Origin of the sequence: Massilia sp. ST3 (assembly GCF_018119405.1) — a bacterium.
Classification (GTDB): domain Bacteria; phylum Pseudomonadota; class Gammaproteobacteria; order Burkholderiales; family Burkholderiaceae_D; genus Telluria.
The window spans coordinates 1-57,435 of the sequence record NZ_JAGPWC010000029.1 but is presented as its reverse complement, the minus strand read 5'-3'; the positions used below and the strand labels follow the sequence as shown (position 1 = coordinate 57,435).

Annotated in this window: 46 protein-coding genes (1 of these 46 only partly in view); 27 read left to right on the top strand and 19 right to left on the bottom strand. The window is 67.8% G+C overall.

Annotated elements, in window-relative coordinates; all coding sequences use genetic code 11:
• On the top strand, positions 1–130 hold the 3' end of the coding sequence (locus KBW98_RS12195; protein ID WP_211520412.1) for an SDR family oxidoreductase. 893 nt of this gene lie to the left of the window's left edge; only the last 130 of its 1,023 coding nucleotides appear in the window; the start codon falls outside the window, past its left edge; it ends in the stop codon at positions 128–130.
• Here the strand turns inward: KBW98_RS12195 and KBW98_RS12190 are convergent.
• A complete protein-coding gene (locus tag KBW98_RS12190; RefSeq protein ID WP_211520411.1) occupies positions 104–526 on the bottom strand; it encodes a hypothetical protein in 423 nt (140 codons plus the stop codon). The two genes, KBW98_RS12195 and KBW98_RS12190, sit on opposite strands and share 27 nt — an antisense overlap.
• A gap of 113 nt (positions 527–639) precedes the next feature.
• Positions 640–1,605: a porin gene (locus KBW98_RS12185; RefSeq protein ID WP_211520410.1), complete on the bottom strand. Its 966-nt coding sequence runs from the start codon at positions 1,603–1,605 to the stop codon at positions 640–642.
• 186 nt (positions 1,606–1,791) lie between these two features.
• Here KBW98_RS12185 and KBW98_RS12180 point away from each other — a divergent pair, with 186 nt between their 5' ends.
• Together KBW98_RS12180 and KBW98_RS12175 are read left to right on the top strand one after the other, a co-directional pair.
• On the top strand, positions 1,792–3,243 hold the full coding sequence (locus KBW98_RS12180) for an alpha-amylase family glycosyl hydrolase (protein WP_211520409.1): 1,452 nt from the start codon (positions 1,792–1,794) through the stop codon (positions 3,241–3,243).
• Positions 3,244–3,294: 51 nt separating this feature from the next.
• The gene (locus tag KBW98_RS12175; RefSeq protein ID WP_211520408.1) at positions 3,295–4,893 is read left to right on the top strand and encodes an FAD-dependent oxidoreductase; all 1,599 of its coding nucleotides are present in this window, start codon (positions 3,295–3,297) and stop codon (positions 4,891–4,893) included.
• Positions 4,894–4,981: 88 nt separating this feature from the next.
• Here the strand turns inward: KBW98_RS12175 and KBW98_RS12170 are convergent, their stop codons facing one another.
• Together KBW98_RS12170 and KBW98_RS12165 are read right to left on the bottom strand one after the other, a co-directional pair.
• A complete protein-coding gene (locus KBW98_RS12170) occupies positions 4,982–5,674 on the bottom strand; it encodes a hypothetical protein (protein WP_211520407.1) in 693 nt (230 codons plus the stop codon).
• A gap of 132 nt (positions 5,675–5,806) precedes the next feature.
• Positions 5,807–6,934 carry a serine hydrolase gene (locus KBW98_RS12165; protein WP_211520406.1) on the bottom strand — a complete coding sequence of 376 codons (1,128 nt, stop codon included), beginning with the start codon at positions 6,932–6,934 and terminating at the stop codon, positions 5,807–5,809.
• Positions 6,935–7,193: 259 nt separating this feature from the next.
• On the opposite strand from KBW98_RS12165, the gene KBW98_RS12160 reads away from it, so the two are divergent.
• Positions 7,194–8,180, top strand: a complete 987-nt coding sequence (locus KBW98_RS12160; RefSeq protein WP_211520405.1) for an LLM class flavin-dependent oxidoreductase — start codon at positions 7,194–7,196, stop codon at positions 8,178–8,180.
• 119 nt (positions 8,181–8,299) lie between these two features.
• Here KBW98_RS12160 and KBW98_RS12155 read toward each other — a convergent pair whose 3' ends face one another.
• Positions 8,300–8,890 (bottom strand): isochorismatase family protein, encoded by a 591-nt coding sequence (locus tag KBW98_RS12155; protein ID WP_211520404.1) that lies wholly within the window; start codon positions 8,888–8,890, stop codon positions 8,300–8,302.
• A gap of 107 nt (positions 8,891–8,997) precedes the next feature.
• Here KBW98_RS12155 and KBW98_RS12150 point away from each other — a divergent pair, with 107 nt between their 5' ends.
• A complete protein-coding gene (locus KBW98_RS12150) occupies positions 8,998–10,071 on the top strand; it encodes a serine hydrolase (protein ID WP_211520403.1) in 1,074 nt (357 codons plus the stop codon).
• Positions 10,072–10,202: 131 nt separating this feature from the next.
• Positions 10,203–11,642 (top strand): hypothetical protein, encoded by a 1,440-nt coding sequence (locus KBW98_RS12145; protein WP_211520402.1) that lies wholly within the window; start codon positions 10,203–10,205, stop codon positions 11,640–11,642.
• Between the two features lie 25 nt (positions 11,643–11,667).
• On the opposite strand, the gene KBW98_RS12140 is transcribed toward KBW98_RS12145, so the two are convergent.
• The gene (locus KBW98_RS12140; RefSeq protein WP_211520401.1) at positions 11,668–12,537 is read right to left on the bottom strand and encodes a PDZ domain-containing protein; all 870 of its coding nucleotides are present in this window, start codon (positions 12,535–12,537) and stop codon (positions 11,668–11,670) included.
• 189 nt (positions 12,538–12,726) lie between these two features.
• Between KBW98_RS12140 and KBW98_RS12135 the strand changes: the two genes are divergently transcribed.
• Positions 12,727–13,539: a hypothetical protein gene (locus KBW98_RS12135; protein WP_211520400.1), complete on the top strand. Its 813-nt coding sequence runs from the start codon at positions 12,727–12,729 to the stop codon at positions 13,537–13,539.
• 44 nt (positions 13,540–13,583) lie between these two features.
• Here the strand turns inward: KBW98_RS12135 and KBW98_RS12130 are convergent, their stop codons facing one another.
• Both KBW98_RS12130 and KBW98_RS12125 read right to left on the bottom strand, forming a co-directional pair.
• A complete protein-coding gene (locus KBW98_RS12130) occupies positions 13,584–16,370 on the bottom strand; it encodes a pitrilysin family protein (RefSeq protein WP_211520399.1) in 2,787 nt (928 codons plus the stop codon).
• Between the two features lie 243 nt (positions 16,371–16,613).
• Entirely contained in the window at positions 16,614–17,774 is a 1,161-nt protein-coding gene (locus KBW98_RS12125; protein WP_211520398.1) for a PQQ-dependent sugar dehydrogenase, read from the bottom strand.
• 136 nt (positions 17,775–17,910) lie between these two features.
• On the opposite strand from KBW98_RS12125, the gene KBW98_RS12120 reads away from it, so the two are divergent.
• The 10 genes from KBW98_RS12120 to KBW98_RS12075 all read left to right on the top strand — a co-directional run bounded on the left by KBW98_RS12120 (position 17,911) and on the right by KBW98_RS12075 (position 26,245).
• A complete protein-coding gene (locus KBW98_RS12120) occupies positions 17,911–18,450 on the top strand; it encodes a DUF882 domain-containing protein (protein WP_211520397.1) in 540 nt (179 codons plus the stop codon).
• A 176-nt stretch (positions 18,451–18,626) separates the two neighbouring features.
• Positions 18,627–19,283 carry a hypothetical protein gene (locus KBW98_RS12115; protein WP_229429148.1) on the top strand — a complete coding sequence of 219 codons (657 nt, stop codon included), beginning with the start codon at positions 18,627–18,629 and terminating at the stop codon, positions 19,281–19,283.
• On the top strand, positions 19,280–19,579 hold the full coding sequence (locus tag KBW98_RS12110) for a hypothetical protein (RefSeq protein ID WP_211520395.1): 300 nt from the start codon (positions 19,280–19,282) through the stop codon (positions 19,577–19,579). The genes KBW98_RS12115 and KBW98_RS12110 overlap by 4 nt, the downstream gene beginning before the upstream one ends.
• A 57-nt stretch (positions 19,580–19,636) precedes the next feature.
• On the top strand, positions 19,637–20,941 hold the full coding sequence (locus KBW98_RS12105) for a M20/M25/M40 family metallo-hydrolase (RefSeq protein WP_211520394.1): 1,305 nt from the start codon (positions 19,637–19,639) through the stop codon (positions 20,939–20,941).
• A gap of 163 nt (positions 20,942–21,104) precedes the next feature.
• Entirely contained in the window at positions 21,105–22,571 is a 1,467-nt protein-coding gene (locus KBW98_RS12100) for a sorbosone dehydrogenase family protein (protein WP_229429147.1), read from the top strand.
• Positions 22,572–22,586: 15 nt separating this feature from the next.
• On the top strand, positions 22,587–23,030 hold the full coding sequence (locus KBW98_RS12095; protein WP_211520393.1) for a thioesterase family protein: 444 nt from the start codon (positions 22,587–22,589) through the stop codon (positions 23,028–23,030).
• Between the two features lie 93 nt (positions 23,031–23,123).
• Positions 23,124–23,858, top strand: a complete 735-nt coding sequence (locus KBW98_RS12090) for a PEP-CTERM sorting domain-containing protein (protein WP_211520392.1) — start codon at positions 23,124–23,126, stop codon at positions 23,856–23,858.
• 142 nt (positions 23,859–24,000) lie between these two features.
• Positions 24,001–24,594, top strand: coding sequence for an RNA polymerase sigma factor (locus KBW98_RS12085; RefSeq protein ID WP_229429146.1), 594 nt, complete (start codon positions 24,001–24,003; stop codon positions 24,592–24,594).
• A 17-nt stretch (positions 24,595–24,611) separates the two neighbouring features.
• A complete protein-coding gene (locus KBW98_RS12080) occupies positions 24,612–25,112 on the top strand; it encodes a hypothetical protein (protein ID WP_229429145.1) in 501 nt (166 codons plus the stop codon).
• Complete coding sequence (locus tag KBW98_RS12075; RefSeq protein WP_229429144.1) at positions 25,109–26,245, top strand: hypothetical protein; 1,137 nt, start codon at positions 25,109–25,111, stop codon at positions 26,243–26,245. The genes KBW98_RS12080 and KBW98_RS12075 overlap by 4 nt, the downstream gene beginning before the upstream one ends.
• A gap of 174 nt (positions 26,246–26,419) precedes the next feature.
• On the opposite strand, the gene KBW98_RS12070 is transcribed toward KBW98_RS12075, so the two are convergent.
• Positions 26,420–26,911, bottom strand: coding sequence for a DUF3016 domain-containing protein (locus tag KBW98_RS12070; RefSeq protein WP_211520390.1), 492 nt, complete (start codon positions 26,909–26,911; stop codon positions 26,420–26,422).
• A gap of 146 nt (positions 26,912–27,057) precedes the next feature.
• Here KBW98_RS12070 and KBW98_RS12065 point away from each other — a divergent pair, with 146 nt between their 5' ends.
• Both KBW98_RS12065 and KBW98_RS12060 read left to right on the top strand, forming a co-directional pair.
• Complete coding sequence (locus KBW98_RS12065) at positions 27,058–27,840, top strand: DNA-formamidopyrimidine glycosylase family protein (RefSeq protein WP_373888934.1); 783 nt, start codon at positions 27,058–27,060, stop codon at positions 27,838–27,840.
• 165 nt (positions 27,841–28,005) lie between these two features.
• Entirely contained in the window at positions 28,006–29,517 is a 1,512-nt protein-coding gene (locus KBW98_RS12060) for an HD domain-containing phosphohydrolase (protein ID WP_211520388.1), read from the top strand.
• Positions 29,518–29,615: 98 nt separating this feature from the next.
• Here KBW98_RS12060 and KBW98_RS12055 read toward each other — a convergent pair whose 3' ends face one another.
• On the bottom strand, positions 29,616–31,547 hold the full coding sequence (locus KBW98_RS12055; protein ID WP_211520387.1) for a GAF domain-containing sensor histidine kinase: 1,932 nt from the start codon (positions 31,545–31,547) through the stop codon (positions 29,616–29,618).
• Positions 31,548–31,649: 102 nt separating this feature from the next.
• A complete protein-coding gene (locus KBW98_RS12050; protein WP_211520386.1) occupies positions 31,650–32,150 on the bottom strand; it encodes a hypothetical protein in 501 nt (166 codons plus the stop codon).
• Between the two features lie 542 nt (positions 32,151–32,692).
• On the opposite strand from KBW98_RS12050, the gene KBW98_RS12045 reads away from it, so the two are divergent.
• Positions 32,693–33,073, top strand: a complete 381-nt coding sequence (locus KBW98_RS12045) for a hypothetical protein (protein WP_211520385.1) — start codon at positions 32,693–32,695, stop codon at positions 33,071–33,073.
• Between the two features lie 143 nt (positions 33,074–33,216).
• Entirely contained in the window at positions 33,217–35,874 is a 2,658-nt protein-coding gene (locus KBW98_RS12040) for an EAL domain-containing protein (RefSeq protein WP_211520384.1), read from the top strand.
• A gap of 266 nt (positions 35,875–36,140) precedes the next feature.
• On the opposite strand, the gene KBW98_RS12035 is transcribed toward KBW98_RS12040, so the two are convergent.
• Positions 36,141–36,884, bottom strand: coding sequence for a metallophosphoesterase family protein (locus KBW98_RS12035; protein ID WP_211520383.1), 744 nt, complete (start codon positions 36,882–36,884; stop codon positions 36,141–36,143).
• Positions 36,885–36,898: 14 nt separating this feature from the next.
• Positions 36,899–37,615, bottom strand: a complete 717-nt coding sequence (queC, locus tag KBW98_RS12030) for a 7-cyano-7-deazaguanine synthase QueC (RefSeq protein WP_211520382.1) — start codon at positions 37,613–37,615, stop codon at positions 36,899–36,901.
• 173 nt (positions 37,616–37,788) lie between these two features.
• Here queC and KBW98_RS12025 point away from each other — a divergent pair, with 173 nt between their 5' ends.
• The gene (locus tag KBW98_RS12025; RefSeq protein WP_211520381.1) at positions 37,789–39,639 is read left to right on the top strand and encodes an autotransporter assembly complex family protein; all 1,851 of its coding nucleotides are present in this window, start codon (positions 37,789–37,791) and stop codon (positions 39,637–39,639) included.
• Positions 39,639–44,081, top strand: coding sequence for a translocation/assembly module TamB domain-containing protein (locus KBW98_RS12020; RefSeq protein WP_211520380.1), 4,443 nt, complete (start codon positions 39,639–39,641; stop codon positions 44,079–44,081). The genes KBW98_RS12025 and KBW98_RS12020 overlap by 1 nt, the downstream gene beginning before the upstream one ends.
• On the opposite strand, the gene KBW98_RS12015 is transcribed toward KBW98_RS12020, so the two are convergent.
• Positions 44,078–44,245: a hypothetical protein gene (locus KBW98_RS12015; protein WP_211520379.1), complete on the bottom strand. Its 168-nt coding sequence runs from the start codon at positions 44,243–44,245 to the stop codon at positions 44,078–44,080. The genes KBW98_RS12020 and KBW98_RS12015 overlap by 4 nt on opposite strands.
• 120 nt (positions 44,246–44,365) lie before the next feature.
• Between KBW98_RS12015 and KBW98_RS12010 the strand changes: the two genes are divergently transcribed.
• Entirely contained in the window at positions 44,366–44,884 is a 519-nt protein-coding gene (locus KBW98_RS12010) for a hypothetical protein (protein ID WP_211520378.1), read from the top strand.
• Positions 44,885–44,986: 102 nt separating this feature from the next.
• Here the strand turns inward: KBW98_RS12010 and KBW98_RS12005 are convergent, their stop codons facing one another.
• From KBW98_RS12005 to KBW98_RS11985, 5 genes are all read right to left on the bottom strand, one after another.
• Positions 44,987–47,809 (bottom strand): ATP-binding protein, encoded by a 2,823-nt coding sequence (locus tag KBW98_RS12005; RefSeq protein ID WP_211520377.1) that lies wholly within the window; start codon positions 47,807–47,809, stop codon positions 44,987–44,989.
• Positions 47,810–47,817: 8 nt separating this feature from the next.
• A complete protein-coding gene (locus KBW98_RS12000) occupies positions 47,818–48,546 on the bottom strand; it encodes a hypothetical protein (RefSeq protein ID WP_211520376.1) in 729 nt (242 codons plus the stop codon).
• On the bottom strand, positions 48,539–49,912 hold the full coding sequence (locus KBW98_RS11995) for a hypothetical protein (RefSeq protein WP_211520375.1): 1,374 nt from the start codon (positions 49,910–49,912) through the stop codon (positions 48,539–48,541). The genes KBW98_RS12000 and KBW98_RS11995 overlap by 8 nt, the downstream gene beginning before the upstream one ends.
• 174 nt (positions 49,913–50,086) lie before the next feature.
• Positions 50,087–50,839 (bottom strand): DUF3108 domain-containing protein, encoded by a 753-nt coding sequence (locus KBW98_RS11990; RefSeq protein ID WP_307727594.1) that lies wholly within the window; start codon positions 50,837–50,839, stop codon positions 50,087–50,089.
• A 7-nt stretch (positions 50,840–50,846) separates the two neighbouring features.
• Positions 50,847–51,977 (bottom strand): DUF3108 domain-containing protein, encoded by a 1,131-nt coding sequence (locus KBW98_RS11985; RefSeq protein WP_211520373.1) that lies wholly within the window; start codon positions 51,975–51,977, stop codon positions 50,847–50,849.
• Between the two features lie 363 nt (positions 51,978–52,340).
• Here KBW98_RS11985 and KBW98_RS11980 point away from each other — a divergent pair, with 363 nt between their 5' ends.
• The 3 genes from KBW98_RS11980 to KBW98_RS11970 all read left to right on the top strand — a co-directional run bounded on the left by KBW98_RS11980 (position 52,341) and on the right by KBW98_RS11970 (position 57,355).
• The gene (locus tag KBW98_RS11980; protein WP_211520372.1) at positions 52,341–53,024 is read left to right on the top strand and encodes a PhaM family polyhydroxyalkanoate granule multifunctional regulatory protein; all 684 of its coding nucleotides are present in this window, start codon (positions 52,341–52,343) and stop codon (positions 53,022–53,024) included.
• A 201-nt stretch (positions 53,025–53,225) separates the two neighbouring features.
• The gene (locus KBW98_RS11975) at positions 53,226–53,894 is read left to right on the top strand and encodes a PEP-CTERM sorting domain-containing protein (RefSeq protein ID WP_211520371.1); all 669 of its coding nucleotides are present in this window, start codon (positions 53,226–53,228) and stop codon (positions 53,892–53,894) included.
• 194 nt (positions 53,895–54,088) lie between these two features.
• Positions 54,089–57,355 (top strand): patatin-like phospholipase family protein, encoded by a 3,267-nt coding sequence (locus KBW98_RS11970; RefSeq protein ID WP_211520370.1) that lies wholly within the window; start codon positions 54,089–54,091, stop codon positions 57,353–57,355.
• Positions 57,356–57,435: the final 80 nt, after the last annotated feature.

Below are 57,435 nucleotides of genomic sequence, written 5' to 3'. Positions count from 1 at the left end.
GCCGGGCCACGTCCATGAACGCAGCCTCTACACCTCCGCCAGCCTGGCCAGGAAGCCGCTGCTCACCGCCCTGGTGGGCGGTGGCGCGCTGTTTGCCGCCTGGTCACTCTCGCGGCGGCTGGCTCGATAGGAAGTCGGTGTCCTCCTCGGTCAGCGGCAGGTCGGGGATGGACTCGATGTGGTCGGTGTCGATGTCGGCGCCGTCCTTGACCACCGTGTCGCGGCCGGCCGCGGCGCGCTCGCCGGTGCCGCCCACGTCGCTGTCGCCCGAGAAGTTGGCGTCGCCGACGTCAGGACCGGCGGTGTCGCCGGCATGGCTCGCTTCCATGTCGGAGGTCGTGCCGCCGTCGAAGTCGAGGATCTGTTCGGGGTCGAGATTGCTTGCGAAGCCGGGGCCGCCCACCACGTCGCTGCCGGTGTCGGAAATGTCGCTCGGTCCGAGCGCGTCGATGCCATGGCCCTTGCCCAGGCTGCGGTCCGGGCGTTCCGGGAAGTTGTCCGGATCAAGTGTGCTAGTACCAGTCATGATGCCTCCAGTAGATGATCGTTGAACCATGGAGACAGCGTACTGAAATTCGCACTACAGCGGCGCAGCGCAGGCAAGGGCCGCGCAATTGATGCCCAAGTGAAACGAAGGCCTCAGAACGCGCGCCGCATGCCGACGTTGACGGCCATCCCGCTGCCCGCGCGCAAGCCCGGCGCCGGCCCGTTCAGGTGCTGGATGCGCGAACAGGCGGCATAGAAATCCATGCGGCGCGACACCGCATAGCTGGCCCCGACGGCGATCTGGCGCGCGTCGTTGTTGGCCAGGTCGCGGTCGTTCTTGCGAATATAGGAAGCCAGCAAGGTGGTGGCATGGCCGATCGGCACGGCCACGCCCGCCAGCACGTCGCGGCTGTTGGTCGAGGGCGTGGTGGCGATGCCGGCGCCGTAGGGATTGTCGGGGTTGAACAGGGGCGAGCTGCCCCAGCCGCGGCTGGCGCTGTAGGCGGCATAGGCCGTGCCCCAGCCGAAGCGCATGTTGGCGGCGGCGATGGAATTCTTGGCGGCCATGCTGATGCCAACCTGGTCATAGCGCGTGACCTTGGCCACGTTGCGGTTCTGGTGGGCGGCGCGGATGGTCAGCGGACCGGCGCTGAAACCCAGCGACATGCCCCAGGCCCGGCCCGAGGGCGAACCGTCGATGTCGCCCTTGCCCCAGGACGAGCCGGTCGACAGGCCGGCGAAGCGGCCCTGGTAGCTCACGCTGTCGTCGGCATGCTGGCCGGCGGGAATGGCGGCAGCGCCGGACAGCCCCCCATGGAAGGGATCGCCCACGTCGCTGAGCGTCGTGAAGTCGATGCGGTACTGGCGGCCCACGCTGAGCGCCCCGCCCTCGTCCTTGCGCGCCTCCTTGCGCTCATCCGCGGTCTCGACCGTGAAGATCGCGGGCGCGTCCTGGGCCGCTCGCGCATCAAGACGCGTGCCTTCCCTGCACTTGTCCGTGCAGACATATTCCTTGACTGCCTTGGCGCCGGCGCTTCCTGGCGGAATCGCATCGCTTTGCGCCGCGGCGCATGCCGCACTCCCTCCGAGTACGGCACATGCGACGATTGACATTTTCATGGCGTCATCCCTCTCTGACGCTACTTTCCGACTGTTTGGCGGGCCGATCTGTCTAATACCTCACATAAAACACAGATTACGCCTAATCCTCTGGAGTGGCCAGTTGTCGCGCCAAACTATCAAGCCCGAACTCCGTTCGTCACCGTACAATGAGCTCGCTCAACCCAACACAACAAGGACATTCCAATGCGCCACGCCGCCCGCCCGCTTGCCCTCCTCGCCCTGTCCCTTGCCGCTGCACTGGCGCCGCCCCTTGCATTGGCAGGTGCCTCGGCCCAGCAGACGGGCAGCCCGGCCGCGGCCGGGCATGTGGCCTGGTCGCGCAATGCGAACATCTACGAGGTCAACATCCGCCAGTACACGCAGGAAGGGACCTTCAATGCTTTCGCGGCCCACCTGCCGCGCCTGCGCAAGATGGGCGTCGACATCCTGTGGCTGATGCCGGTGCATCCGATCGGCGAGAAGAACCGCAAGGGCCCGCTCGGCAGCTATTACGCGGTGCGCGACTACAAGGGCATCAATCCGGACTACGGCAGCATGGACGACTTCAAGCGCCTGGTGAAGCAGGCCCACGGCCTGGGCATGCGCGTGATCATCGACTGGGTCGCCAACCACACGGCCTTCGACAACCCCTGGACCACCGAGCACAGCGACTGGTACCTCAAGAACGAAAAAGGCGAGATCTATCCGGTCACCTACCTGGAAGGCGCCGAACCGGAATACTGGACCGACGTGACCGGCCTCGACTGGAAGCAGCCGGGACTATGGAAAGGCATGGCGGACGCGATGGCCTTCTGGGTGCGCGAGGCCGGCATCGACGGCTTCCGCGCCGACGTCTCGGCCAAGGTCCCGCTGGCCTTCTGGGTGCAGGCGCGCGCCGAGCTGGAGAAGATCAAGCCGGTATTCATGCTGGCCGAAGCCTGGCAACCGGACCAGCACCTGGCATTCGACATGACCTACGGCTGGGATACGCTAGGCCTGTTCAAGGACATTGCCAAGGGCAAGGCCGACGCCCGTGCGCTCAAGGATTTCCTGGCCCAGCCGAAGGTGGCCTATCCCGCGCACGCCTATCGCATGCGCTTCACCAGCAACCATGACGAGAATTCCTGGCATGGCAGCGATACCGAGCACTACGGGCCGGCCTTCAAGGCCATGGCCGTGCTGGCGGCGACCTTGCCGGGCATGCCTCTAATCTATGGCGGCCAGGAAGGGGGACTCGACAAGCGGCTGAAGTTCTTCGAGAAGGATCCGATCGACTGGAAGAATTATCCGTACGCGGACTTCTATGCCGGGCTTCTCAAGCTCAAGCACGAGAACCGGGCGCTGTGGAACGGGCAGTACGGCGGCGGCGTGAAGGTGCTGGAGACGGGGAACGACAAGGTGTTCGCGTTCCGGCGCGAGAAGGATGGGAATGTGGTGGGGGTGGCGGTCAACCTGAGTGGGGTGAGGCAGCAGTACAGCTTGCCCGGGGCCGCGGCCAAACAGACCTTGGCGGCGTGGGATTACAAGATCGACGCACCGAAGTCGTGGGGGTTGGGGGGGGGGGGGGCCCCCCCCCCCCCCCCCCGCGGGGGGCCGCCCCCCCCGGCCCCCCCCCCCCGGTCCCGCTTTCTTCCTTCCTCCATCGTGCTCCCTTGAATCCGGCATCGCAGTAGACTGGCGCCACGCGATGACGATACGGAGACCAGCATGCTTGGATCGACCAACGGCAGTTCGACTTCGGTGTGGATGGACAGCGCATCGGTGCCCGTCTTTCCTCCCCTGCAGGGTGACATCGACACGCAGGTGTGCGTGATCGGCGCCGGCATCGCCGGCCTGACCACGGCCTACCTGCTGGCGTGCGAAGGGCGCGAGGTGGTGCTGATCGACGCGCTCGGCATCGGCGCGGGCGAGACCGGCCGCACCACCGCCCACCTGTTCCCGCCGGACGAATGGTATGCCTTCATCGAGGACAAGTTCGGCGCCGCCCAGGCGCGCCTGGTGGCCGATAGCCATGCGCGCGCCATCGACCAGGTCGAAGCCATCGTGCGCCAGGAAGGCATCGGCTGCGAGTTCGAGCGCCTGGACGGCTACCTGTACGACTTGCCTGCCAACGGCGGCCATGGCGCCCACGACCTCGGCAAGGAACAGGCCTGCGCGGCGCGCGCCGGCGCCCAGGCCGAGCTGCTGGCGCGGGTGCCGGGCCTGTCCTTCGACACCGGCCCCTGCGTGCGCTTCGCCAACCAGGCCCAGTTCCATCCGCTGAAATACCTCGATGGCCTGGCGCGCGCCTTCGTCGCCAAGGGCGGCCGCATCCACGGCGGCACCCATGCGCACCGCATCCGCGGCGACCACCAGCGCCAGACCGTGTCCACTGACCATGGAGAAATCCACGCCCAGGCCGTGGTGGTGGCCACCCATACCCCCTTCAACGACCGCGTCGTGATGCACACCAAGCAGGCCGGCTACCGCACCTACGTGGTGGGCCTGCGCGTGCCGCGCGGCACGGTGCCGCGCATCCTGTTGTGGGACACGGGCGATCCTTATTATTACGTGCGGCTGGAAACCCCGGACAGCGCACGCGAGCACGACGTGCTGGTCGTCGGCGGCGCCGACCACAAGGTGGGCCAGGACGACCATCCCGAGCACCGCTACGACGAGATCGAGCGCTGGGCGCGCGCGCGCTTCCCGATGGCGCAAGAGACCCTGTACCGCTGGTCGGGCGAGGTCATGGAGCCGGCCGACGGCCTGGCCTACCTGGGCCGCAACCCGATGGACGACGACAACGTCTACGTGATCACCGGCGATTCCGGCAACGGCATGACCCACTGCACCATCGGCGCCATGCTGGTGACCGACCTGATCATGGGCCGCCCGAATCCCTGGACTGCGCTGTACGACCCGGCGCGCAAGCCGGTGCACGGCCTGGGCGATTTCGCTTCCGAACAGGCCAACGTCATGGCCCGCTACGGCGAGTGGCTGACCGGCGGCGACGTCGACTCGGTGCAGGAGATCCCGGCCGGCGAGGGCGCGGTGGTGCGCGACGGCCTGCGCCGCATCGCCGTCTACCGCGATCCGGGCGGCGCCCTGCACGCGGTGTCCGCCAAGTGCACCCACCTGGGCTGCGCGGTGCACTGGAATTCGGCCGAGCGCTCCTGGGACTGTCCTTGCCATGCCTCGCGCTTCGACACCGAAGGCAATGTGCTGCATGGCCCGGCCCCGACCCCGCTCGAGAAGGTCGAACTGGCCCTGGACACCAGCCCGCGCCCCGATGCGCCACGTGGCGGCGTGCGCCGGCCGCTGCGCTGAACCCGAGGCCCGCCTCGCCCCTGTAAACGACAACACCGGATCCAGGGATCCGGTGTCATGATGGCGGCCGCGTGAAGCGGACCGGGGATTACCAGCGCTTGTTGGGGTCGGCCGGTGGCGTGGAGGTGGTACCGGTCGTGCCGGTGGTGCCGGTGGTGCCGGTGGTACCCGTGGTGCCGGTCATGCCGCTGGAACCGCTGGTCGTGCCGGTGGCGCCGCTCGAGCCGCTGGTGCTCATCGAGCTGCTCGACCGGGTCGGCGGTTCGCTCGAATTGCCGGTGGCGGTTCGGCCCGCCTCGACGCCCGAGCTGCTGCCGCTGGTGCCGCTCATGCCGCTGGAACCGCTGGTGCTGCTGCCGCTCATGCCGCTGGAACCGCTGGTGCTGCTGCCGCTGGTTCCGGTGGCGCCGGTGGTGCCACTGGTGTTGCCCATGTCGCTGGCGCCGCTGGTGGTGCCGCTTTCCATCATGCTGCTATTGCTGGTGTTGGAGCCGCTGGTGGCGCCCGAAGTGCCCGAGGTGCCGCTTTGCGAATCGCTCTTCTTGTGCATCTTGTCTTTCTTGTCCTTCTTGTCTTTCTTGTCCTGCGACTGCGAGCTGCCGGTGGCGCTCGCGGACGAGCTGCCGCTGCTCTGGTCGTTCATGCTGCTGCCGCTCTGGGAGCCGGTCGCCGTGGTCTGGCCGGTGGTGGCGGTGGTTTGCGCCTGGACGGCGGTGGCGCCGAACATGGCGGCGGCGACGGAAGCACCCAGCAGGCCTTTCAGAAGCTTGTTCATATTCATGTCGATCTCCTATATTTTCGGGGCTCAAAAAATCTCAGCAATATCAATGAGATAACTTGCTTGTGAGGCCGAGTGTAGTAAGGCCGACTCAAAAGGAGCGCACGGTAGCCGAATGGCAATGCCAATTCGACATCACGGCTGGGCTGACGAGGCCGCCTGGGCCGCCAATGTGCCGAGCTCGGTGTACAGCGGCAGCACGTTGCTCTTGTCGTCCGGATACACGCGGTTCGACAGGAAGACATAGAAAATGCGCGACTGCGGATCGATCCACAGGATACAGCCGGTGAAACCGGTATGGCCGTAGCTGCCGACCGGGAACACGCTGCCGCGCGGGCGCTTGGCGTAGGGCGAATCGATGTCCATACCCAGGCCGCGCAGGGCCGTGATGCCGGGCGGGGTCTGGACCGTCGTCAGCAGGCGCACGCTGTCCGCGGCCAGCACCCGCACGCCATCGAGCTCGCCGCCGTTCAGAAGCATGCGGGCGAAACGCGCGATGTCGCGCGCGGTCGAGAACACGCCGGCCGAGCCAGCCACGCCGCCCATGCGGCGCACGGTCGGGTCGTGCACCACGCCCTGCAACAGCTGGCCTGGCGCCAGGTCGCCGTGCAGGCCTTCGCCTGCCAAGGCGCCCTTCTGGGTCGGCGCGATCGCCGCCGCCGCGACCCGTTGCAGCGGCAGGTAGCCGGTATCGCGCATGCGCAGCGGCCCGTAGATGCGGCGCTGGGCGAACTGGTGCAGCGGCATGCCGGACACGCGCCGCACCAGCTGGCCCAGCAGCACGTAATTGATGTCCGAGTAGCGGAAGAACGTGCCGGGCGCATGGGTGACCTGCTGGCCGCAGGCGAGCGCGTGGGCGTGATCGTCGCCGCGCCAGTCGGGCTTGGCCGGCAGTCCCGAGGCCAGGCCCGAGGTATGGGTCAGCAGGTGGCGCACCGTGATCGTGTCCTTGCCGCCGCCGGCGCACTCGGGGAAGGTGTGGATCAGGGGCGCATCGAGGTCGATGCGGCCTTCCTCGGCCAGCATCAACACCGAAGGCGCGGTGGCGATGACCTTGGTCAGCGAGGCGGCGTCGAAGATGGTGTCCGGCGTGACCGGCACGGCGTCCGCTTCGTAGCTGGTCTTCCCATAAGCGCGCTCGTAGACGGCGCCGTCGCGCTCCAGGTGGAACACGGCGCCCGGCAGCTTGCGCGCCGCCACCGCCTCGTTCACGGCGCGGTCGATGGCGGCCAGGTGCGCGCGGTCGAAACGCCGTTCAGCCATGGCGGACGGGTCCCGGTCCTGGAGATGGCTGCAGCCGGCGACAGCGATCGCCAAGGCGGCGGCAAGGACGGAATGATGCAGGATTCGGCGCATGGCGGGCTCGCGGGCAGGTCCAGGAAAAGCCGGGATTGCCCGGCATCATTACCCGTCCATCATAAGGAGGGACCTGGCGAGGGTCAATCTTTACACCCTGACCATTCCTGCTCACAAAACCGGACCGCTGCGCACGCGAAAACAGGCATCGGCGTATCATCGCCCCATGATTCCTTTCTCGATCCTCGACCTTTCGCCCATCGCCGAAGGCAGCGATGCGGCCACTTCCTTCCACCGTTCGCTCGACCTCGCCCAGCATGGCGAGCGCTGGGGCTACCAGCGCTTCTGGCTGGCCGAGCACCATGGCATGCCGGGCATCGCCAGCGCCGCCACCTCCGTGCTGATCGGCTACGTGGCGGCCGGCACCGAGCGCATCCGGGTCGGTGCGGGCGGCATCATGCTGCCCAACCATTCGCCCCTGGTGATTGCCGAGCAGTTCGGCACCCTCGAGGCGCTGTTCCCGGGCCGTATCGACCTGGGCCTGGGCCGCGCGCCCGGCTCGGACTACGTCACGGCGCGCGCCCTGCGCCGCAACCTCGCCTCGGATGCCGACGAATTCCCGCAGGACGTGGTGGAACTGATGGACTATTTTGCCGGTTCGAACCGCCGTCCGGTGCGCGCGGTGCCTGGCGAGGGCCTGGACGTGCCGCTGTGGATCCTGGGCTCGAGCCTGTTCGGCGCCCAGCTGGCCGCCCAGCTCGGTTTGCCCTACGCCTTTGCCTCGCATTTTGCGCCGCAAATGATGCTGCAGGCGATCGAGCTGTACCGGGCCAATTTCCGTCCCTCGGCCAAGCTGGCCAAGCCGTATGTGATGCTGGGATTCAATGTGTTCGCCGCCGACAGCAATGAGGAGGCCCAGTTGCTCGCGACCTCGATGCAGCAGGCTTTCGTCAACCTCCGCAGCGGCCGTCCAGGCCGGCTCAAGCCGCCGAAGCCCGGCTATCTCGAGAGCCTGGAGCTGCCGGAACGCATGATGCTCGACAGCGTATTGTCCTGCTCGGCCATCGGTTCGCCGGCCGCGGTGAAGAAGCAACTGCAGGCCTTCATCGCCCGCACCCGGCCAGACGAGCTGATGATCACCTCGCAGATCTTCGACCACGCGGCGCGCCTGCGCTCGTTCGAGATCACGGCGGACATCCAACGCGCCGGCTGAGCTTAAGAGCGCCTAACAAAACCTTCAGGGCAAGGCGCGGAGTTCAACCCCTGCTCGCCGGATCTTGCGCGAAAACGGAGCCGGTAACTATCGCCGCGTGGACGGCAAAGCCGTCCACCCTACGCGTCTCCCGTTCCCGCCTGCAGCATGTCGATCAGGGTACGCGTCGAGCGCACCCTTCCCATGCGCGGGAAGATCGTGCGGCAGGCGAAGCCATGGGCGTCGGCATCGAAGCTGCTCATCGCATCCTCGGCGAACACAAGCGCGTAGCCGCGGTCGAAGGCGGCGCGCGCCGTCGATTCCACGCCAAAATTGGTGGCGATGCCGCCCAGCACCAGGGTCTTGATGCCGCGCCGCCGCAGCAACTGGTCGAGCTCGGTGCCGTAGAAAGCGCCCCACTGGCGCTTCGTGATCACGGTGTCCTGGGCGTCGACCCCGGCCGTCGGGGCCAGGCGCGAGGCGTCGGGCGGGGCCGCCGGCGCGCCCGGCGGACGCATCGGGGAGTCGGCCAGCGGCGCCGGCAGTTCGTTGACCAGCACGTGCACGTAGATCACCAGCGCGCCGCGCCCGCGCATTTCCTGGGCCAGCAGCACGCAGTTGCCGACCGTCTGCTCGGCGCTGTAGGGCGCCAGCTGGCGGCTGACGTTGCTGTTCTGCAGGTCGATCAGGACCAGCGCCGTGCGCGCCGGGTCGAGGGATGTGTCGTCCATGAGGTTCCTCCTGGCGGCAGTATTCACGATTCCGGCCCCTCCCGGCGCACGCGCCGTCTTTACGCCGGGCGTCCTACAATGCCACTTCGTCCAACCGACCTGGAGCCATGATGCGTCCCCGTCTGCTTGCCTCCCTGCTGCTCGCCGCCACCCTTGCACTGCTGTCCGGCTGCACCCTGTTCGCGACCGCCACCACCCAGCCCCTGATCGACAGGCAGCTGCCCGCCCACTACAGCGGCGTGGCCGCCGTGCGCAAGGACGCGGCCTCGCCGCTGGTGGTCAGCGCGCGCGGCCAGGCGCTGCGCGAGGAGTCGCAGCCGAACACCAAGGACACGCGCTTCATGATCGGCTCCTCCACCAAGTGGATCACCGCCGTGACGGTGCTGCGCCTGGCCGACATGGGCAAGCTCGACCTGGACGCGCCGATCGCGCGCCACCTGCCGGAACTGCCGGCCCCGAACGGCGCCGTCACCCTGCGCCAGCTGCTGGCGCACCGCAGCGGCATCCCGAACGGCCTGGCCGAGGCGATGCGCAAGGACAGCAAGGTCGAGGCCCTGGAGATCGGTCCCGAGGAAGCTGCGCTGCGCTTCGGCACCGGCGCCCCGGCCTTCGCGCCGGGCGAGCGCTTCGAGTACTCGGGCACCAATTTCATCCTGGCCGCGGCCGTGGTCGAGCGGGTGATGAAGAAGCCGTTCACCGAAGTGGTGGAGGAACTGGTGTTCGCGCCCGCCGGGGTGCGCGACACCAGCTTCGCGGCCACCGGCTACGAGGACGCGGTCGGCATGGCGGTAGGCTACGGCGCCGACGGCAAGCGCAAGTCGCCGCCCGCCGCCCCCATGCTGGCCGCCAACGGCACCGTCTACAGCACCGCGCGCGACCTGGTCGACCTGATGGACGCCGTGTACAAGAACAAGCTGCTGTCGGAACGCGCCCTGCGCGAACTGTCGACGGTGCACGACCCGGCCGAGCACTACGCCCTGGGCGGACGCGTGCAGCCGCTCACGACGAACAAAGGCGCCCGTTCCCTGGCCTGGGAAGCGGGCGCCTTCGGCGGCTACAAGAGCCTGATCGCCTACGACCCGGCGGACGGCCGGGCCGTGGTGCTGCTGAATAACGCGGACATGCCGCAGGACGAGCTGGCGGCCATCGTCACCGCGCTGTTCCAGGCCATGGACAAATAATCTGCTTGATGAGGGAAGAAGATATCGTCGCACCAGCGCCGAAATCTGTTGTATTTTTTGCTTACATATTGCTGTTGAGAAGCGGTATGGCAAAATTACAGCCGCTTTCCTTTAGTCAATAAAATACTGCTATGTCCAGAACCGGTTTCAAAGGTTTAAAAAACGTTTTCATCCCGTTCGCTGCGGTGCTTCTCTCCGCGTGTGCGAGCGCACCTCCGCCAAGCCGCTATCTCACGGCGGAAGAGTCGGCGGCGCTCATCTTGCAGAAGGCCGGTTCTACCCGAGCATCCGTTCCTCTCTACACGGCATATGAGACGCTAGAGGAAATGGAGTCCGAAAATCAGCCGTTCGGCTGTAATGCCGAATATAAGTTTCTACGGGTGAGTTACCTGGAACTGCGCCCACTCGCCGGCAACGAGTTCGAAGGCCGCCGGATCGATGTAACCTCCTGCGCTGACAACAACTATACGGAGTCTCCGCTCCGCGGCCGTTTTGACAAAAACCACGTCTATCTATTCTATCCGGCCGCGCAAAATTCACCATTGGTGCAATATTCGTTCGCCGGCCATTCCTTACGCTTCGATGGTGTATACAGAATGAGGAGCGGCGTAGCGGAATTTACACCGTCCAGCGACGGCAAGACCGTCGACGGAACCAGATTCAAGCTAAGCCTCTATGTTCCTGCCGCTCCCCGCCCTGAGCGCTCCTCGGAGCTCAAGGCGATAGCACAGGACTACAGCACGATCGCCTCCGCCCGGGTCGCTGAGCGCGATGCCAGGAGGGCGGAGGAGCGGCGCGAGGAGCAGCGCCAGGCCGCCGCCGTGTTCAATGCATTCGTCGGCACCTTCGCATCCGAAATGGCCAAAACCAATGCCGACATAGAGCGAGGCAACGCCAATCTTGCGCGCGCGAGCGCCGCGCTGAACGAGGAACGCCAACGGCAGGCCCGCCTGGACCGTCTAGAGGAGGAAACACGCAAGCGCATTGCCAGCCAGGGAATCGCCGGCCAGTCCACCGGTAGCGCCGCGCGCCAGGCACGACCTTCCGGACAGCCCTCTGCGACCCTGGCACAGGCGAACACGTCAGCCCAGCAGCGTAACACGGCGGCCGAGCAGGCCGCAGCACAGAAGCAGCGCGACGACGCCGCACGGGAAAGCAAGCGCAAGACCGAGGCCGCCGCTCGCGAACGCGAGGAAGAGCGGCGCCGGCAGGTGGCGGAAGCGGAGGAACAGCGCCGCCGCCAGAAGGCGGAAGCGGACCAACGGGCGCGCGAGCAGGAAGTGGCCAACTACCTGGAGCGCATGCGCGCCGGCATCCGCCTAGCGGCCAAGTCCTGCGGCAAGGACGACATCCGTATCAACGGCAACAGGCCGGGCGGTAAAAAGGTGCTGGAACTCGTCGATGTCCACTACGTGGGCCATTGCCCGGGCCAGGTCCGCTTCACCGGAGAGCTGCGCAATTACATCGGCGACGGCTTGTCCTGCGTGGGTTCGGACATGCGGTCCATCGACCTCCCCTGCAAGCCCGAGGAAGCGCGCTTCGTTGTCGAGCGCGTGACCCGTACGAACTAGAACCGGCGCTGCGCAGGCCGGAGCCTTATTCTCCAGCCTGCACGTCCTCGACGGTAATGCGGGCTTCTTCGGGCCGGCAGGGCAGATCGAGCGGACGCATGTCCGAGTTGGCGCACGATAGGCCGTCGCCGACATAGCCGTGGATGGTGCCCGTGACGCTCGCTTTGCCCGGACAGGCCGCGCGATAGGAAACGTTCACCCGTTCCAGCACGCGGCCATCGGCCGGCAGCGTGCCGCCAATCCGGACATCGTCCTTGCCGCAGGATTTCGCCATCAGGCGCATGGATTTGCGTAACTTGCCCAGGTAAGCGGACGCATCCGGCGCGCCCGGCCGTTTCCTCGCCCCGCCAGGAACGCTCGCCGCCGGGGCGGCCTGGACCGGTGGATGCATCAGGACGGCGCCGGGCGCGACGGGTACGACCGGCGCCGGCAGCGCCTCGGCCATTGCCGGCTCGGCTTCGGCCTCGGACTGGGGCCCCCGGGCGACAGCGGCCTTGGGGGTTTCCCCGCCAACCCAGACCGTCGTAAACATCCCTTTGCGGTAAATGGTGAGCGGGATCCTGATATCCGGTGTGCCAAGTACATCGCTGACGATACGGACTTTTGTCGTGGGCGTACTCGAGACCTTGGTGATCAAGTCGTTGGCAAGCAAGCCAAGACGCGCCGCTTCGCTGCCCGGTACCACCTCGCTGATCAGGACTCCCTCAGCGCAGACGCCGGCATGGCATCCCTTGACCGGTGAAGGATACAGCTTGACGCCGAAGACCGCCTCCGCGCCGGGGGGCTGGAATGCGGCACCGGGAGCGGCGACGGTAGCAAGAATCGATGCGGAAATAGCTGAGAGAAAAATACGGGACATAGGTTTGGAAAAGAAAAGATGATGCAAGCGGCTCATCGCGGCGTGGCGGCCATAAACCGTCGCGGGAAATGCATTTCCCCGGTAGACTGGCAATGCGTTTTTGACAACCCGAGGCGAATGATGACGATACCTCAGGCACGACCGGGAAACCAGAGCTTGTGCAAATTAACAACTTCTGCGCGACACCGCCCTGCTTCTGGCCAGGCTGGATGCGCACCCAGCCGCTTGGCGAACTTCCGTCCTCTCCTCGCCCGGGCTTGCGTGCTTTGGGCCATCATGGGCGCGGCCAGCGCCAACCAGTATCTGGTGTTCTCGACGGGCCACGAGCCGGTACAGGGGCGCGCCTGTCCCGAACGCCGCATCAGCATGACCGAGCATGCGACGGAGGAAGACGCCAGGACAGCGGCGAAACAGCTGCGCGCGCAAACGCAACTGACAGACCTGAACATCGATCTGCTGCCGCCAGGGCGCTACAGCATCGTCTACAGCTATCTTGGCAAATCCGCGATGTACGAGCGCTGCCAGTTCACGAAGTATGCGACCGTGACCGGAGACGACGAGGCCGACGCCAGGCGGCGCCTGGCGGCCCAGGTGGCCGAGTTCCGCAGCGCCTTCCTGGGTGAACCCGAAGTGCTGCGTACCTGGACCGGTGGCTACCTGCGCCGCACGAGCCAGACCGTCGACGGCGTGGAGATCCGGTACCGCATGTCCGGTACGGGCGATGCGGCGACCGTGCATGCCCAGGTTCTCAACCGCCGCACCGACAAGACCGCGCTGGTCGGGTTCCACGTCAATGGCGCGATGCAGCCACGCGTCGTCGATCTCGCGCCGGGACAATCAGCGAACATTCCGCTGGGACGCAATGTCCGCGAGTTCGGCAGCGCCGTGCAGCTGGTCGAGCCGGATACGTCCGCGCCCGGCCCGCGGGAGGTATTGATGAAAATGCTGCGCGACGCCGTGCGCGAGCACGTGGAAGTGAAGCGGATCCCCTCGCCATCCGGCAATGGGACGACGCCCGTATTCGGCGTTCGGGGTTAAGCGCCACCGTCCCGCTCACGGCCGTGCGAGACGGTGGCGTCGGCTCAATTCGCTGCTGCGCCGCTTACGGGATTGCCGTCCACGTCGATCTTGCGCACCTCGCCCAGGTTCAGGGCGCGGATGCCTGACTCGACCTTGCTCATGTCGCCGACCACCACCCACACCAGGCGTTCCGGCGTGAAGCTGCGCGCCGCCAGGGCGTTCGCCTGGGCCGGCGTGAGCGACAGCGCCTTCTCCGTGAAGGTGTTGTAGTAGTCCTCGGGCAGGCCGTACTGCAGGATGGTCGAGTAGGCCCCGGCCAGCTGGCCCGCGGTCTCGAAGCGGCCCGGCAGGCCCAGGGTGTTGTTGTCCAGCGCATCCTTCAGCTCCGCCGGCGCGATCGGCTTGCCGCCGGCGATGTCGCGGTACTCGCGCACCAGTTCCTTGAGCGCGTCCGGGGTCTTGTCGGTCTGCACCGGCGAGACGCTCATGAAGGGACGCTGGCCGATCGCCGCGTACAGCGAGCTGCGCACCCCGTAGGACCAGTGCTTGTCCTCGCGCAGGTTCATGTTGATGCGCGAGCTGAAGGTGCCGCCAAAGACGTCGTTGACCATCTCCAGCGGGACTGACTCGGGGCTGTTGCGCGGCGGGGCCAGCTGCGCGCCGACGATCACGCTCTGCAGCGCGCCCGGACGGTCGACCAGGTAGACCAGGGACTTTTCCGGCGCCGCGACCGGCGCGATCACCTTCTTCGGCACCTCGCCGGCCTTCCAGCCACCGAACTGCTTCTCCAGCAGCGGCTTGATCTCGGCCAGGGTGGTGTCGCCCACCACCAGCAGGGTGGCGTTGTTCGGCTTGAACCAGGTGGCGTGGTACTTCGCCAGGTCGGCGCGGGTCATGCGCTTGACCGCGTCCTCGGTGCCGCTGCCGGTAAAGGGGTGGGCGTAGACGTGGTCCTTGCCGTACAGGAGGCCGGGGAGCACGCGCATCGCGGTCGCCTGCGGGCTGGCCTTCTCGCGCGCGATCGCGGCCAGGCGGTCCTGCTGCAGGCGCGCAAACTCCTTCTGCGGGAAGGCCGGATGCAGGATCAGGTCGGCGTACAGGTCGAGCGCGCGCGGCATGGTGGCCTTGAGCGTGTTCATGGTGACGAACGCGCCGTCCAGGTTGGTGCCGGTGCCGAAGCTGGCGCCCAGTCCTTCGAGTTCCTCGCCGATCTGCAGCGACTGGCGGGTGGGCGTGCCTTCTTCGAGCATGCGCAGCGCCAGGCTGGCCACGCCTGGCATGTCTTTGGCGTCCGAGGCGAAGCCGCTGTCGACCAGCAGCTGCAGGTTGACCACCGGCGCTTCATGGCGCTCGGCCAGCACCACCTTCAGGCCGTTCGACAGGGTGGTCTTCTGCATCGGCGGCAGCTTGAGCGACATCGGCTTGCCCGGCAGCGGTTCCTTGCTGCGGTCCAGGGTCGAGGCGGCGGCGGCCAGGCCGGTCGGGTAAGGGTCGATCTGCAGCACGAAGTCGCCGTCGGTGAGCCATTCGTTCATGGCCTTCCTGACGGACGCCGGGGTGGCGTCCTTGATGCGCTGCAGGTAGACCTTGTAGCAGTCCGGATTGCCGGTGTAGGTCTGGCACGATGCCAGCAGGTCGCTCTTGCCGCCGAAGCCGCCGACGCGCTCGATCATGCGCGTGTAGTTGGCCAGGATCGCGGTCTTGGCCAGGCGCAGTTCGGACTCCGTCGGACCGTTCTTCAGCATGGCGCGCAGTTCCTCGTCGGCTGCTTGCTCCATCTTCTTCACGTCCGCGCCCGGCCTGGCGGTGAGCGTCATGTCGAACTGGCCGCCGATCTCGGACGAGGAATCGCTGGCGGACGCACTGGTGGCCAGCTGGTCCTTGTACACCAGGCGCTTGTACAGGCGCGAGGTCTTGCCGCCGCCCAGGATGTGGGCCGCCAGGTCGAGCTGGACTTCCTCCGGCGTATGCGCGCCCGGCACGTTCCAGGTGCGGTAGATGCGCGTCTGCGGCACCCGGTCCTGGGCCTGGGTGCGATGGGAACCGGTGCGCTTGGCGATCCAGGCCTCGTGCTTGGCCAGCGGCGGTCCCGGCGGGATGGCGCCGTAGTACTGCTCCACCTTGCGCCGCGCTTCCTCGGGCGTGATGTCGCCCGACAGCACCAGCACCGTGTTGTTGGGGCCGTAGTTGGACTTGAACCAGTCGCGCACGTCCGTCATCGAGGCCGCGTCCAGGTCTTCCATCTTGCCGATCACGGTCCAGGAATACGGGTGGCCGACCGGATAGGTATTCGTCACCAGCAGTTCGTAGGCGATGCCGTAGGGCTGGTTCTCGCGCTGGCGCTTCTCGTTCTGCACCACGCCGCGCTGCAGGTCGAGCTTCTTCTGGTCGACCGTTCCCAGCAGGTGACCCATGCGGTCGCTCTCGGCGAACAGTGCATAGTCGAGCATCGAGGTCGGCACGTTCTGGAAATAATTGGTGCGGTCGGTGTTGGTGGTGCCGTTCAGGTCGGTCGCCCCGATGCGCTCCATCGCGTTCAGGTAGGTCTTGTTGAAGTTGTCGCTGCCGCTGAACATCAGGTGCTCGAACAGGTGGGCGAAGCCGGTCTTGCCGGGTTTTTCGTTCTTCGAGCCCACGTGGTACCAGGTGTTGACCGCGACCACCGGGGTCTTGTGATCCTCGTGGACCAGCACCGTCAGCCCGTTCTTGAGCGTGAACTTGGTGTAGGGGATGTGCGGGATCGGGATGTCCGGGGCGGCTGCCGGCTTGGCCGGCGCGGCCTGGGCGCCGCCGAGGGCCAATGCCAGGGCTGCTGCCAGCGGAATACTGCGACGAAGGGTGACTGCCATTGATGCTCCTCCAAAGGGAAGGACAAGGGAAGGATCGCCGGCACGGCGGGTGGCGGCGGCTTCGGCATTCTAGGCAGGTTTTGGATTTGCAAGAAGGAAAAAAGCGTCTCGAGACAGACTCCATGCGCTATGCATCGTAGGGTGGACGGGGTCAACGCCCGTGCGCCGACCCATGCGCGACAACGGAGCCGCCAACCATACCGCGTGGACGGCGGAGCCGTCCACCCTACGAATCAGCGCCGCTTATTGCGGCACGATGCGCAACAGCTTGCCCTTCGCCTCGTCGGTCAAGGCATACAGGTAGCCGTCCAACCCCTGGCGCACGTCGCGCACGCGCTTGCCGATATCGAGCTTTTCCTGCTTCAGTACCTTGCCCTGGGCGTCGAGCGCCACGCGGCGGATGTCCTGGCCGGCCAGGCTGCCGCTGAACAGGCTGCCCTGCCATTGCGGGAAGGCCTTGCCGGTGTAGACCACCAGGCCCGAGGGCGCCGGCGAAGGCACCCACACCACCAGCGGCTGCACCATGCCCGGCACCACCTTCATGCCGACCGGCTCGCGCGTCTTGTAGTCCAGGCCGTAGCTCTGCAGCGGCCAGCCATAGTTCTTGCCGCCCTCGACCAGGTTGATCTCGTCGCCGCCGCGCGGGCCGTGCTCGCTGGCCCAGACCCGGCCCGAGACCGGATCGACCGCCAGGCCCTGGACGTTGCGGTGGCCATAGCTCCAGATTTCCGGCAACGCCCCTTGCTTGCTGGCCAGCGGATTGCCCGGCGCCGGCTTGCCCTCGGCCGTCAGGCGCAGGATCGAACCGTGGTGGCTGCCCAGGTTCTGGGCCTGCTCGCGCGCCAGCATGCTGCCCACGCGCTGGGGCGGATTGCCGCCGTCGCCAATGCTCATCAGGAGCGTGCCGTCCTTCATCCAGGCCAGGCGCGAGCCGAAGTGCTGGCCGCCGCTCTTGCCCGGCGTCACGCTGAACAGGGTGCGCAGGCCATGCACGCGCTTGCCGTCGAAGATGCCCTGCACCAGCACGGTCCGGTTCTCGCTGTCGCTGCCGCTCGCCATTGTCAGGTAAATGCGCGGGTTGGCCTTGTCGGCCGGGTGCACCGAGATGTCGAGCAGGCCACCCTGGCCGCCCGTGAACAGCTGCGGCAGGCCTTCGATCGGGATCGCCTGGCGCGCCTTGCCGCTGACCAGGTGCAGCGTGCCTTCCTTGCCCGTTACCAGGATGCGGCCGTCCGGCAGCCAGGCCATGCTCCAGGGCTGGGGCAGGTCCTCCGCCACGGTTTCCGTCTTCCAGCCCCTGGCGGCGGGAGGCTGGTCGACCGGCGCGACCTCTTGCGCGGCCGCGGCGCCGGCAAAGGCGCCGGCGGTGAGTGCAATGATTGTCAGGCGTTTAATACTCGGCATGAATTTATCTCCCAGGATTGGTCAAATCGTTAACTTAGTCGCCAATTAGCCGCATTTTGCTTCATTTTGTCTGCACGTTCCGCACAACCGGCGTATGATTGACGCTTCAGTGAACACAGCGTAAGGATCTCCGACGATGATGCAACGCCGCGCTTTCCTCAAAAGTTCCCTCCTCCTCGCAGCACCCACCCTCAGCATCCCAGCACTTGCCAAAACCGCATCGGCCATTCCCGGCGAACGAACCCTGCGCCTGTATAACACGCACACCGGCGAAAAGCTGAGCAGCGTGTTCTGGGCCGAAGGCCAATTCATTCCGGATGCGCTGAAGGACATCAACAAGGTCCTGCGCGATCACCGCAACAACCAGGTTGCCGAGATGGACCCGCAGCTGCTGCTGCTGCTCGACCAGGTGAACGACAAGCTCGGCAACGGCAAGGAACTGCACATCATCTCGGGCTACCGCTCGCCGGAGTCGAACGCCAAGCTGCACGCCAACAGCAATGGCGTGGCCAAGCGCAGCATGCACATGGACGGCAAAGCCATCGACATCCGCCTGCCCGGCAAGGACCTGAAGATGCTGCACAAGGCCGCGATGTCGCTCAAGGGCGGCGGCGTCGGCTACTACCCCGACTCGCAGTTCGTGCACATGGACACGGGCCGGGTCCGCTACTGGTAAGCACGATGGCGCGGAACCCGCTCCGCGTCGCTCTCCTGGGGCTGGCCGTCCTGGCCAGTCTCCTGTCTTTCCCTGCTTCCGCGTTCGCGGAACAAGCCCGGCAACACGCCAGCACCGTCACCGTCAGGTCCACCCGCGACCCGGTCGACAAATCCTACCGGAAAATGATACGTGGCATGGAGCGTTTCGAGCGCGAGCGTGCGCTGGCGCCGCAGGCCACCCTGCGCTTCCAGTTGCTGCCGCGCTCGCGTACGGTCGACATGCGCGGCATCACCCTGCGCATCGCCGGCGACAGCCTCAGTGTGCCCGTGCCGGTCGGCGAGGACAATACCTTCGTCCTGCCGCGCATCGACGCCGCCCTGCGCGAAGACGCTGCCGTATTGGCCAACCGCAAGACCACCAGCATGACCTGGCGCGCGCTGATCCAGTCGCCGGGCGTGCCCGCAGGCAAGCGGCGCCTCGGCGACCTGCGTCTCGAGTGCCTGGTCGGCAAGGAAGCGGGACTGGTGTCGAACAGCTCTCCCCTGTTCGGCTGGATCGCCGGCGTCCTCGATACGCCCGAAGGCGTGTGCAACAGCCCGGACGGCAACTATCTGTTCTTCACCGAGCGGCCCGTCTTCGGCGTCACCCTGCGCGCCGGCGAGCGCGTCGAAACCCTGCCCTTCCGCATGCTGTATGCCGGCGGCGAGCAGACGCCGGCCGAGCTCGAATACTGCGATTGCCAGGTGATGCTGGACCGCACGTATTACGTGCCCTTGTGGGACCGGTCCTGGCCCGACGATACCTTGGTCGAATTCGAATACATGACGGCGCCGCCGCAGGAGTCGCCATGAAGGCGCGCCTGTTCGCCTGCGCCCTGTTGCTGACCGGATGCGCCAGCCAGCCGGTTCCGCCCGGAACCCAGGCCCCTCTGGAACGCCTGCAGCAAGGCGTCGTGCCCGGCCGCACCACCAAGGCCGAGCTGATCGCCGCCTTCGGCCCGACCCGCAGCGTGCGCTTCGACAGCGGCTACGAGGCCTGGGTCTACCAGTCGCCCGACGGCGGTGGACGCTATGCCGAGTTCGTCATCCTGCTCGACCCGTCCGGCGTCGTCAGCAAGACCCGCAGCCGCGCGCCCGCCCTACCCTGACTCGCGGCGTTCGTTCGTAGTAAAGTTGCATACTCTCATTCCTGACCAGGAAGCGATATGCACCGCAAGCTCGTCTTTACGCTGGCGCTGGCCGCCGCATGCTCCATGGTTCCGGCACAAGCCGCGGCGCTCACGCCCACCGAACAGCGCATCGTCGCCGAAGTGCGCGCCTGGTCCGGGGACGCCATTGCGCTGCTCGAGCGCAGCGCGCGCATCAACAGCGGCACCATGAACCTGCCCGGCGTGCGCGCGGTGGGTGCCGTGTTCGCCCGGGAATTCGAGGCCCTGGGCTTTCGCACCGCCTGGCTCGACATGCCGCCCGCCATGCGGCGCGCCGGCCACCTGGTGGCGGTGCGCGACGGCAAGCGCGGCAAGCGCCTGCTGCTGCTCGGCCATCTCGACACCGTGTTCGAGGCCGATGCGCCCGGCCCGCTGTGGGAACGCGACGGCGCCGCCGACGACGCGCGCGGCCAGGGCGTAGGCGACATGAAAGGCGGCAACGTGGTCGTGGTCGCGGCCCTGCGCGCCCTGCAGCGTGCCGGCGCGCTCGACGATACGCGCATCACCGTCATGTTCACCGGCGACGAGGAAGACGCGGGCGAGCCGCGCTCGGTCTCGCGCCGCGACATGGTCGAGCTGGCCAAACGCAGCGACATCGCCCTCGGTTTCGAAGGCACGGTCACCGACGGGGGCCAGGCCACCGCCACCGTCGGACGCCGCGCCACCGCTTCCTTCGACCTGGAGGTCAAGGCGCGCCAGGGCCATTCGCAGGGCGTGTTCGGTCCCGGCGGCTACGGCGCCGTCTACGAGGCGGCGCGCATCCTGGACAGCTTCCGGCGCGAGGTGGTCGAACCGGGCCTGAGCTTCAATCCGGGCGTGATCCTGGGCGGCACCATGGTGGCCTACGACGAAGCCAAGGGCGGCGGCACGGCGGCAGGCAAGACCAACGTCATCGCCAACACCGTGACGGTGAAGAGCGACCTGCGCTACCTCGACTATGCGCAGCGCGACCGCGCCCAGGCCAGGATGCGCGCGATCGTGGCCCAGAGCCTGCCGGGCGCCAGCGCCACCATCACTTTCCGCGACTCCTATCCACCGATGGCGGTTACACCGGGCAACCTCAAGCTGCTGGACGTCTACTCCCAGGCCAGCAGCGATGCCGGGCTGGGAACGATCGCGGCCCTGCCCGCCACCGCACGCGGCGCCGGCGACATCCAGTTTGTCGCGCCCTATATCGACAGCCTGGACGGCCTGGGCGCGAGCGGCAGCGGCGCCCACTCGCCGGCCGAGCGGGTCGAACTGGCCTCGATCGAGCGCGCCGCGATCCGCACCGCGCTGCTGATCTACCGACTGACCCGCTGATCGCCCGGCCGGGATTTGGTGCCCGGCTCCGGCTCGACGCGCATCAAACGGCGGCAGGCTGGCAGGCCGCTACACTGACACGCACGGTTCGCTGCTCCAATGGCGAAGCAGCGGTATTCGCTGCACAATGGTGCCAGCGAATTCTTCGGTCACGGAGGCGGACATGCTGCTCGAACGCGCGCGGATGTGGGGACTGCTCTTGATGGCGATGCTGGCTGCCCTGCTGGCCGGCTGCGGCGGGGGCGGCGGCAGCCCCGGCACCACCGGTCCCGTGACCCCGCGGGCGGCCACGACCGGTTCGCTGACGGTGACCGCGACCGGCCTGCCGGCCGCCGTGAACGCCTCGATGCGTGTCACCGGGCCCAACAATTTCCTGCAAGACCTAACCCAAACGCAAACCCTGACCGGCCTGGCGCCGGGCAGCTACAACGTGGCGGCCACGGCGGTCACCAGCGGCGCCACCACCTACACGCCGGCGCCCGCCTCGCAGAGCGCCGTGGTAAGCGCCGGCGCCACCGCCGGCGCCACCGTGGCCTACGGCAGCGCCACGCTCACGCTGGCCTTGAGCACCGTCGCCGCCAACCTCGCCAACCCGACCTGGCTGGCCGCGCCGCCGGGCGACGCGCGCCTGTTCGTGCTCGAGCGCGCGGGACGGGTGCGCATCATCCAGAACGGGGCGGTCCTCGCCACGCCCTTCCTCGATATCAGCGCGCGCGTGCTGACGGCCGGCGAAGGCGGCCTGCTGTCGCTCGCCTTCGATCCCCAGTTCGCGCGCAACGGCTACTTCTACCTGTACTACACCGATCCGCAGCGCAATATCGTGGTCGAACGCTTCACGGCCTCTTCCAATCCCAACCTGGCCGACCCCACCTCCGGCTTGCCCATCATCAGTATTCCGCATCCGAACTTCACCAACCATTTCGGCGGCCAGGTGGCCTTCGGGCCGGACGGCTACCTGTATCTGGGGCCGGGTGACGGCGGCGGCGCCGGCGATCCGGGAGGCAATGCCCAGAACCTGAACTCGCTGCTGGGCAAGCTGCTGCGCATCGACGTTTCAAGCGCCGTTCCCGCCGAGAGCTACGCCATCCCGGCAGGCAATCCGTTCGCCGGCACGAGCGGACGGCGCCCCGAAATCTGGGCCTACGGCCTGCGCAACCCCTGGCGCTTCGCTTTCGACGGCAACCAGCTCTACGTGGCCGACGTGGGCCAGGACCGGCGCGAGGAGGTCAACCTCAGCGACGCCCGCCAGGGCGGGCTCAACTATGGCTGGAACGTCATGGAAGGCACCCTGTGCTACAACGCCGCCAGCTGCAGCCAGGCCGGCCTTATCTTGCCCGCCTTCGAATACGACCACGGCAGCAACGACGCCAACGGCTGCTCGATCACGGGCGGCTTCGTGTACCGCGGCCGCGCCCTGCCCGAGCTGGCCGGGCGCTATTTCTATTCCGACTACTGCAAGGGTTTCCTGAAGAGCTTTTTCGCCAGCGCCAGCGGCATCGTCGAGCAGCGTGAGTGGAGCATCCCGGACATCGGCCAGGTCGTATCCTTCGGCCAGGATGCCGAAGGCGAGCTCTACCTGGTGGCGTCCAGCGGGACCATCTACAAAATTGGACGGAATGGCGCCCCGTAGAGTTAGAATTAAGAAATGGCACGCTTACAACTCAACTTCCCCGAAGACCAGTTTTATTATTCGACGCCGCTGACCGTGAGGGTTACCGACGTCAACGCCGCCAACCACTTGGGCAACGACTCGATGATCTCGATGATCTCCGAGGCGCGGGCCCGCTTCCTGTTCGAATTCGGCGTCGCCGAAACCGAGCGCGACGGCACCGGCATCATCGTCACCGACCTGGCCACTACCTACCGCGCCGAAGCCCATGCCCGTGACGAGCTGCTGTTCGAAGTCGGCGTCATGGACTTCAATAAATACGGCGGCGACATCATCTTCCGCGTCAGCCGTCCGCGCGACCGTACCCTGATCGCCATGGCCAAGTCCGGCTTCGTCTTCTTCAACTACAAGACCAGCCAGGTCATGGCCATGCCGGAGGAATTCCGCGGCAAGTTCGAACGGGTCAACTGGGTCGACTGATACGCCCTGGAGGCATGCGCCGTGCATTGACAGGGCAATCTTGCAGTGTTGCAATAGTGCCTTTACGGCTCTGCAAGGGCAAGCTTCCCGACCATGACACTCCTCCGTACATTGTGCACCGCGGGCCTGGCCTGCCTGCTGGCCGCCAGCGCCCAGGGCGCGGTCCTCACCTACCGCTACACCGCGACCATCGATGCCATCGTCGAAAAGGACATCCAGACCGGGAACTACCTGGCGCCGGCGGAGAGCGCCTACGCCGGTCCCCTGATCCGGGTCGGCGACGTGGTCACCGGCATCCTGCGCTACAACACGGCGGCGCCGCTGGCCGCTTACCAGCCCGATCCGGAGCCCCGCCTGCGCACCACGATCTACGACGGCGCGCAGTATGACTTCATGTCCTTCACCGTCGGCGGCGCCACCTTCAGCTTCGATGCCGGTCCGGAAGCGCCCTGGTCCGGCACCAGCTACGTGAGAAATGCGGACGGACTGCCGGACAATCCCGCGTATGACGTCTTCGAACGCATCATGGTGCGCCAGGATGGGGGCGTCCGCGCTACCGGCCACTTGTCGCTGGGCGACGTGGACGGCACCGCGCTCGAGGACGGCGCGATGCCGGGGCGGCTCGATCCGGCCCTGTTCGAGCTCAAGAGCCTGTTCGCCTCCTTCAGCCGCGCGGCCGACGACGGCTTCATGGTTTTCGACAGCACGATCTCCTCGTTTGAACGCGTCGACGCCCAGGTGCCGGAGCCCGGCGTCCTGCTGCTGCTCGCGGCCGGTGCGGGCGGCCTGTTCGCCGCGCGCCGCCGCCGGTCCGCACCCCAGGCCTGATCTCCACCAGTCCCCGCGCCGGCCGCGCCTGCGGCCGGCCCTCCCGCCTGCCGGCGTCGTCTTTTTTCCCGACTTCCCTTCTTTCTAAAAGAAGTTGGAACTTTTCCGCCCCTACGGCGGAATAAGGGTAAAGATGACCGCCATGACCACGACCTCCGACCCATCCGACACCGAGCTGCTGCGCCAGATGCATGCTGGAACGGCCGCCGCCTTCGCGGCGCTGTACCGGCGGCACCAGGGTCCGCTGTACCGCTTCGCCCTGCTGCGCTGCGGCTCCGGCGACACCGCCGCCGACGTGGTCCAGGAAGCCTTCATGGCGCTGATGACGGGCCGCCTGGCCTTCGATCCGCTGCGCGGCCAGCTGCAGCACTTCCTGTTCGGGGTGGCGCGCAACCTGATCCTCAAGCTCGAGGAGCCGCGCCGGCGCCAGGTGTCGCTGGCCGAGCCGGACGAGGATGGCGAGCTGGAACTCGACGAAGCGAGCGACGCGCAGGAGCCCCTGGGCCGCCTGCTGGAGAACGAAGCGGCCGAACAGGTACGCCGTGCGCTGGCCCTGCTGCCGCCGCACTACCGCGATCCGGTCATCCTGTACGAACTGCACGAGCTGTCCTACCAGGAGATCGCCGTGATCTGCCAGGTCGACCTCGGCACGGTGCGCTCGCGCCTGGCGCGCGGACGCGCGGCGCTCGCCAAGCGCCTGCGGGCGCTGCACCCGGCCGCCCATGCGGCGGCCTGAAAGGAAGGAATACGAACATGATCGACGACAAGGACACCACGCACCCGACGCCGGATCCGCTGCTGGAACAGCATGTGGGCGCCCTGCGCGCCGAACTGGCCGGCATGAACGCCCCGCGCTGCGTCGAGAAGGAACTGATGCAGGCCTTCGCGCGCCAGTTCCCCCGCAAGCGCCGCTGGTACCAGCGGCTGTCCCTGCCCCAGTGGGGAACGGCCGGCGCGCTGTGCTCGCTGACCGCGGTGGCGGCCCTGCTGGCGCTGTCGCCGCACCGCGCCGTCACCGTCGGCACGCCGGTGGTGGGCATCGACAAGGGCGCCGCCTTCATCGCCATCGAGTCGCTCGAACGGATCGAGCAGGAGCCGGATACCCGGGTCGTCGAAGCCGAGCTGCCGCGCACCGCGCTGGCCTCGCTGGGCATGCCGGTCGACGCCGCCAACGCTTCCGACACGGTGCGCGCCGAAATGCTGCTGGCCGCCGACGGCCAGCCCCTGGCGGTGCGCCTGAGCGACAGCGAATGAACATACGTTTCGAACACGCCAATCTACTTACCGAGGAAGTCATGATGACCAAGAAGATCCTGATCGCAGCACTGCTGGCCTGCGCCTTCGCCCCCGCCCTGGCCGAGGAGCTGGAGCAGGCCGAGGAGCGCGCCGAAGGCGTCGAGCGCCGCATCGTCACCCGTCTGGGCGGCATGGAAGAGATGCACATGCTCGATACCCTGCCGATGATGTCCGGCGCCATCCTGCCGCTGCACGGCGGGCGCGTGGTCAAGAACGCTCCCTACAGCGCGCTGTCGGTGTCCGAGCGCATCCAGCATCTGGCCGACGGCAACCAGATCGTCCACAAGAGCAGCGCGATGAACTACCGCGACAGCGCCGGCCGCACCCGCACCGAGGTCCGCGACGACAAGGGCGAGGTACGGGTCGTGACCATCGTCGATCCGGTCGAGGGTGCGCGCTATGTGCTGCGTCCGAAGAACAAGACCGCCACCAAGGTCGGCGCCCCGGGCGACATCGCCCGCGCGGCGGCGGAACAGGCGCGCGCCGCCGCGGACCAGGCGCGCGTGGCCGCCGACCGCGCGCGCGCCTCCGGCGAGCACGCGAGGATGGCGGCCGAACGGGCCCGCGAGCGCATCGAGCAGCTGCGCAAGGAAGGCAAGCTGCCGGAAGGCGGACGCTTCATCGTCAAGGAAGTCGAGCGCAGCGGCGAGCACAAGGACGTGCGCATCCGCATCGCCCAGCCGGCGGTGGACGCCGCGGACGCCACGCGCGCGATGTCGGTGCAGCTCGGACCGATGATCGCGGGCGCGATCGGCGACGCCCGCTGGTCGGCCAAGGCCAGCAGCCGCGACCTGGGCACGCGCGAGTTCTCGGGCGTGAAGGCCCAGGGCCACCAGCGCAGCTACGAGATCCCTGCGGGCGAGATCGGCAACCGCAACCCGATCACGGTCTCGAGCGAGACCTGGACCTCGCCGGACCTGCAGATGCTGGTCTACCACAAGCGCAGCGACCCGCGCAGCGGCGAGATGGTGTACCGCCTGGAAGACCTGAAACGCGAAGAGCCGGCCGCGGCGCTGTTCACGGTGCCGTCCGACTACACGGTGCGCGATGCGATGGCGCCGAGGCGCACGGCGGTCAAGAAAGGCGAATAAGCCTTCCCAACACCCGTAGGGTCGGCAGGTCTCCTGCCGACGCGTTCTAGCGGCTGCAATGAGCCCCATGCGTTTTTTCATGCGACAGTTGAACGCGTCGGCGGCGGAGCCGCCAACCCTACGACGAAAAAACGGCGCCCCGCGGGGCGCCGTTCTCGTTCATGCGCGCAGCCTTCAGCCAGGCCGCTTCTGCACGATGGTCTTGGCGAACCACTCGTCGATCATGCGCTTCTCGTAGCGCAGCGGCTCGCTGTCCCAGTGCCGGTTGATGCGCTGCAGGTAGCTCATGTCGGCAAGCTTGGCGTCGCCGCTCTTGAGCACCTGGCCGTTCTCGGTCAGGGTGTAGCGCAAGGTGATGATCGGCCAGTCCGCCATGCCCTTGAGCACGCGCAGGTCGCGCGCCGCGCGGGAATTCGGGTACTCGCGGCCCGCCAGGTCGATGTCGGTCACCTCGAGGGCCAGGTCCTGCCCCTGTGGCAGGGACTTGCCCAGCTTGGTGAAATAGTCCGTCAGCTCGCGCAGCACGTCCTCGCGTTCCCACGGCGCGAACGGCAGGTCGGAGAATTTGTCAGGCTCGATGTACTTCACGGTGACACCCGCCGATGCGGCGCCCGCGCCCAGCGCGAGCAGCCCTCCCAGGGCCAGGTTGCGTATCAGGGCTTTCATGGTCTTACCTCTCTCGGTTGTCCTCGCTGTTGCCGGTGCTTATACCACTGCTGTCACGATCAAATATACGCCGTTTGCGCGTCCGCGGCTGTCTGGAAGCGTCGAAGTTTTGTATCGAAATGTTAGGCCCCGCACACGGCTTTTCGATGCGCTTGGCGACAATGGACCCAAGGAGGTCAACCGTGCCGGAAGGTCCATCACTCTACTTGCTGAAAGAGCAAACCGCGCGCTTCGTCGGGCAGGACATCGTGCGCGCCGACGGCAACACCTGGGCCATCGACACCGCGCGCCTGGCTGGCCAGCCCATCCTGGCTATCCACACCTGGGGCAAGCACCTCTTGATCGAAACGCCGGCCATGGTCCTGCGCATCCACTTCCTCCTGTTCGGCACCTACCGCATCGACGAAGGGCGGGACAAGCCGCCCCGGCTGTCGCTGGAAATGCAGGATGGCGGCGTGATGAACTTCTACGCCTGCTCGGTCAAGGAGATCGACCGCGACACCTTCGCCGCCTACGATTTCAGCGCCGACGTGATGTCGGCCCAGTGGGATCCCAAGAAGGCGCGCAAGAAGCTGCGCGCCCGCCCCGATCTGCTGGCCTGCGACGCCCTGCTCGACCAGGAGATCTTCTCGGGCGTGGGCAACATCATCAAGAACGAGGTCCTGTTCCGCATCCGCCTCCATCCCCTTTCCACGATGGGCGCCCTGCCGCCGGCCAAGCTGCGCCAGCTCGTCGACGAGGCGCGCCAGTACAGCTTCGACTTCCTGGAATGGAAGCGCCAGTTCGTGCTCAAGCAGCATTGGCAAGCCCATGCCCAGCGCACCTGCCCGCGCTGCCACATCCCCTTCCATAAAGCCAAGCTGGGCCAATCCAACCGGCGCAGCTTCTGGTGTGAACGTTGCCAAAAACGCTACGGCGACGCGGAATAAAACGCCCGTTTATTCGTCCCGCATCTGTATGTGACATCTTTCCCCAACAGTTTTAATATTGCCTGTTGTTAAGGATCATGAGCCATACTACAATCAAGTTGACTATCGCTATTTTCCCTTTTAGCAAGCGCTTTTAACTCGACAACCCGATATCGGAACACGTTTATGTCCTTCCTCTCTTCCGCCGCGCCCAAGCTGGCACCCTGGAAAGTGTTGCTGGTCGACGACGAGCCCGATATCCATGACATCACCAAGCTGACCCTGTCGCGCTTCCGCCTGGACGGCCGTGCGCTGTCCTTCGTGCACGCCTACAGCGGCGCCGAAGCGAAGGAAGTGCTGGCGCGCGAGAAGGACATCGCCCTGGTGTTCCTGGACGTGGTGATGGAGCGCGAGGACAGCGGCCTGGAAGTGGCGCGCTGGATGCGCCAGGAGCTGGATAACCAGTTTACCCGCATCGTGCTGCGCACCGGCCAGCCGGGCCAGGCCCCGGAAGAGCGCGTGATCGTCGACTACGACATCAACGACTACAAGGAAAAGACCGAGCTCGATCGCACCAAGCTGTTCACCACCACCTTCGCCGCCCTGCGCGCCTACCGCGACATCATGAAGGTCGAGGAAGCGCGCCGCGTGCAGCACAGCTATCGCGAAGGCCTGGAGCGCGTGATCGCGGCCTCGAGCCACCTGTTCCGCCAGCGCAGCCTGAAGGACTTCGCCAACGGCCTGCTGCAGCAGGTGGTGGCGCTGCTGCGCCTGGAACAGAGCATGCTGCTGCGCCTGAAGGGCGCCAGCGTGATCACGGGCGAGAGCCAGTACGAAGTGCTGGCCCAGATCGGCGACCTTGGCGGCGAGGAGATCGGCCCGGAACTGGTGGCCCAGCTCGACGACGCGCGCCACAACCGCATCTCGCGCCTGCACGGCGACACCTATGTCGGCTACTTCCCCAACGCCAGCGGCAAGGCCTCGCTGCTGGTGCTCAAGGGTGTGGAAGAGATCTCCGAGATCGACGCCCAGCTGCTGGAAGTCTTCTGCTCGGGCGTGACGATCGCCTTCGACAACATCCTGCTGAACCAGGAAATCACCGATACCCAGGCCGAACTGATCCTGCGCCTCGGCGACGTGGTGGAGTCGCGCTCCAACGAGGCGGGCAACCACGTGCGCCGCATGTCCCAGGTCTGCCACCTGCTGGCGCAAGCCTCCGGCATGCCGGACGAGGAAACCGCGGTGCTGATGCACGCCGCGCCGATGCACGACGTGGGCAAGATCGCGACCCCGGACGCGGTACTGCTCAAGCCGGGCCGCCTGAACGACGAAGAATGGGAAATCATGCGCCAGCACCCGACGGTGGGCCTGCAGATCCTGGACGGCTCCTCGCGTCCGATCCTGAAGGCGGCCGCGGTGATCGCGCATCAGCACCACGAGAAGTTCGACGGCACCGGCTATCCGCAAGGCTTGAAGGGCGAGCACATCCACCCGTATGCGCGCATCGTGGCCGTGGCCGACGTCTTCGACGCCCTGAGCCACAAGCGCTGCTACAAGGACGCCTGGCCGGCCGAAAAGGTCACCGAGCACCTGCGCGAGGTGGCGGGGCATCACCTCGATCCGTATTACGTCGACCTGCTCATCAAGAACATGGACAAGGCGATCGAGATCAACAAGAACTGGCCGGACGCGGACTGAGTCCGTCAGCGTCGCCGCTGCTTCGCCTTTCACCACAAGCTTTAGTACCGTCATCCCGGCGAAGGCCGGGATGACGTTTTGAGGGTGCGGGCTGACGGTTAGGCCGCCACCTTCTCCTTGCGCTGCGACCGCGGGAACTTCAGGTGATACCGCAGCCCCTCCCCCGGCGCGCTCTCCACCCGCACCGTCCCGCCCAGCGCCCCCGTCACCAGGTTGTACAGGATATGCGCCCCCAGCCCGCTGCCGCCGGCGCCGCGCTTGGTGGTGAAGAAGGGATCGAACAGCTTGTCCAGGGTCTCGGCATCCATCCCCCCCCCGTCGTCCGCGTAGTCGAAGCTCACCATGTCGTCTTCCACCACGGCGCGGATCGCGATCGTGCCCGCCTGCTCGCGCTCGAAGCCGTGCACCAGCGAATTGACCACCATGTTGGTGACGATCTGCGACACCGCGCCCGGGAAGCTGTCCAGCACCAGGTCCCTGGGGCAGTCCAGCTCCACCTTCACCGGCCGGCCCTTGAGCTTGGGCTGCAGCGACAGCAGCACCTCGTTCAGGTAATTGTGCAGGTTGAAGCTGCGGATGTCGTCCGAGGACTGGTCCACCGCCACCTGCTTGAAGCTGCGCACCAGGGCTGCCGCACGCTGGGTGTTGGTGGTCATGATGCGCAGCGACTGGTCGACGATGTCGAGGAAGGCGTTCAGGCTGTCCTCGGTCATCTCGCCCGCCGCCAGTTCCTCGCGCGTGAGCTTGAGTTCCTGCACCAGGTGGCTGGTGGCGGTCACGCAGATCCCCAGCGGGGTGTTGATCTCGTGCGCCACGCCGGCTACCAGGCGCCCCAGCGAGGCCAGTTTTTCCTGGCGCACCAGCTCGGTCTGGGCTTCGACCAGGGCCGTGTTCTGCTCCTCCAGGCGTTCCTTGGCCTTGCGCATGGCGCGGTCCGCCTGCATGCGCGCGATCGCCACCGCCACGTGGCTGGCCATGAAGGCCAGCAGGTCGAGGTCGGCCTTGGTGTAGACGATGGCCGGGTCATAGCTCTGCACCACCAGCACCCCATAGGGCTGCTCGTGCACCAGCATCGGCGCGCCCATCCAGCTCGCGATCTCGGTATTGCCCAGGGGCTCCTTGACCAAGCCGCTCGCCACCAGGCGGCGGAAGCTGCCCGCGTCGTGCAGCTGGGCTTGCTTGCTCGACAGCACATAGGAACACATTGCCTTGCCGAAGGGGAAACGCTTGAGCGGCGCCTCGCTGTCCTTCTGGTCAACGAAATAGGGAATGCTGATTTCCTGGGTGTCCGGGTGGAACAGGCCGATCAGGAAGTTCTCGGCCACCATCAGCTCGCCGATGATGCGGTGCAGGCTGGCGCTCAGGACCTCGGTGTCGAGGGCCTGGGCCGACAGGCTGGCGATCTGGTACAGCGCGTGCTGCACCTGCTCGGCGCGGCGCCGTTCGGCCACCTCGACCGCCAGTGCGGCGGTGCGCTCCTGCACCGCGCGTTCCAGCCGGTCCATGCTCTGCAGGCCCTGCAGCGCGTTCGAGACGTGGTTGGCGATCTGGGTGAACAGCGCCTGGTCTTCCTCGCTGTAGGTGACGCCCTTGGTATAGCTCTGGATCACCATGGCGCCCAGCGCCTGCTGGTGCTGGTCCAGCAACGGCGCGCCCATCCAGTGCTCGGCGGCGCTGCCCTGCCCCCACTTGATGCCGTTGCTTTCGGCCATTGCGAAGTCGTCGGCCGTGATGGTCAGGCCCTTGCGGTTCACCAGCACCCAGGCGGTGGGCGATTCGTCCGGCGCGGCCAGGGTGATGTGCTCGAAGGCGTCCGGCGTCTCGTCTTCCTCGTCGACGAAGTAGACGAAGCGCACCGACCCGTCTTCCTGGTCCGACAAGGCCACATAGAAATTAGCCGCATACATGATGCGGCCCAGCGCGCGGTGCACCGCGGCGATGAACTCGACGATGTCGCTGCAACTGGTCGACAGTTGCCCGATCTCGAGCAGCATCGACTGGACCCGTTCCAGCCGGTCAAGACGTTCCATTGCTTCCCCATGTAATTAATGATGCTTAGGGGAAATAGTACCAGTTTGGGCCGCGCCGGAGGAGTCCGGCGGCCCGCGCTGTGGCTTATTGCAGACTGCGCCTCAAGCGCGCGGGGCGCGGAAGCCGCTTTCGATCCAGGCCTCGGCCGACGCCGGCGTCAGCTTGAAGCTGGCCGGCACGCGCACCTTCGCCACTTGCTCGCCCATCTCGTCGGTGGCGGCCAACATGCCGTAGGGGTCGTCGTCGTCCGGCACGATGTCCAGGGTCACCTTGAGCTCGCCCTGTCCGGTCGAGACCACGGTGCTCTTGTGCAAGATCGCGTGCAGGTGCTGCTCGTGGCGGCGGATCACTTCCGATGCCGTCTTGACCAGGGTGTTGAAGGCGTTGACGTCGAGCGGCTTGGGATTCTTCTTGTCGCGGCCCATGGTCCAGGGGCCGACCAGGGCCGGTTCCGGCTCGCCATCCTTGAACATCGCCACGGCCCAGCCTTCGTCGTCCTCGTTCTTGATGACACGCGCCGTCCAGCCGTTACCTTGCCACAGGCGGGCCTCCTGGATGGGGCCGCCATCTTCGGCGTCGTGATCGTGGATGTCGTCGTTCATTTGTCGGTTTCCTTCGGTGGGCCGCAGCCCAAAGCCGAGATCATAGAGGAAACCGGCAAAGCCCGCTGCGCACGGGCGCGCTGCTAGCGGGCGACGCGCGGGCAGCGCCAGTCCGGCCCGCGTGGCGGGCGTACCGGCGGACCGGGCGGCACCGGCCGCGGATCGATGGCCGGGGAAGGTGTGTGCCGATTGAAGGGGTTGATGATGATCGGCGGTATGGTAGGCGGCGCCGATGGCGGGCCTTTGGGGCCGCTGTTGGCCAGTACCGGAAGCGGTTCAGCCAGGTGGTCCCGGATTCCATGAAACACAGCGTGCATAGGATCCCCCTGTCACAGAGCAGGCTGTCAGTATAGGAAACATTCAAGGCATTGCAAGGAAAAATCCGGCCTGCCCAAGGGCAAAACCGCCTGTCGCGTGCGCCGGCCGTTTGGCCCGCAAAAATTGCGTTTTGTCGCATTCCGATGGCCCGTCCCGGCGCACGCGCCTACATTGGCACCATGCAAAGCGATAACGCGATGACCAACAACCTGAAGAGGACCGCCATGAAAAAGTACGCCCCCTACCTGCTGATCGCCCTGTTTGCCCTGCTGCTCTGGGACATGCTTGACGCCGGCATGCACCTGAACATCGATGGCGAGGAATTCGACGGTCCCTTCGGCTCCCTGCTGGGCCTGATGCTGGCGGGCGGCGGCGCCCTGCTGGGCCTGCTCGTCACGCTGGTGGTCGGCGTGGTGCTGGCGGTGGTCTTCGCCGGCGTCGGCGTGATCCTGCTCGGCGCCCTCGGCCTCGGCGCGGTATCGCTGGCGGTGCTGGTCTCGCCGCTGCTGCTGCCCCTGCTGCTGCCGCTGGCCCTGGTCTGGTACCTGGTGAGCCGCTCGCGCAAGGCGCGCCTGGCGAAACCTGTCGTCCCCGCAGCCGCCTGATTCCCGCTTCACTCCTCCTTCATGGCCGGGTTCATCCCGGCCTTTTTCTTGGGTGCAAAAAATGATCCGGCCGCGTGGCCGTGCCCGCATGCAGCAAGGTAGAATCGGGACACTGGTCGACCGACCTCTTGCGCAGACAAGGCATGCAAAAAACGGATCATCCAGCTCCACCGACAACCCGCCCCTATCCGCTTGCCCGGCTGGTGATCATCGCGGCCGGCCTGATCGCCGCCCTGGGCATGGTGACAGCGTCGATGCTCTACGCCAGCTATGACGACACGGTTCGCGAACAAAAGACCAACCTGCGCAACATCGCGGTGATTTTCGCCGCCCAGACCACGAGCGTCGCCCAGGCCGTCGATGGCGCGCTGCAACGCGCTGCCAGCGCCATGCGCCGCGATCCCGCCGCGCTCGCGCGCCTGCTGGCCGAGGAAAGCGCGGGTCCGGCCCACGCCTACCTGCTGCGCATCGCCGCTTTCGACGCCAACGGCACGCTGCTGGCCGATGCGCGCGCCGACGAGGCCGTCGCCCTGGCCCTGCCGGCGCCGACGGGGGCGCCGGGCGGTCCGAATCCCCAGATCGCCATCGCCACCGTGGAGCGCGGCAACGGGCGCGGCGTGATCACCTTCACGCGCCAGGTCACGGACAAGGCCATGCGGCGCGTCGGCAGCGTCGTGGCGCAGGTGGACTCGGCCCACTTCGACAGGATCTACCAGCTGATCGACCTCGGCCCCGGCGGCTCGGTGACGCTGTTCCACCGCGACGGCACCATGCTGATCCGGGGGCCCTCCTATCCGCAAGGGATCGGCCGCTCCTTCCTCGACACCCCCTTGTTCAGCACCTACCTGCCGCGCGCGCCGCGCGGCACCATCGAAGCCGCCAGCCCGCTCGACGGCATCGCGCGGCTGTACGGCTACGACACGGTGGAAGGCTTTCCGCTGGTGATCATCACGGGCCTGAACCGGGACGCCGCGCTGGACGCCTGGTACGACACGCTGTGGACGGCGCTGGCCTTCTACCTGCTGCTGTCGGCGGTGCTGTCGCTGCTGGCCTGGCGCGTGGGACGCGACTCGCGCCGCCAGTTCCGCCTGATCGAGCTGCTCTCGGCCAGCGAATCGCGGCTGGCGCGGCGCTTCGATTACCTGGCGTCCCTGATCAACGCGGTCGGCGCGCCGATCTGGGTGCTGGACCGCGCACGCCGCATCGTGCTCGCCAACGAGGCCTTCGGCCGCCTGGTCGGCAAGTCACCCGAGGAACTGATGGACCAGGACGAGCGCAGCGTGCTGGGCGAACAGGGCGAGGAACGCGAACGGCGCTACGCCGCCGTGCTGGAAGGGGGCCGCAGCGTGGAAGCGATCGGCGCCATGCGCGACGGCGGCGGCGAGGCGCGCACCGTCATCGAGCTGACCAGCCGCCTGACCGGCGAAGGCGGCGACCCGCAGCTGGTGACGGTCCTGACCGACATCACCGAGCGCGAACGGGCCGAGGCGCGCCTGGCCTACCTGGCGGAATTCGATGCGCTCACCGGCCTGCCGAACCAGAACCAGTTCTGGCGCCTGCTGGAAGCGCGCCTGGCCGGCGCGGCGGCGGGCGAACGCAACCTGGCGGCCATGGTGGTGGTGTTCCAGCGCCTGCACGAAGTCGTCGACCTGCTCGGGCGCGACGCCGCCGACCGCGCCCTGCGCCGCATCGGCGACCAGTTACGCGCGGCCGGCGGCGATGATGCCGGGGGAAGCCCTGGCGTCGTGGCGCGCATCCGCGGCGCCGAATTCGCCTTCCTGCTCGACGCCGCCAACCGCGGCGCGATCGAGCGCTTCGCCATGCAGGTGCACGACATGCTGTCCGGACCGCTCGCCATCGACGGCCGCGACTTCTACCTGGAGCCGGTGCTGGGCGTGGCGATGTTCCCCCAGGACGGACGCAGCGCCGACGAACTGTACCGCGCAGCGCAGAACGCCTGCAGCGGCCACGGGATCGAGGTCGGCGAAGCGGTCCACTTCTTCTCGGCCAGCATGCACACCAGCCTGGACCAGCGCCTGACCGTCGAAGCCCACCTGCGGCGCGCGCTGGAAAGGCGCGAACTGCGCCTGGTGTTCCAGCCCAAGGTCACCATCGACGGCGAACAGGTGGTCGGCTTCGAAGCCCTGATGCGCTGGACCAGCCCCGAGCTGGGCGAGGTCTCGCCGGCACAGTTCATCCCGATCGCCGAGCGCACCGGCCTGATCATCCCGATGGGCGCCTGGGCGCTCGAGGAAACCTGCCGCCTGATGCGCGACTGGCGCGAGCAGCTGGGACGGCCGGTGCGGGTGGCGGTCAACCTGTCGCCGCGCCAGTTCTACCAGAAAGGCCTGCTCGACACCGTGCGCGGCTGCCTGGCGCGCCACGGCATCGGGAGCGGCTGCCTGGAGCTGGAGATCACCGAGACCGCCCTCATGAGCCGCGAAGACGAAGTCGACGCGCTGATGCACGAGATCCGCGCGCTCGGGGTGGAGCTGTCGATCGACGATTTCGGTACCGGCTACTCGAGCCTGGCCTACCTGAAGCGCTTCCCGGTGGCGCGCCTGAAGGTCGACCGCGCCTTCGTGCGCGACCTCGACCGCGACGGCGACAGCGCCGCCATCGCCCTGTCCATCATCAACCTGGCGCGCGGCCTGAAGCTCAAGGTGGTGGCCGAGGGGGTGGAGACGCCGGAGCAGCTGGCGATCCTGCGCGAGATGGACTGCGACGAGTTCCAGGGCTTCCTGTTCAGTCCTCCGGTGGAGCAGGAGGCGGTGCCGGGGCTGGTGCGGAGATATTGCTAGCGCATGCTGTAGGGTGGATGGCTATGCCGTCCACGCGGTGATCGTTTCAGGCTCCGATGACGGTCCGGATGATCTCGCTGCAAACCATCACCGCGTGGACGGGAAACCCGTCCACCCTACGTCACTATCACTACTGCTGATTCGCCCACCGTAGGGTTGGCGGCTTCGCCGCCGACGCGGCGATAGTTAGCGGCCCCGTGTCGCGCACGAACCGGCGAACGTGCGTTGAACGCGTCGGCGGCAGAGCCGCCAACCCTACGAGTGGTTCAAATCCTTTCGATCAGCCGCATCGCGAACACCAGCGGCAATCCCACGGCGATCACCTTGCGCGCCGCCGCGCCGTGGTCGTAGGGCACGCGGTAAAAACACAGCTCGCGCGTGGCGTCGTCGAACAGCGCATAGCAGGCCGCGTTGTCCGCGTCGCGCGGCTGCCCCGCCGCGCCCACGATCGCCAGGTAGCGGTAGCGCGGGTCGAGCACGATGCAGCTGTCCGCCGCCGGTACGTGGCTGCCCATGCGGCCGTCGTCCGCGCGCCGGTACAGCGCGGTCACGTGCACGTGACCCGAGAACACCAGGCGGCTGGCCGTCGCGCCCAGGCTGCGCGCGGCCTGCTCCGGGCCGGTCACGTATTCCCATTTTTCCGGACGCCAGGCGCTGGCATGCACCAGCAGCGCGTCGCCGTACTGCTGCATCAGCGGAAGCCGCGCCAGGAAGGCCTTTTGTTCGGGAGAGAAGCGGGCGCGCGTCCATTCGAGCGCCTGCAGCGCTTCCGGATGCATGCCGGGCCGTTCGGCATGGGTCGCCGCGTAGTCATGGTTGCCCTGCACCGCCAGCGCGCCGCGCGCCACGTGCTCCATCACGGTGTCGACCACCCAGCCGGGATCGGCCCCGTAGCCCACCAGGTCGCCCAGGAAGGCATATTGGTCGGCGCGCTGGCGCCCGGCATGCGCCAGGCAGGCTTCGAGCGCCTCGCGGTTGGCGTGCAGGTCGGTGAGGATGGCCAGGCGCACGAGGGCCTCCGGGGTCAGCCTTCTTTGCTTGCCTTGTACTGGGCGTAGCCGCGCGCGCGCAGGGCGCAGGCCGGGCAGGTGCCGCAGCCGTGGCCCCAGTCGTGGGCGGCGCCGCGCTCGCCCAGGTAGCAGGTGTGGGTGTCGAAGCGGACCAGGTCCACCAGGGCCTCGCCGCCTTCCTGCTCGGCCAGCTCCCAGGTCTGCGCCTTGTCGATCCACATCAGCGGCGTCTCGACCTTCAGGCGCGTGGCCATGCCCAGGTTCAGGGCCACCTGCAACGCCTTCATGGTGTCGTCGCGGCAGTCCGGATAGCCGGAGAAATCGGTTTCGCACATGCCGCCCACCAGCACGTTCAGGCCGCGGCGGTAGGCGACGGTGGCGGCCACCGTCATGAACAGCAGGTTGCGTCCCGGGACGAAGGTATTCGGCAAGCCGTTCTCCTGCATCGCGATCGCCACGTTGCTGGTCAGGGCCGTGTCCGAGATCTTGCCGATCAGGGACAGGTCGATCATGTGGTCCTCGCCCAGGCGCGCATCCCATTCCGGGTCCAGTGCGCGCAGCTTGGCCAGCAGGGTCGGGCGCACTTCGAGCTCGATCGCGTGGCGCTGGCCATAGTCGAAGCCAATCGTCTCGACGCGGGCATAGCGTTGCAGGGCCCAGGCGAGGCAGGTGGTGGAGTCCTGGCCGCCGCTGAACAGGACGAGTGCGGTGTCTTGGGATGGCGTGTTCATGGTCTGGAAAGAGATGGCGCCCGGACGGGCGGGGAAAACCACGGATTCTGGCACAAATCCGGCGCACCGTGTGCCGACGCACGGTCGCCTTCCAGCCCGTACTCTACAGTTAAGCGTTCGACATCGTTTTTGACTATCTATTAAGATGCCGGGAATATTCTTGCTGGAGTCATATGTTTCCTGAAAGATCGATCACCTGTCCCTCCCCAGCGCCGCGCCTCGTCCTAGGCATCGGCGCCCTATTGTTCGCGTCCGCAGCAGCGGCGCAGGGGAATACCCAGGGGATCGACTACACGGTGCGCATCGACGCGCCGCGCCGGCTCGAGGAACTGCTGGAGGATAACCTCGACCTGGTGCGCTGGCGCGGCAACTCCCGCGTCGACCTGGAACAGCTGCAGCGCCTGGTCAAGGAAGCCCCCGAACAGGTCAAGACCCTGGTCGCCACCGAAGGCTATTACTCGCCCACCGTCTCGGCCGGTCTCGACACCAGCGGCAGCCGCCCGGTGGCGCGCGTGATCGTCGATCCGGGCGAGCCGGTGCTGGTCGGCGACGTCGACCTGGTGCTGCGCGGCTTCGTCCCCTTCGACAAGGGCGCCGCGCCTTTCGACGCCAACGCCCTGCGCCAGCGCTGGAGCCTGCCGGTCGGCGCCCGCTTCGTCCAGGGCGACTGGGAAGCCGCCAAGCGCGCCCTGCTGCGCGACGTGGCCCAGACCCGCTTCCCGCGCGCCCAGCTGGTCGAGACCAGCGCCACAGTCGACCCGGACGAACACCGCGCCCTGCTGCGCGTCGTGATCGACAGCGGTCCTGAAATGCGCTTCGGCGAGCTGCGCATCCGCGGCCTCAAGCGCTATCCGCGCAACGTGATCACCAACCTGAACCAGATCAAGCCGGGCGACGAGTACAGCGAAGCCGCGCTCCAGGCCTTCCAGTCGCGCCTGCAGGACACCGGCTATTTCAGCAGCGTCGAAGTGAGCGCCGACATGCGCGCCGTGCTCAATGCCGAGCTGGAAGACCTGAAGGACGGCGACGAGGACGGCGCCTCCAGCCCGCAGACGCCCGTTGGGCCCACCGTGCTGCCGGTGCTGGTGCGCGTGACCGAGAACAAGCGCAAGAACGTCGAGGTCGGCGTCGGCTTCTCGACCGACACCGGCGGCCGCGCCCAGCTCAGCTACGACGACCTGAACGTGCTGGGCAAGCGCATGAAGAGCGACATCCTGTACGAGCAGAAGCGCCAGACCGCGCGCGTCGACTTCTACTGGCCGACCACGCCCAAGGGCTACAACGACAGCGTCGGCGCCGGCATCGAGCGCAACGACGTGCGCGGCGAGATCACCACCCTGGCCACGGTGGCCGCGCGGCGCAGCTGGGGCACGCCGCTGCTGGAACGCAGCCTGACCCTGGAAGCCCTGACCGAGGAACGCGAAGTGCCGCCCGCGCCCTCGACCCGCACGCGCAGCCTGCCGCTCACCTACAGCATCACCCGGCGCAAGCTGGACAGCCTGATCCAGCCGACCAACGGCTATGTGCTGAGCGGCCAGCTGGGCGGCGCCCTGCTGCCGATCCTGACCGACGAAAAATTCCTGCGCCTCTACCTGCGCGGCCAGGCCTTCAAGCCGCTGGGCGAGACCGGCACCCTGGTGCTGCGCGGCGAATTCGGCGCGGTGGCATCCAAGGAAAAGCTGGGCGTGCCTTCCACCTTCCTGTTCCGCGCCGGCGGCGACCAGTCGGTGCGCGGCTACGGCTACCGCGAGCTGGGCGTGCGCGAGGGCGAGGCCATCGTGGGCGGCAAGTACCTGTTGACCGCCAGCGCGGAGTACCAGTACTGGTTCCGTCCGCCCTGGGGCGTAGCCGTGTTCTACGACGCCGGCAACGCCGCCGACAAGGTGGGCGACCTCAAGCCCAAGTCGGGCTATGGCGTCGGCGCGCGCTGGCGCAGCCCGGTCGGGCCGATCAACGTCGACCTGGCCTATGGCCACGCGGTGCGCAAGGCGCGCCTGCACTTCTCACTCGGGTTCACCTTCTGATGGATACCAAGGACACTTCTCCCGGCGGCGCGCCGGGCTCTCCAGGCCCGGCGCCGCGCCAGCGCAAGTGGCCGCGCCGCGTGGCCATCGGCTTTGCCGTCACCGGCGTGCTGGCCGGCGGCGCACTGTGGTACCTGGGACGCGAGACCACCCTGCAGATGATCGCCCAGCGCGCGGCCAAGGCCAGCGGCGGCAAGCTCACGCTCACCGGCGTTTCCGGATCGCTGTACGGCGCCATGCACATCGACCGCATCGTCTGGCGCACCGACGAGCAGCTGGTGGTGGCCGACAAGATCGACCTGCAATGGTCGCCGCGCCAGATCGTCTCCAGCGGCGTCCTGGTCGACAGCCTGCATGCGGCCAGCCTGCGCATGGAGACCCTCAAGGAAAGCGAAGAGCCCACCACCATGCCGGCCTCGCTCGCCCCGCCCTTCCCGATCGCCGTCAACGACGCGCGCCTGGCGCGGGCGACGTTCGTGAGCAAGGGCGCCGAAACCCGCATCGATAACATCCGCCTCAAGCTCAAGGGCGACAAGCAGAGCTGGGTGCTGCGCGACGCCAGCGCCTCCACGCCCTGGGGCCTGGTGGCGGCCAATGCCAGCGTCGGTTCGCAACGGCCCTTCAAGCTCGATGGCGCCGGCAGCTTCACGCAATCGCAAGCCCAGGCGGGGGCGCGCGCCGCCCAGCTCAAGCTGAAAGTCGGCGGCGACCTGAACACCACCCTGGTCGACGCCAGCGGCCAGGCCGGCCGCGCCGCCGGCGAAGGCCGGCTGGAACTGTCGCCCTTCGCCCCCATTCCGCTGCGCGCCGTGCGCATCAACGCGCGCAATATCGACCCGGGCTTCTTCAACCCTTCCCTGCCGACCGCCGACCTGACCCTGGCCGTCAGCGGCAAGCTGGACGACAAGCGCAACATCAGCGGCCGGGTGGACCTCGTCAACGACGGCCCCGCCGGCACCATCGACCAGCAGCGCCTGCCGCTGCGCGCCATGCGGGGGCAACTGGGCGGCAGCCTGGACGCGCTCCAGGTCTCGGATGTGCTGCTCGACTTCGGCGCGGCCGGCCGCTTCACCGGCACCGGCGGCGTCCAGCGCGGCAAGGACGAACAAGGCATCGGCACCGCCCGCTTCACCCTGCATACCGAGCGCTTCGACCTGAAGGGCATCCACGCCAGCATGAAGCCGACCGCGATCCGCGGCGACATCGCGGTGATCAACGAGGCTGCCCGCCAGACACTGCAGGCGAACCTGGCGGACAAGGGCATGCGCCTGGCCGCGCTGGCCACGCTGGAAAACAATGTGGTGACCCTGCGTGAGGCGCGCCTGGCGGCGGGCGCCGGCAGCGTCACCGCCAGCGGCAGCATGAACCTGACCGGCGACAAGGCCTTCAAGGGCGTGGTGAACACCAGCCGCTTCGATCCGTCCGCGCTGGGCGACTATCCTGACGCCGACATCAACGCCAGCGTCAACGCGGCCGGCGCCCTGGCGCCCGCCTGGCGCGTGGACGCCGACTTCGCCGTGCGCCGCAGCCGCCTGCTCGGCCAGGCACTGAGCGGCAGCGGCAAGCTGCATGCCGACGCCAAGCGCATCAGCGGCATCGACGCCGACCTGGCCCTGGGCCGCAACACGGTCGCCCTGGACGGCGCCTTCGGCGGCGCGGGCGACAAGCTGCAATGGCGCGTGGACGGGCGCGACCTGGCCGCCATGCGCGCTGATTTGTACGGCGCGGTGACGGCCAGCGGCGTGGCCACCGGCACCATGGCGGCCCCGCGCACCAGCTTCGAGGTGCATGCCCAGGGGATGGGCTGGGCGCCGAAACAGCGCCGGGACAACGCCGGCAGCCTGCGCGCGAGCGGCGAAGCCTGGCTCGCCGGCCCCGAGGGTGGCAAGGCGGTCGAGTTCAAGGCCAGCGGCACGGCCCAGCGCTTCAACCCGGCCGCCTTCGGATCGCCCCTGGCGGGCGACATCAATGCCAGTTTCGACGCCAGCGGCCGCGCAGGCAAGGACTGGCGCGGCGCGCTCGACCTGCGGGTACAGGACTCGACCCTGTCGAAATCGCCCTTCTGGGGCCATGCCAAACTCATGGCCGACCGGCGCCATGTATCGAATGCCGATGTCGACCTGCACGTGGGCCCCAACATCGTGAACGCACGCGGCAGCTTTGGGGCCGGCAGCGACCGCCTCGACTGGCGCATCGACGCGCCCCAGCTGGCCGCCCTCGGTCCCGACTACGGCGGAGCCCTGCGCGGCGCCGGCGCCCTCTCGGGCACCATGGACACGCCCTCGCTCACGGCCTCGCTGGATGGCCAGAACCTCAAGCTGCTCGGCAAGCACACGGTGCGCGCGCTGCGCGCCAGCGCCAACCTCGGTTCGGGGCGCGGCGCACGCGATCCCTTCGTCACCGATGTCCAGGTCCAGGATTACGCCAGCGGCGAAACGCGCATCGCGGCATTGCGCCTGCAGTCGGAAGGCACGCGCGGCGCCCATACGCTGCGCCTGGCGGCGCGCGGCGACGCCTTCGATGCGAATACCGAAGTGCGCGGCGGCCTGGCCGGCGACACCTGGAACGGCACCCTGGCGCAGCTGCAGAACCGCGGCCGCTACGCCATGAACCTGGCCGCCCCGGTGCCGCTGCGCATCGCCGGTGCGCCGGGTTCGGGCATCCTGGGCCTGGCCAAGCCGGAACGCATCGCCTTCAACGGCGCCGTGATCAAGCTGCCCTCGGGCAGCGTCACCGTCGACACCCTCGCCAAGAACGGCCCGCGCTGGACCAGCCGCGGCCACGCCGACAACGTGCCGCTCACCTGGTTATCCCAGTTCTCGCCGGCGATACGCGACAACGCCCGCGGCGACCTGACCCTGGGCGCGCAGTGGGCGCTCGACCTGCGCGCCCCGGCGGTGGCCGGCGGCGCCCCGGCCCTGGACGGCAACGTGCGCGTGTTCCGCGAGCGCGGCGACGCCATCCTGGGCGGCGATACCCCGGTCGCCCTGGGACTGCGCCAGTTCGAGGCCAGCGCCAACGTGGTCGGCAGCAACCTGCGGGTCCGCCTCGACCTCGACGGCGCCCGCACCGGCCGCGCCAACCTCGAAGCCAATGCACAGCTGCTGCGCGGACGCCTGGACCGCGACAGCCCGCTGCGCATGTCGGCCAATGCCGACATGGCCTCGATCGCCTGGCTGGCGCCGCTGGCGGGCCAGCCGGGGCTGGAGCTCGATGGCGCGCTGCGCCTGGCCCTCACGGGCGGCGGCACCATCGGCACCCCGAGCCTGAACGGCACGGTCAGCGGCGACAGGCTGGCCGTGCGCTGGGCCGAGCAAGGCGTGCGCCTGCAGAACGGCGAGCTGCGCGCCCAGCTGGCGGGCGACCGCCTGGAACTGCAACGCCTGGCCTTCCAGGGCCGCCAGGGCAGCGCCTCGGCCGAGGGCTTCGTGCGCTTCTCGAGCGGGCTGGCGGGCGCCGACCTGCGCCTGACGGCGGACAAGCTGGAAGCCCTGTCGCGTCCGGACCGCACCGTCGTGCTGAGCGGCCAGGCCGCGCTGGTGCGCGACGCCAACCGCTTCGAGCTGGAAGGACGCTTCAAGACCGACCGCGCCCTGATCGAACTGGCGCCGCAGGGCCGCCCGACCATGTCGGACGACGTGATCGTGCTGGGACGCGGCGTCAAGACCGTGCCGTCGAACGAAGAGAAGGAGATGCCCCTGATGGTCGACCTGCGGCTCGACCTGGGCGACGAATTCCGCCTGCGCGGCATGGGTATCGACGCGACCCTGGCCGGCAGCGCCCGGGTGCGCAAGACCGGCGCCCGCCCGCCGCGCGTCAACGGCACCATCCGCGCGACCGAAGGCACCTACGCCGCCTACGGCCAGCGCCTGGCGATCGAGCGCGCCGTGATCACCTTCAGCGGCGCCTACGACAACCCGGCGCTCGACGTCCTGGCGGTCCGCAAGCGCCCGGAGGGCGAGCAGCTATCGGAAACCAATGTGGAAGCCGGGGTGCAGGTGCGCGGCACCGCCCAGGCGCCGCAGGCGCGGCTGGTGTCGACCCCGAACGTGCCGGACAGCGAAAAGCTGTCCTGGCTGGTGCTGGGACATGGCATGGAAGGCACCAGCGGCAACGAGAAGGACGTCCTCGCGGCCGCGGCCGGCGCCCTGCTCGGCGGCAAGGGCGGCAGCGGCGGCATCACCTCGAAGCTGAAGAACTCGCTCAACGTGGACGAGCTGGGCCTGAAGCAGGCCAACGGCCAGGCGACGGGCCTGGAGGGAACGGTGGTCACGGTGGGCAAGCGCATCTCCTCGCGCGCCTACCTGAGCTTCGAGCAGGGCGCGACCACGGCCTCGAGCCTGGTGCGCCTGCGCTACAAGCTGAATCCGCGGATCACGCTGCAGTTCCAGACCGGCACCAATACCGCCCTGGATGTGTTGTACTCCTGGGCCTTCGACTAGTGCAGGATACTGGGCTTGTGATCCGGAATCGGTTCTTCGTTCGCGGGCGTGTGGTGACCCGGCTGGTGGTGCGGATGGGGGGCGTCGAAGGGTTCGGGCGCCGGTTCTTCGATCGGCACCGGGTCGGGTGCGCGGTGGGCTTGCACAGGAAAAACAGTGTACATGGCCGGGTTCTCCTCGGATCTGGCTGGAAGAATACCTTACCACGGCGAGTCGGCGCCCGGCGCTTGCCATGCCGGCCGGGGCTGTCGATTACAATGCCGCTTTCGACCTAAAATCGCTCCATGGAAATCACGATCACCACCCTGGCCCTGCTGGTCCTGACCCCGCTGCTGGTCTGGCGCATCTACCGCCGCATCGCCGCCCAAATGACGCGCCAGCGCTCGATCGTCTCGCGCCACTACACCGCCATCCTGGTGTTCGGCGGCATGATCCTGGTGCCGGCGGCCCAGCTGCTGGACAACCCCTACAACCTGGCGGCCCTGCTGGTGGGAACGGCGGGCGGGATCGGCTACGGCGTGTGGGGGCTGAAGCTGTCGCGCTTCGAGGATACGCCGCAGGGCTACTACTTCACACCGAATGCCCGCCTGGGGATCATCATGGCCATGATCCTGGTGGCGCGCATCCTGTACATCGGTGTCGAGATCTATTCGAACCAGGGCAAGGGCGTGGCGCCGGAGCGGCTGACGGATTCGCCGCTGACCATGCTGTGCGTGGGGTTGACGGCGGGCTACTTCGCTTGCTACTCGGCAGGCTTGCTGCGCTGGCGACGGCGGATGCGGCAAGAGATCGATATGGTGTGAGTTCTCGATACGCATGCAAACTTGGGTCCCCGCCTTCGCGGGGACCCAAGTTCCGCAGCACACCACCAAAGTAAAAAGGGACCCTCACGGGTCCCTTCTCGTTCAAGCAGCCTTCGCCGCCTCTTTCCTCCTCTGCAGCACGAAGATCGGCTGCGCCCACTGCACATCCTTCTTCTTCTTGCTGGTAATGAGCGTCAGCTCCGAAGGATCGTAGACGTCCGTATTGTGCGTCAGCGGCGTGGTCATCAAATACTGGGCGTCGGTGTTCTTCAGGAACTCGCCCACCAGCTGGATGTTGCGGATGTCCAGGTGGGCAAACGGTTCGTCGATGAACACGAAGCCGCCCGAGCCTTCCTCGGACTTCAGCAGGCCGATCAGGAGCACCAGCGACTTCATCACCTGCTGGCCGCCCGAGGCTTCGCCGTCGTTCATGCCGATCTGGTCCTTGCCGTCGAACTTGAAGCGCACGTGCAGGCCGGCCTGGGCCAGCTGGACGTCGTCGTTCTCCAGGCGCACCGGGTCGGCCTGGACGTCGATGCCGGCCAGTTCGCCCAGTTCCTTGATGTTCTTGGTATAGGTCTTGATCGTGTAGCGCAGGCGCTCGATGTAGGCGCCGCGCGCATTGCCGGTGGCCTCGATCGCGCGGTTGTTCTGGTAGCGGCGCTCCTCGGTCTCGCTCTGGCGGTTCTGCAGCTGGTCGTTCAGGCGCTGGTACTGGTCGATCACGGTCGGATCGAGTTCCCAGTCGTCGCGCGCCAGCGCGTGTTCCAGCGACTGCAGGCGCAGGTTGACCTGGTGCGCGTTCTGGTGCTTGGCCACGAGGTCGCCGCGCCAGTTGCCGTTCTTCCAGTTGGCCGGCACGTGGCGCCAGCTGCGGCGCATGTCGAGCAGCGCCTTGGCGTGCTCGGTGCGCTGCTCGAGCTGGCGGCGGTGGTTCAGGCGCATGCCCGCTTCCGCTTCCGACAGCGCCATGCGCGCGTTCTGCCACACTGTGTCGGCGCGGGTGCGCGCCACCGTCGCGTTCTTGCTCAGGGTCTGCAGCTCGCCCAGGCGGGCGCCCACTTCCAGGCGCTCGGTGCGCAGCGGCGCCACCGAACGCGCGGCTTCCTCGAACTCGGCCTGGCGCGCGGCCAGTTCCTTGGCCGCGTCCACGCCCGCCAGGCGCGCCTTCAGGCCGCCCACTTCGGTGGCCAGCTTCGAGATCGTCAGGGTCAGCGCGTCTTCCTGCGCTTCCAGGTCAGGGAGCAGCTTCTGGATCGCTTCCAGGCGCTGGGTCTTGCCGGCCGCGCCGAAACGGTAGCGCGAGGGCTCGACAAACAGCGAGCGGCCGCCGCGGCGTTCGCGGTGGTAGGCGTCCGGCGTGATCCACTCGTCGGCGCGGGTCTTGAAGCCCTCGTCCACCGAATCGACACGCTCGATGCGCGCCAGCTGGTCGATCAGCCAGCCCGGCGCCTTGGACGAGAAACGCACCACCGACAGCAGGCTGTCGTCCTTCACTTCCGGCGCCTCGACGCAGTCCGGGACGATGAAGTGGCGATAGCGTTCCTTCTCCGCCAGGCGGTAGGCCGCCGGGGCATCCTTGGCTTTCTCGAGCAGCACCACCGAGGCGTAGCCGCCCAGCACGCCCTCGACCGCGCCCTGCCACTTCGGATCGGTCACTTCGACGATGTCCGACAGCATGGCGTGGGCGATGCCCTCGTCGCGCAGGGCGCGGCGCATCAGGCGCTGGGCTTCCGGCTCCGGCATCGCGCTCTTGCCCTGCAGCGCGGAGATGGTCGCCATCTCGGCGGCGATCTTGGTGGAGACGGCTTCGCGCTTGCCCTTCTGGCGCGCCAGCTCCGCTTCCTTTTCCTCGAGCTGCTTGGCGACTTCCGCGATGTCGGCGCCGGCGTCCGCCGCCAGCTTCTGCAGGCGGTCGCGCTGTTCCAGCACGCTTTCCAGCGGTTTCAGGCGCGCGTTGACCTGGGTCAGGCGGCTGGCGAGCTCGGTGCCTTCCTGCTCCAGCTGGGTCTCCAGCTTCTGGGCCTCGGTCAGGGCGCGCTGCTGGGCCGCGAGCTGGTTGCGCTTCTCGGTCAGCATGCTGTCGGCCTGCACCAGGGGCTTGCGCGCCTCGCGCAGGTTGCGGCTCATGCTCGCGGCCTTCTCGCGCGCCTCGTGGTATTCGAGCGCCGGCAGCACTTCTTCCTTCAGGTCGCGCTTTTCCTTGTGCAGGTCTTCCCACTGGTGGTAGTTGGCGACGCGCAGGCGCAGGCCCTCGAGGTTGATGCGCGAGGTTTCCAGCTCGGCCTCGAAGCGCTTCAGTTCCGTCTCGGTGTCGCGCTGGTGGCGCTTGGCTTCGTCATAAGCGTCCAGCACTTCCTTGTCGCCGAACACCTGGAACACCAGGTCCAGCAGCTGGCGCGGCGCGTATTCGCACAGCTTGTCGGTCTCGCCCTGCTCCAGGGCCAGCACCTTCGACATCGCGGGCGACAGGCCGGCGGAGGCCAGGCGTTTGCGGTAGTTCTCGACGCCCAGCCAGTCGGTGGCCTCGGTGACTTCCTCGATGTCGACGTTCCCCGGACGCATCAGGTACTGGCGCTTCCAGTCGCCGCCGTTCTTTTGCACCTGGCAGAACAGGGTCACCTCGTCGTCCGAGAAGAAGCCCGAATGGCGGAACGGACGGTTCGACAGCTGGCGACCGACCGGCGCGTTGTCGACCACGGCGCGGATCCAGGCGCTTTGCTGACCCGAGTGGCGCGCATAGTGCTTATAGGTGCGTCCCATCGAGCAGTCCAGGCCGAACAGGGTGCGCAGCGCATCCAGCAGGGTGGTCTTGCCCGAGCCGTTCTGGCCGGCGATGGTGATGATCTTGGCGTCCAGCGGGATGTTCTTGATCCGCTGCCAGTAATCCCAGTGGACCAGTTCGAGTGATTTAATGTGGAACATCGGCTATCTCAATTCGGGGTGTCAGGTACTTCTTCAGGCGCGGCGGCGGCTTCGGCCACCGGGTCGTTCGCGGCTTCGGCGTCGGCCGGTGCGCGGCGCGGGGCGGCGGCCAGCGGGGCGCGCTTGAACACCTCGGCCAGCGCGCCGTTGATGATGCGCTCCTTGAGCACGTCGGTGTCCATCATCAGGTCCAGCAGCGGGCCCTCCAGGATCACGTCGCCGCGGCGCTCGATGAAGCCCAGCTTGGCCAGCACGCCCAGGTTCATGTCCATGCGCGTCTTCTTGCCGAGCTTGTCGCCGAAGTCCGACAGCAGCGCGGTGTACGAGATGCCGATCGAGGTGTCCTCGGCGCGCGGGATCGGCGCATCCTTCTCGAACATGTCGGTCTGGTCGTCGTCCACCGTGACGTGGGTCTCCTGGCGCTCGCGCTTGGGCAGGATGATCTGCGCCCACAGCACCACCAAGAGGGCCACGCCGTCGCGGGTCAGGCCGAAGTTGTTGTTCTGCCAGATGTCCTTGGCGCCGAAGATCTTCGGTTCCACGTTGCGGTGCAGGGCGATGGTCACGTGGTCGGCGTACACGTTGTCGAGCAGCTTGAGGCCCGATTCCAGCAGGCGCTTGTCGACTTCGATGCGGAACTGCTCGTCGGACAGCGCGCGCTTGACCATCTTGTCGTCGCGGCGCAGGGTCTGGTGCGTCAGCAGGCGCGCGATCAGGATTTGTGCATCGTCATTCATTGGGCGTACTGCTTTCGGAAGAATTCAGGGAAAGGGTGGCGATCGACATGGCGGCCACTTCCGGGTCGTCCAGCTGGACCATCTCGTCCACCGGCTCGAAGTTCAGCGGCAGGCGCGCCAGCTCGGCGGTCGGGCCCTGCAGGCTGGCCTCGGCGGCGTCGCCCAGCAGCGGCAGCAGCGAGGCGCGGTAGGAGGCCACGGCGAAGCTGGCCGGCAGCAGCGACTCGTGCAGCTGGACCTTCTTCGGGCCGGTCTCGGAAAACTCGGGGAAGTTGCCCAGGTTGGCGAAGTCGGCCAGCTTGTTGATCCAGTCGTTCAGCTCCAGCTGCCCGGCCGGGTTGTCGTTGATGGTGGTGGGCGCGTCCTGGCCGCTCGGCAGGCCTTTCGGGCCGGTCGAGGTCACGCGCTCGGCCAGCAGCTCGGTCTCGGCCACGTCGATCATCTCGGCCGGGGTGGTGAACAGCGGCACCACCGGGCGGTCGATCGCACCTTCGGCCAGGCTGGCCAGGTCCTCGTGGGCCAGCAGCCAGCGCTTGACGTCGGTGGTCGACAGGCCGGACTGGCCCAGGTGCACGCGCTGGCGCTCGATCTGGTTCAGGGCGCGCGAGAACATGCCCTGCATGTTCAGCAGCGCCGACTGCGCCCGCCCGATGGCCTGGGCGGCTTTATGGGTGGCCGAATCGGCGCGCTCGTCGGTGGTGATGGCGCGCAGGATGGCCGAGCCCTTCTCCACCCAGTCGCAGGCCATGTGCCACTTGGCCTGCGAGGTGCGCAGGCGGAATTCGGAACCCGAGGCGATGGCGTCGCGGAACTCCTCGGTCAGCTCCACCAGGCGGCCCAGCAGGTGCTTCAACTGGTCGACGGTGACCCCGCCCACGGCTTGGGCGCCGGCCACCTGCGACAGCAGGAAGCCCATCTCGGCGTCGTCGTCCTCGGGCTTGCCCAGGGCGAGCAACGTGTCGAGGGCGGACAGCACGTTGCGCGCCAGCGGCGTGATACGGTATACCGAGGCCGGGGCGTCCCAGGCCAGCAGGCCGTGGGTGCGCAGGCGGTTGAGCACCGTCTCCAGGCTTTCCGGGATCAGGTAGGCCAGCTTCTGGTTGATGTCGGCGCGCGAGAAGGCCGAGCTGGCGGTGTCGCCCGCGAGCTCGCGCAGCACCAGCAGGCGCACCAGCACGCCGTCCTGGGTGCCATGGAACAGCGCCGTGAAGGCCGCCAGCATGGGCTGGGCGCGCTTGAGGTGGAACACCTGCTCGATCTCGTCGGGGGCCACGCCTTCATGGAAGTGGGCCTGCAGCGGATCGTCGTCCTGCGCTGTCGTAAAGGAGTCTGCGGCCAGCGCCGCGCCGCCAAGGTGGTCGATCATCGTGGAATACCAGTCTTCTTGCGCGGCCAGGCCTGCTCCGCGGGGGCGTCAGTATAACAGTTAAGACTAGGCAATTTGCAGTTTGGCAGCTCCCAGACCCTGCTTAGGAGCTTGTCAATTGCGGGAAAGACACACGATGAACAGTCGGACAATATTGCATTAAATTTAAGGAATTTACTGCTTGTCGATGGCGCGGATGGTCTGCTCGATGGTTTCCTTGTCGCCGTCGGTGAAGCGCAGTTTGACCGGATACCAGTCGCGCTCCGGCGCCAGCCATACCGACAGGGTCTGGTTGCGGCCGTCCGCCAGCGGCTCGCGCACGAGCAGCACGGTGTCCAGTTCGCCCAGTCCGGTGCGCAGCTTTTCGCGCTTGGCCACCTTGAAGGTCCAGGCCTCGGCGTCGCGCCGGCCGGCCACGAAGAAGCCCAGGCTGGCGCCCGGCTTGAGCTTGTCGCCCGCCGCGCGCGCCACGGCGGCCAGCTGCCAGGTGACCGAGACCCGGTCCTGCTCGCCGCCCTTGAGCGGATAGGTCTGCTCGCTCTCGGAAAAGCGCAGGGTCTTGGCGGCGCGGTCGAAGGTGGTGGTGGTCGGGTCCTTGCGCAGGCGCTTTTCCCAGAATTCCGCCGGCGCCAGGCCATAGGCGTCGATCGCGCCTTCGCTGCGGTCCTCGGTGAGGGTGCCCAGCACCGCGACGCGCGATTCGGCCTTCAGCTGGTACTTCCCGTCGGCGGCGCGCCAGGTGACCAGGGCGTCGCCCTTGAGCGAAAAGCCGCGCTGGCGCGCGCTCAGGTCGTAGCTCAGGTCGGCCGAGGGCGGCAGCGCGAAGGCGCGCCTGGCTGACGGATGCGCGGGCGCGGCGTCCTGGGCGCAGGCGCCGAGGCTCGCCGCCGTCAAGAGGACAGCGCCAGCGCGCCGGATCGTGGTCATGTGCATATCAGGTCCCTGGTCGGTTCAAGACGATATTATTCACCGTTTGCGTCGTGACCGCTCCGTTCGCCTCGGTATTGCGAATCTGTACAGGCACCCAGCCGTGCGCCGGGGCCAGCCACACGTCCAGGCGCGACTTGTACGAACCCGGCTTGGGCGGGCGCGTCAGGTGCAGCGTCTGGAGGCGGCCGAGCCGGGTAACGATCTCTTCCTGCCCCACCACCTGGAAGCGGAACACGCTGGCGTCGCGGTCCTCGCCCACCAGGATATCGATGTCGCCCTTGAGCTGCGCGGGGTCGCCGCGCGCGATCGCCGCCAGCTGCAGCGGCACGCTGGCCTTGTCCTGGGCGCCCGGCGCCAGCGGATAGCTGGCCTCGGAGGCTGAAAAACTGATCTTGTTGCCGTCCCAGTCGAAATGGGTGGCGGTCAGGGCCCGGCCACGCCGCTTCTCCGTCATCTTGACGGGAGCGAAGCCGGCCGCGCCCAGCCTGCCCTCGCTGGTCAGCACCACCAGGTTCACGCGCGCGAACACCACCTTGATGCCGGCCTCGATGCGGATGCGGTAGGCGTCCTGTCCCAGCTGCCACGACAGCAGGGCTTCGCCGGACCAGCGGGTGCCGTCGGCATCGACGCGCGCGACGTCGAGCAGGATGTCGGCCGCGGGCGGCATGTCGACGGTGTAGCGCGGCAGTTCAGGCGCGGGGGCCGGCCCGGGCGCCGGTGGCGGCTCGGCGGCCGGCGCGGGAGGAGCTTGGGCCGCGGCCTGTTGCAGGGGCGCCGGTGGCTGTGCGGGAACCGGGGGCGCGGCTTCCTGGAGCGCCGGCGGCGCCTCCGTGGTGGCGCCGCCCGCTTCCTGGGCGGGGATGCCCAGTTCGGCCGGCAGCGGCGCTATCCGCGGCAGCGGCGGCGGGGCCAGCTTCGGCACCGGCAGCGGGACCGGCGCGGGTGGCGCACCGGCGGGTTTCGGCGCCGGCAGCAGCTGCGCCAGCATCGCGTCCGGGCCGCCTTCACCGGCAAACTGGCGCGGGACGCCCATGTTCGCATCGATCAGGCGCAAGGCCATCCAGTGCAGCAGCACGACCAGCGTGCCGAGCACCAGCGCCCGGCGCCGTTGGCGGAAGAACGAAGCGGAACTCATGCCGCCAGTGTAGCCTGAGCGCCGCCGCTCTGCTTTCCAGCGGCGCGGCGCCGGAGCGGGACGTCCGGGGAATGGCCCGTCAGGCGGCGATCCGGTGCTGACCGCGCCACGCCGCGCCGAAGCGCTCGCGCGCCGCCTTGCGGCGCTGCGCCACCTTGTCCAACAGAGTCTCTATCATTTTCTTCTCAATTCTTATCGCGAATTTTATTAATAAAACTAAATATTAGTTTCCTAACATTAATTCTAATAAATAGGGTTTAAAGAAGAAAGCGACTATCCTTCAAGGGTAAAACTGGCCCTTTGCACGGTTGGTGCGGTGTTAATTCTCTGCTACGCTAATCAAGACCAATCTAGGAGATCACCATGCTCAAGCCTCCCATGCCCAACGCGGCCGGAATGACCGATACGCTGGAATTCGTCAAGCAGCTCTGGGGCGGCATGAACATCCCCGGCATGCCCGGCGTGTCGGGTTTGACGGGCGGCACCCTGTCGACCGACGAGCTGGACAAGAAAATCGCCGACCTCAAGGCCGTCGAGTCCTGGCTGAACCTGAACCTCGGCATGCTGCGCGGAACCATTCAGGCCCTGGAAGTCCAGCGCGGCACCCTCGCCGCCCTCAAGACCATGAGCGAAAGCATGGCCCAGGCCATGGGCAAGGCAGGCGGCGAGGCGCCGATGGCGCCCTTCGCCCCCTTCTTCGGCCAAGCCGCGCCGGCAGCCCAGCCGGGTTCCACGCCACCGTCTCGGCCGGACGCGGGCGCCCCCGATGGCGCCGCCGATACCGGGGCGGGCGCGGGCGCCCCCATGCCGGCCGCGGTCGCCTGGTGGAATCTCCTGCAAGAACAGTTCCGGCAAGCCGTAGCCAGCGCCATGCCGGCGGAGACCAAGGGCGCCGACGACAAGCCGGCAGCGCCGGCAGGCGGGAATTCGGGCGGCGCCGCCCCTGGCGACGCGTCATCCGGCGCTCCCGCCGACGCCTCTCCAGCCGCGAATGGCGCCCCAGGGCGTAATGCACGCACGGCGCGCAGCAAGGCCGACAAAGCCTAGAAGACAAACCAGCCCGGGCCTCTTGCCCGCGCTTCGTTATTACCTGTCGGAATTCTTTACAGGCGTAAATATAGCGTCGGCTTAGTCACGTCCAAGTGTTTGATCAAGTTGAGTCTTCTCTTTCTGGCACGCAATTTGCATTGTAGTTTGATAAACATCAGGCGCGATCCAGACGCCAACCACCATCACCAGGGATTCGACATGATCAAGAAATTTGCAGCCATCGGCGCACTGTGCTGCGCGAGCATTGCCAATGCCGGCAACATCACCACCGGCGCGGTCGCCGACGACTGGTTCGGCAGCAACGACAGCTACACTGCCTTCACCGTGAGCGGCGACCCGGGCGACGGCTTCCTGCGTACCTTCGGCTTCACCGGCCTGAACCGCTCGGCGCTGGAATTCTCGCTGGACGGCCTGCAGCCGAACCACAAGATCACCTCCGCCACCTTCACCATCACCAGCGGCGGCACCACGGTCGGCGGCGCCTCCTTCAATTTCTGGGGCTATGGCGGCGACGGCGCGATCACCGACGAGGATGGTGGCCGTACCGGCACGCTGCTGCTGTCGACGCCTGTCCTGACCGGCAAGCCGACCTACACGGTCGACGCCACCAGCCTGATCCAGTCACTGCTGGACGACGGCGCCAGCCACGCCGGTTTCCTGATCACCCTGTCGTCCCAGGGCGATTTCATCGGCAATGACCTGTGCAGCCGCGAAGGCGCCATGCTCTGCGGCGGCCTCGGCCCCCAGCTGAGCATCGACTTCGAGGAAGCGGCCCAGGCCGACGTGCCGGAGCCTGCTTCGCTCGCCCTGTTCGGCGCGAGTCTCGCCGCCCTGGCCGCCGCACGCCGCCGCAAGGCCAGCAAGTGAGTAAACAGTAAGTCGATCGGCCGGTTCCGATACGCAGCGCCCGTCCATGGACGGGCGTTTGTCGTTAACACAGTGCAATAAAAAGTGCGATGAGTCCGCCTGCGGGTTGACGCAGTCGAGGGCGCCCCTGTACCAGGCGTGCTGAACTGTCCTGGCGGCCGGCGCGCCTGGCCGCTTCAGCCGGAGCGTGCCTCATGAAACCAGCCGACTTTTCCAGCCTCACGCCGGCCCAGGTCGCCGACCTGCGCCGCAAGCTCGAAGCGGCCGCTTGCCGACCGCCCGCCCAGGCCGCCTCGCTTGCCGAGCTGGGCGAGGCCATCGCAAGGCTGCGGCGGCGCCACGGCCTGCCGCCCGGCGACAAGTTCGATGCCGACACCCTGCGCTGTCTCGACGGCTGCGCGGGCGCCGTGTTCGGCCAGGTCTTCGAGGACGAACTCGCCCTGCTCCGCCCCGGCGCCGTCCAGCCCTCTTCCTGTCCCTGCCCGCCCGATCCCGACCAGCTGCTGGGGCGCGCCCACGGCAGCCGGCTGGCCGGCCTGGCCCTGTCCGGCGGCGGGGTGCGCAGCGCCACCTTCGGCCTGGGCGTGCTGCAGGCCCTGGCCGGCCACGGGCTGCTGCGCCGCTTCGACTACCTGTCCACGGTCTCGGGCGGCGGTTTCATCGGCGGCTGGCTGTCCAAGTGCATCCACGCGCATGGCGGCGACGTGGCGGCGGTCGAGGCCATGCTGGCGCCCGCCGCGGGCAGCGCCGAGGCGCCGGCGGTGCGCTTCCTGCGCCAGTACAGCAACTACCTGTCGCCACGCGGGGGCATGTTCAGCGCCGACACCTGGACCCTGATCGGCACCTACGTGCGCAACACGGGCCTGAACCTGGCCATGCTGGTGGCCTGGCTGTGCGCCCTGCTGCTGCTGCCGCGCATCTGCGTATGGGCGGTCAACCGGATCGTCGCCCCCGGTGGTCCCTGGGCCCACCTCGCCGATTTCGCCTGGATCACCGGCGTGCTGCTGTTCCTCGGTGCGGTGTTCTGCATCGCGCTGTCGATCTCCAGCAAGCCGGAAAGCTCGCGCGGCCTGCGCCGCTTTCCGCTGTCGCAGGGCGCGGTCCTGTGGTGCATCAACCTGCCGCTGCTGCTGGCGGGCTTCCTCGGCAGCCTGGGCCTGTGGCCCCATGGGGGTGAACTCCTGGCGTGGGAAGGCATCCTGGTGCCGGCGGCGCTGCACGGCCGCTGGGGATGGCTACTGGCGCCGGGGCTGGTCTACTTCATCGTCTGGGCCTGCGGCTGGTACCTGGCCCACGACCGCGCCAGTCCCTACCGGCGCGCCGGCTACACCCTGTGCCTGGCCGGCGCCTGCGTGGTGGCCCTGGTGCTGCTGGAAGCGGGGCGTGCCTTCGCGCCCGAGGTGCCGCTGTTTGCCGCGTCGGCGCGCGGCGCCCTCGTGCAGGCGCTGTGGGGACTGGTGACCCTGCTGCCGCTGGCCGCGGGCGTACTGGCGCTGGATGCGCGCCTGGGCAGCGAGCGGCCCCTGCGCGACCTCACCCGCGCCGAACTGGGCGAAGGCCTGTCGCACTTCCTGTGCGCGATGGGCGCGCTGACGCTTGGCACCTTCCTCCTGCTGGGCGGCCTGGCGCTGCTGCCCGACCCGGCCACGCATCCGGTGCTGAACAACGCGATCGCCCTGGCCAGCTTCGGCATGCCGCTGATGATGGCCCTGTTCGCCGGTACCACGACCCTCATGATCGGCCTGATCGGCCGCCTGTACAGCGACGCCAGCCGCGAATGGTGGAGCCGCCAGGGCGCCTGGACGGCGATCTTCGCGCTCACCTGGCTGGCCGCCTTCGGCGTGAGCTTCTTCTTCGCGCCGCTGCTGCACTGGGCCTGGCTGACCTACGACCCCTGGTCGAACCTCGGCACCCTGCTCGGCTGGCTGGCGATGACGGCGGTCGGCCTGAAGGCCGGCAGCGGTACTGGAACTGGCACCGGCGCCGGCCCAGGCGCCGGCGGGCGCGGCATGCCGGCGCGGCTGGAACTGGCGGCGCGCCTGGCGCCCTACGTGTTCACGGTCGGGATCTTCGCGCTCCTGAGCGCCCTGGTGCAGGCGGTGGTGGCCTATCCCAGCGTCGACTGCCCGCATGCGCAGCTCAGCTGCGTCTACGCGGCCCACGCGCGCGCCACCCTGGCCACCGATGGCGAGCGCCTGGCGCTGGCCTTCGGCGCTTTACTGGGCGCCGCCCTGCTGCTCGGCTGGCGCGTCGACATCAACAAGTTTTCGCTCTACATGTTGTACCGCAACCGCGTGGTGCGCGCCTACTTTGGCGCCAGCAACCGCGCGCGCCGCCCGCACCCGTTCACCGGCTTCGATCCCGGCGACGACCTGCCGCTGGCGGAACTGCAGGCCCAGCGTCCCTATCCCATCATCAACACGTCGCTCAGCCTGGTGAGCGGCGAGGAGCTGGCCTGGCGCACGCGGCGCGCGGCCTCGTTCGCGTTCACGCCGCGCTGGTGCGGCTTCGAGCTGCCGCCGCTGCCCGAGGGCGCAGAGCGCCAGGCGGAATCGGATCGCGGAGAGTCGGCGCGCGGCTGCTACCGCCCCACCGACCTGTACGCCTCGCGCTCGGGCGTCGGCACCGACGACGACGCCGGCGTGCGGCTCGGCATGGCGGTGGCCTTGTCTGGGGCGGCGGCCAGTCCCAACATGGGCGTCCATTCCTCGCCGCCGCTGAACTTCCTGATGACGATGTTTAACGTGCGGCTGGGGCGCTGGTGCCCGAACCCGCGCCGCCCGACCTGGCTCAGCTCCTCGCCGCCCATCGGCCTGTTCAGCCTCCTGGCCGAATTGTTCGGGATGACCAACACCCATGCGCGCTACGTCCACCTGGCCGACGGCGGGCATTTTGACAACCTCGGCATCTACGAACTGGTGCGGCGCCGCTGCCGGCTGGTGGTGGCGGTCGACGTGGCCAGCGACCGCGACCTGGCCTTCGAGGACCTGGGCAATGCGATCCGCCGCTGCGGCACCGACCTGCACGTGCGCATCGACCTCGACGTCTCGCGCCTGGACCCGAGGAAGGACAGCGGCCTGTGCGGCGCCAGCTGCGCGGCCGGCGTGATCCGCTACAGCCAGGCTGACCGCGCCGGGGTGGACGGGGTGCTGCTGTACCTCAAGCCGGCCATCGTCGGCAACGAGAACGCCGACCTGCTCAACTACCGGCGCCTGCACCCGGACTATCCGCACCAGAGCACGGCGGACCAGTGGTTCGACGATGCGCAGTTCGAAAGCTACCGCGCGCTCGGCCAGCACGTGGCGGAATGCGCGCTGCGCGACGCGGCGCATGCGGCGCGGCGCGGCGACGGGAGCCATGACATGGAGGTGTTGTGCGCGCAGCTGCTCAAGCGGCACGGGACGGGTGTCAAGACGGACGACCGCGTTTGCGCCGGCAGCGTGCGCGAGCGATACCGGTAGGGGTGGGGGGGGGGGCCCCCCCCCCCCCCCCCGCCCCCCCCGCGCGGGGGGGGGGGGGGGGGGGGGCCCCCCGCCCGCCC

Excerpts from the sequence above, each read along its gene's own strand:
- KBW98_RS12165 (WP_211520406.1), bottom strand. The coding sequence starts at position 6,934 with ATGGCTGAACGGCGTTTCGACCGCGCGCACCTGGCCGCCATCGACCGC.
- KBW98_RS12145 (WP_211520402.1), top strand. The coding sequence starts at position 10,203 with ATGTCCAGAACCGGTTTCAAAGGTTTAAAAAACGTTTTCATCCCGTTC.
- KBW98_RS12115 (WP_229429148.1), top strand. The coding sequence starts at position 18,627 with ATGGAGCGTTTCGAGCGCGAGCGTGCGCTGGCGCCGCAGGCCACCCTG.
- KBW98_RS12170 (WP_211520407.1), bottom strand. The coding sequence starts at position 5,674 with ATGAATATGAACAAGCTTCTGAAAGGCCTGCTGGGTGCTTCCGTCGCC.
- KBW98_RS12075 (WP_229429144.1), top strand. The coding sequence starts at position 25,109 with ATGAACATACGTTTCGAACACGCCAATCTACTTACCGAGGAAGTCATG.
- KBW98_RS12050 (WP_211520386.1), bottom strand. The coding sequence starts at position 32,150 with ATGAACGACGACATCCACGATCACGACGCCGAAGATGGCGGCCCCATC.
- KBW98_RS12020 (WP_211520380.1), top strand. The coding sequence starts at position 39,639 with ATGGATACCAAGGACACTTCTCCCGGCGGCGCGCCGGGCTCTCCAGGC.
- KBW98_RS12160 (WP_211520405.1), top strand. The coding sequence starts at position 7,194 with ATGATTCCTTTCTCGATCCTCGACCTTTCGCCCATCGCCGAAGGCAGC.
- KBW98_RS12110 (WP_211520395.1), top strand. The coding sequence starts at position 19,280 with ATGAAGGCGCGCCTGTTCGCCTGCGCCCTGTTGCTGACCGGATGCGCC.
- KBW98_RS12095 (WP_211520393.1), top strand. The coding sequence starts at position 22,587 with ATGGCACGCTTACAACTCAACTTCCCCGAAGACCAGTTTTATTATTCG.
- KBW98_RS12085 (WP_229429146.1), top strand. The coding sequence starts at position 24,001 with ATGACCACGACCTCCGACCCATCCGACACCGAGCTGCTGCGCCAGATG.
- KBW98_RS12155 (WP_211520404.1), bottom strand. The coding sequence starts at position 8,890 with ATGGACGACACATCCCTCGACCCGGCGCGCACGGCGCTGGTCCTGATC.
- KBW98_RS11980 (WP_211520372.1), top strand. The coding sequence starts at position 52,341 with ATGCTCAAGCCTCCCATGCCCAACGCGGCCGGAATGACCGATACGCTG.
- KBW98_RS12180 (WP_211520409.1), top strand. The coding sequence starts at position 1,792 with ATGCGCCACGCCGCCCGCCCGCTTGCCCTCCTCGCCCTGTCCCTTGCC.
- KBW98_RS12000 (WP_211520376.1), bottom strand. The coding sequence starts at position 48,546 with ATGAATGACGATGCACAAATCCTGATCGCGCGCCTGCTGACGCACCAG.
- KBW98_RS11995 (WP_211520375.1), bottom strand. The coding sequence starts at position 49,912 with ATGATCGACCACCTTGGCGGCGCGGCGCTGGCCGCAGACTCCTTTACG.
- KBW98_RS11985 (WP_211520373.1), bottom strand. The coding sequence starts at position 51,977 with ATGAGTTCCGCTTCGTTCTTCCGCCAACGGCGCCGGGCGCTGGTGCTC.
- KBW98_RS12010 (WP_211520378.1), top strand. The coding sequence starts at position 44,366 with ATGGAAATCACGATCACCACCCTGGCCCTGCTGGTCCTGACCCCGCTG.
- queC (WP_211520382.1), bottom strand. The coding sequence starts at position 37,615 with ATGAACACGCCATCCCAAGACACCGCACTCGTCCTGTTCAGCGGCGGC.
- KBW98_RS12065 (WP_373888934.1), top strand. The coding sequence starts at position 27,058 with ATGCGCTTGGCGACAATGGACCCAAGGAGGTCAACCGTGCCGGAAGGT.
- KBW98_RS12125 (WP_211520398.1), bottom strand. The coding sequence starts at position 17,774 with ATGCCGAGTATTAAACGCCTGACAATCATTGCACTCACCGCCGGCGCC.
- KBW98_RS12040 (WP_211520384.1), top strand. The coding sequence starts at position 33,217 with ATGCAAAAAACGGATCATCCAGCTCCACCGACAACCCGCCCCTATCCG.
- KBW98_RS12045 (WP_211520385.1), top strand. The coding sequence starts at position 32,693 with ATGAAAAAGTACGCCCCCTACCTGCTGATCGCCCTGTTTGCCCTGCTG.
- KBW98_RS12080 (WP_229429145.1), top strand. The coding sequence starts at position 24,612 with ATGATCGACGACAAGGACACCACGCACCCGACGCCGGATCCGCTGCTG.
- KBW98_RS12150 (WP_211520403.1), top strand. The coding sequence starts at position 8,998 with ATGATGCGTCCCCGTCTGCTTGCCTCCCTGCTGCTCGCCGCCACCCTT.
- KBW98_RS12090 (WP_211520392.1), top strand. The coding sequence starts at position 23,124 with ATGACACTCCTCCGTACATTGTGCACCGCGGGCCTGGCCTGCCTGCTG.
- KBW98_RS12120 (WP_211520397.1), top strand. The coding sequence starts at position 17,911 with ATGATGCAACGCCGCGCTTTCCTCAAAAGTTCCCTCCTCCTCGCAGCA.
- KBW98_RS12060 (WP_211520388.1), top strand. The coding sequence starts at position 28,006 with ATGTCCTTCCTCTCTTCCGCCGCGCCCAAGCTGGCACCCTGGAAAGTG.
- KBW98_RS12130 (WP_211520399.1), bottom strand. The coding sequence starts at position 16,370 with ATGGCAGTCACCCTTCGTCGCAGTATTCCGCTGGCAGCAGCCCTGGCA.
- KBW98_RS12055 (WP_211520387.1), bottom strand. The coding sequence starts at position 31,547 with ATGGAACGTCTTGACCGGCTGGAACGGGTCCAGTCGATGCTGCTCGAG.
- KBW98_RS12175 (WP_211520408.1), top strand. The coding sequence starts at position 3,295 with ATGCTTGGATCGACCAACGGCAGTTCGACTTCGGTGTGGATGGACAGC.
- KBW98_RS12190 (WP_211520411.1), bottom strand. The coding sequence starts at position 526 with ATGACTGGTACTAGCACACTTGATCCGGACAACTTCCCGGAACGCCCG.
- KBW98_RS12015 (WP_211520379.1), bottom strand. The coding sequence starts at position 44,245 with ATGTACACTGTTTTTCCTGTGCAAGCCCACCGCGCACCCGACCCGGTG.
- KBW98_RS12070 (WP_211520390.1), bottom strand. The coding sequence starts at position 26,911 with ATGAAAGCCCTGATACGCAACCTGGCCCTGGGAGGGCTGCTCGCGCTG.
- KBW98_RS11970 (WP_211520370.1), top strand. The coding sequence starts at position 54,089 with ATGAAACCAGCCGACTTTTCCAGCCTCACGCCGGCCCAGGTCGCCGAC.
- KBW98_RS12005 (WP_211520377.1), bottom strand. The coding sequence starts at position 47,809 with ATGTTCCACATTAAATCACTCGAACTGGTCCACTGGGATTACTGGCAG.
- KBW98_RS11990 (WP_307727594.1), bottom strand. The coding sequence starts at position 50,839 with ATGACCACGATCCGGCGCGCTGGCGCTGTCCTCTTGACGGCGGCGAGC.
- KBW98_RS12105 (WP_211520394.1), top strand. The coding sequence starts at position 19,637 with ATGCACCGCAAGCTCGTCTTTACGCTGGCGCTGGCCGCCGCATGCTCC.
- KBW98_RS12100 (WP_229429147.1), top strand. The coding sequence starts at position 21,105 with ATGCTGCTCGAACGCGCGCGGATGTGGGGACTGCTCTTGATGGCGATG.
- KBW98_RS12185 (WP_211520410.1), bottom strand. The coding sequence starts at position 1,605 with ATGAAAATGTCAATCGTCGCATGTGCCGTACTCGGAGGGAGTGCGGCA.
- KBW98_RS12025 (WP_211520381.1), top strand. The coding sequence starts at position 37,789 with ATGTTTCCTGAAAGATCGATCACCTGTCCCTCCCCAGCGCCGCGCCTC.
- KBW98_RS11975 (WP_211520371.1), top strand. The coding sequence starts at position 53,226 with ATGATCAAGAAATTTGCAGCCATCGGCGCACTGTGCTGCGCGAGCATT.
- KBW98_RS12140 (WP_211520401.1), bottom strand. The coding sequence starts at position 12,537 with ATGAGCCGCTTGCATCATCTTTTCTTTTCCAAACCTATGTCCCGTATT.